The 56591-nt window shown below is 59.9% G+C and carries 54 protein-coding genes (2 of these 54 cut by a window edge); 25 read left to right on the top strand and 29 right to left on the bottom strand.

Annotated elements, in window-relative coordinates:
- The 3 genes in view from BFP99_RS00340 to mnmG are tightly spaced (at most 18 nt apart) and all read right to left on the bottom strand, a layout consistent with a single transcriptional unit that may run on beyond the window.
- Window positions 1-333: the beginning of a ParA family protein gene (locus BFP99_RS00340; RefSeq protein WP_016978715.1), read on the bottom strand. It extends 465 nt beyond the left edge of the window; only the first 333 of its 798 coding nucleotides appear in the window; the start codon lies at window positions 331-333; the stop codon falls past the left edge of the window.
- Between the two features lie 18 nt (window positions 334-351).
- Entirely contained in the window at window positions 352-996 is a 645-nt protein-coding gene (gene rsmG, locus BFP99_RS00345) for a 16S rRNA (guanine(527)-N(7))-methyltransferase RsmG (protein WP_065926803.1), read from the bottom strand.
- Window positions 993-2885 (bottom strand): tRNA uridine-5-carboxymethylaminomethyl(34) synthesis enzyme MnmG, encoded by a 1893-nt coding sequence (mnmG, locus tag BFP99_RS00350; protein ID WP_065946479.1) that lies wholly within the window; start codon window positions 2883-2885, stop codon window positions 993-995. Before mnmG ends, rsmG begins: the two co-directional genes overlap by 4 nt.
- Before the next feature lie 564 nt (window positions 2886-3449).
- On the opposite strand from mnmG, the gene BFP99_RS00355 reads away from it, so the two are divergent.
- The 3 genes from BFP99_RS00355 to BFP99_RS00365 all read left to right on the top strand — a co-directional run bounded on the left by BFP99_RS00355 (window position 3450) and on the right by BFP99_RS00365 (window position 7431).
- Window positions 3450-3956, top strand: coding sequence for a sigma-70 family RNA polymerase sigma factor (locus tag BFP99_RS00355; protein ID WP_065926804.1), 507 nt, complete (start codon window positions 3450-3452; stop codon window positions 3954-3956).
- On the top strand, window positions 3956-4900 hold the full coding sequence (locus BFP99_RS00360) for a FecR domain-containing protein (RefSeq protein ID WP_065946445.1): 945 nt from the start codon (window positions 3956-3958) through the stop codon (window positions 4898-4900). The genes BFP99_RS00355 and BFP99_RS00360 overlap by 1 nt, the downstream gene beginning before the upstream one ends.
- A gap of 92 nt (window positions 4901-4992) precedes the next feature.
- Complete coding sequence (locus BFP99_RS00365; RefSeq protein ID WP_065946446.1) at window positions 4993-7431, top strand: TonB-dependent siderophore receptor; 2439 nt, start codon at window positions 4993-4995, stop codon at window positions 7429-7431.
- Between the two features lie 60 nt (window positions 7432-7491).
- Here BFP99_RS00365 and mnmE read toward each other — a convergent pair whose 3' ends face one another.
- The 5 genes from mnmE to rpmH all read right to left on the bottom strand — a co-directional run bounded on the left by mnmE (window position 7492) and on the right by rpmH (window position 11441).
- Window positions 7492-8862, bottom strand: coding sequence for a tRNA uridine-5-carboxymethylaminomethyl(34) synthesis GTPase MnmE (mnmE, locus tag BFP99_RS00370; protein WP_065946447.1), 1371 nt, complete (start codon window positions 8860-8862; stop codon window positions 7492-7494).
- Between the two features lie 79 nt (window positions 8863-8941).
- Window positions 8942-10645: a membrane protein insertase YidC gene (gene yidC, locus BFP99_RS00375; RefSeq protein ID WP_065926808.1), complete on the bottom strand. Its 1704-nt coding sequence runs from the start codon at window positions 10643-10645 to the stop codon at window positions 8942-8944.
- A 2-nt stretch (window positions 10646-10647) separates the two neighbouring features.
- On the bottom strand, window positions 10648-10893 hold the full coding sequence (gene yidD / locus BFP99_RS31605; RefSeq protein WP_010207715.1) for a membrane protein insertion efficiency factor YidD: 246 nt from the start codon (window positions 10891-10893) through the stop codon (window positions 10648-10650).
- The gene (gene rnpA / locus BFP99_RS31610; protein WP_053128141.1) at window positions 10886-11290 is read right to left on the bottom strand and encodes a ribonuclease P protein component; all 405 of its coding nucleotides are present in this window, start codon (window positions 11288-11290) and stop codon (window positions 10886-10888) included. Before rnpA ends, yidD begins: the two co-directional genes overlap by 8 nt.
- A gap of 16 nt (window positions 11291-11306) precedes the next feature.
- Window positions 11307-11441, bottom strand: a complete 135-nt coding sequence (rpmH, locus tag BFP99_RS31615; protein WP_003213577.1) for a 50S ribosomal protein L34 — start codon at window positions 11439-11441, stop codon at window positions 11307-11309.
- Window positions 11442-12026: 585 nt separating this feature from the next.
- On the opposite strand from rpmH, the gene dnaA reads away from it, so the two are divergent.
- Genes dnaA through gyrB form a run of 4 tightly spaced genes read left to right on the top strand, consistent with a single transcriptional unit; the run spans window position 12027 to window position 18235 of the window.
- The gene (gene dnaA, locus BFP99_RS00385; RefSeq protein ID WP_065926809.1) at window positions 12027-13547 is read left to right on the top strand and encodes a chromosomal replication initiator protein DnaA; all 1521 of its coding nucleotides are present in this window, start codon (window positions 12027-12029) and stop codon (window positions 13545-13547) included.
- A 38-nt stretch (window positions 13548-13585) separates the two neighbouring features.
- Window positions 13586-14689, top strand: a complete 1104-nt coding sequence (dnaN, locus tag BFP99_RS00390) for a DNA polymerase III subunit beta (protein ID WP_065926810.1) — start codon at window positions 13586-13588, stop codon at window positions 14687-14689.
- 20 nt (window positions 14690-14709) lie between these two features.
- Window positions 14710-15813 (top strand): DNA replication/repair protein RecF, encoded by a 1104-nt coding sequence (gene recF / locus BFP99_RS00395; RefSeq protein ID WP_027608164.1) that lies wholly within the window; start codon window positions 14710-14712, stop codon window positions 15811-15813.
- Window positions 15814-15817: 4 nt separating this feature from the next.
- Window positions 15818-18235: a DNA topoisomerase (ATP-hydrolyzing) subunit B gene (gene gyrB / locus BFP99_RS00400; RefSeq protein WP_065946448.1), complete on the top strand. Its 2418-nt coding sequence runs from the start codon at window positions 15818-15820 to the stop codon at window positions 18233-18235.
- Window positions 18236-18341: 106 nt separating this feature from the next.
- On the opposite strand, the gene BFP99_RS00405 is transcribed toward gyrB, so the two are convergent.
- Window positions 18342-19067 (bottom strand): response regulator transcription factor, encoded by a 726-nt coding sequence (locus tag BFP99_RS00405; protein WP_065926812.1) that lies wholly within the window; start codon window positions 19065-19067, stop codon window positions 18342-18344.
- Window positions 19068-19515: 448 nt separating this feature from the next.
- Here BFP99_RS00405 and BFP99_RS00410 point away from each other — a divergent pair, with 448 nt between their 5' ends.
- Window positions 19516-21798: a CHASE2 domain-containing protein gene (locus tag BFP99_RS00410; protein WP_065926813.1), complete on the top strand. Its 2283-nt coding sequence runs from the start codon at window positions 19516-19518 to the stop codon at window positions 21796-21798.
- A 179-nt stretch (window positions 21799-21977) separates the two neighbouring features.
- On the opposite strand, the gene BFP99_RS00415 is transcribed toward BFP99_RS00410, so the two are convergent.
- From BFP99_RS00415 to glyQ, 4 genes are all read right to left on the bottom strand, one after another.
- Window positions 21978-22748 (bottom strand): lysophospholipid acyltransferase family protein, encoded by a 771-nt coding sequence (locus BFP99_RS00415; RefSeq protein WP_065926814.1) that lies wholly within the window; start codon window positions 22746-22748, stop codon window positions 21978-21980.
- Between the two features lie 82 nt (window positions 22749-22830).
- Window positions 22831-23367 carry a D-glycero-beta-D-manno-heptose 1,7-bisphosphate 7-phosphatase gene (gene gmhB / locus BFP99_RS00420; protein WP_162494271.1) on the bottom strand — a complete coding sequence of 179 codons (537 nt, stop codon included), beginning with the start codon at window positions 23365-23367 and terminating at the stop codon, window positions 22831-22833.
- A 2-nt stretch (window positions 23368-23369) separates the two neighbouring features.
- The gene (glyS, locus tag BFP99_RS00425) at window positions 23370-25424 is read right to left on the bottom strand and encodes a glycine--tRNA ligase subunit beta (RefSeq protein WP_065926815.1); all 2055 of its coding nucleotides are present in this window, start codon (window positions 25422-25424) and stop codon (window positions 23370-23372) included.
- Window positions 25421-26374, bottom strand: coding sequence for a glycine--tRNA ligase subunit alpha (gene glyQ, locus BFP99_RS00430; RefSeq protein ID WP_003187265.1), 954 nt, complete (start codon window positions 26372-26374; stop codon window positions 25421-25423). Before glyQ ends, glyS begins: the two co-directional genes overlap by 4 nt.
- An 81-nt stretch (window positions 26375-26455) precedes the next feature.
- Between glyQ and BFP99_RS00435 the strand changes: the two genes are divergently transcribed.
- Complete coding sequence (locus BFP99_RS00435; protein WP_065926816.1) at window positions 26456-27013, top strand: DNA-3-methyladenine glycosylase I; 558 nt, start codon at window positions 26456-26458, stop codon at window positions 27011-27013.
- Window positions 27014-27053: 40 nt separating this feature from the next.
- A complete protein-coding gene (locus BFP99_RS00440; protein ID WP_012721461.1) occupies window positions 27054-27941 on the top strand; it encodes a lysophospholipid acyltransferase in 888 nt (295 codons plus the stop codon).
- 117 nt (window positions 27942-28058) lie between these two features.
- Here the strand turns inward: BFP99_RS00440 and BFP99_RS00445 are convergent, their stop codons facing one another.
- The 5 genes from BFP99_RS00445 to def all read right to left on the bottom strand — a co-directional run bounded on the left by BFP99_RS00445 (window position 28059) and on the right by def (window position 32621).
- Window positions 28059-28370 (bottom strand): tetratricopeptide repeat protein, encoded by a 312-nt coding sequence (locus BFP99_RS00445; RefSeq protein ID WP_065926817.1) that lies wholly within the window; start codon window positions 28368-28370, stop codon window positions 28059-28061.
- An 18-nt stretch (window positions 28371-28388) separates the two neighbouring features.
- On the bottom strand, window positions 28389-29762 hold the full coding sequence (gene trkA, locus BFP99_RS00450; RefSeq protein ID WP_027608153.1) for a Trk system potassium transporter TrkA: 1374 nt from the start codon (window positions 29760-29762) through the stop codon (window positions 28389-28391).
- Between the two features lie 22 nt (window positions 29763-29784).
- Window positions 29785-31095 carry a 16S rRNA (cytosine(967)-C(5))-methyltransferase RsmB gene (rsmB, locus tag BFP99_RS00455; protein WP_065946449.1) on the bottom strand — a complete coding sequence of 437 codons (1311 nt, stop codon included), beginning with the start codon at window positions 31093-31095 and terminating at the stop codon, window positions 29785-29787.
- Complete coding sequence (gene fmt, locus BFP99_RS00460) at window positions 31092-32045, bottom strand: methionyl-tRNA formyltransferase (RefSeq protein ID WP_065946450.1); 954 nt, start codon at window positions 32043-32045, stop codon at window positions 31092-31094. The genes rsmB and fmt overlap by 4 nt, the downstream gene beginning before the upstream one ends.
- Window positions 32046-32114: 69 nt before the next feature.
- Entirely contained in the window at window positions 32115-32621 is a 507-nt protein-coding gene (gene def / locus BFP99_RS00465) for a peptide deformylase (RefSeq protein ID WP_005783383.1), read from the bottom strand.
- A 254-nt stretch (window positions 32622-32875) separates the two neighbouring features.
- Between def and dprA the strand changes: the two genes are divergently transcribed.
- Together dprA and BFP99_RS00475 are read left to right on the top strand one after the other, a co-directional pair.
- Window positions 32876-33979: a DNA-processing protein DprA gene (gene dprA, locus BFP99_RS00470; RefSeq protein WP_065946451.1), complete on the top strand. Its 1104-nt coding sequence runs from the start codon at window positions 32876-32878 to the stop codon at window positions 33977-33979.
- Between the two features lie 75 nt (window positions 33980-34054).
- Window positions 34055-34612, top strand: a complete 558-nt coding sequence (locus BFP99_RS00475) for an L-threonylcarbamoyladenylate synthase (RefSeq protein ID WP_027608149.1) — start codon at window positions 34055-34057, stop codon at window positions 34610-34612.
- 58 nt (window positions 34613-34670) lie between these two features.
- Here BFP99_RS00475 and BFP99_RS00480 read toward each other — a convergent pair whose 3' ends face one another.
- Complete coding sequence (locus tag BFP99_RS00480) at window positions 34671-35648, bottom strand: quinone oxidoreductase family protein (protein WP_065926821.1); 978 nt, start codon at window positions 35646-35648, stop codon at window positions 34671-34673.
- A gap of 188 nt (window positions 35649-35836) precedes the next feature.
- Between BFP99_RS00480 and hemF the strand changes: the two genes are divergently transcribed.
- Both hemF and aroE read left to right on the top strand, forming a co-directional pair.
- Window positions 35837-36769: an oxygen-dependent coproporphyrinogen oxidase gene (gene hemF, locus BFP99_RS00485; RefSeq protein ID WP_065926822.1), complete on the top strand. Its 933-nt coding sequence runs from the start codon at window positions 35837-35839 to the stop codon at window positions 36767-36769.
- On the top strand, window positions 36769-37590 hold the full coding sequence (aroE, locus tag BFP99_RS00490; protein WP_065946452.1) for a shikimate dehydrogenase: 822 nt from the start codon (window positions 36769-36771) through the stop codon (window positions 37588-37590). The genes hemF and aroE overlap by 1 nt, the downstream gene beginning before the upstream one ends.
- Here the strand turns inward: aroE and BFP99_RS00495 are convergent, their stop codons facing one another.
- The 3 genes from BFP99_RS00495 to betC form a co-directional block, all read right to left on the bottom strand.
- On the bottom strand, window positions 37591-39159 hold the full coding sequence (locus BFP99_RS00495) for a SulP family inorganic anion transporter (protein ID WP_065946453.1): 1569 nt from the start codon (window positions 39157-39159) through the stop codon (window positions 37591-37593).
- Window positions 39160-39318: 159 nt separating this feature from the next.
- A complete protein-coding gene (gene choX, locus BFP99_RS00500) occupies window positions 39319-40233 on the bottom strand; it encodes a choline ABC transporter substrate-binding protein (RefSeq protein ID WP_065926825.1) in 915 nt (304 codons plus the stop codon).
- 16 nt (window positions 40234-40249) lie between these two features.
- On the bottom strand, window positions 40250-41764 hold the full coding sequence (gene betC / locus BFP99_RS00505; protein WP_065946454.1) for a choline-sulfatase: 1515 nt from the start codon (window positions 41762-41764) through the stop codon (window positions 40250-40252).
- 103 nt (window positions 41765-41867) lie between these two features.
- Between betC and BFP99_RS00510 the strand changes: the two genes are divergently transcribed.
- The 6 genes from BFP99_RS00510 to BFP99_RS00535 all read left to right on the top strand — a co-directional run bounded on the left by BFP99_RS00510 (window position 41868) and on the right by BFP99_RS00535 (window position 47563).
- Window positions 41868-42818: a choline sulfate utilization transcriptional regulator gene (locus BFP99_RS00510; protein ID WP_065946455.1), complete on the top strand. Its 951-nt coding sequence runs from the start codon at window positions 41868-41870 to the stop codon at window positions 42816-42818.
- A 31-nt stretch (window positions 42819-42849) separates the two neighbouring features.
- Complete coding sequence (locus tag BFP99_RS00515; protein WP_027608141.1) at window positions 42850-43176, top strand: DOPA 4,5-dioxygenase family protein; 327 nt, start codon at window positions 42850-42852, stop codon at window positions 43174-43176.
- Between the two features lie 177 nt (window positions 43177-43353).
- Window positions 43354-44319 (top strand): 2-dehydro-3-deoxygalactonokinase, encoded by a 966-nt coding sequence (locus BFP99_RS00520; protein WP_065946456.1) that lies wholly within the window; start codon window positions 43354-43356, stop codon window positions 44317-44319.
- A 1-nt stretch (window position 44320) separates the two neighbouring features.
- Window positions 44321-44941: a 2-dehydro-3-deoxy-6-phosphogalactonate aldolase gene (locus tag BFP99_RS00525; protein ID WP_053127387.1), complete on the top strand. Its 621-nt coding sequence runs from the start codon at window positions 44321-44323 to the stop codon at window positions 44939-44941.
- Window positions 44942-44988: 47 nt separating this feature from the next.
- Window positions 44989-46137 (top strand): galactonate dehydratase, encoded by a 1149-nt coding sequence (dgoD, locus tag BFP99_RS00530; RefSeq protein ID WP_003170741.1) that lies wholly within the window; start codon window positions 44989-44991, stop codon window positions 46135-46137.
- A gap of 115 nt (window positions 46138-46252) precedes the next feature.
- The gene (locus BFP99_RS00535) at window positions 46253-47563 is read left to right on the top strand and encodes an MFS transporter (RefSeq protein ID WP_027608138.1); all 1311 of its coding nucleotides are present in this window, start codon (window positions 46253-46255) and stop codon (window positions 47561-47563) included.
- A 36-nt stretch (window positions 47564-47599) separates the two neighbouring features.
- Here the strand turns inward: BFP99_RS00535 and BFP99_RS00540 are convergent, their stop codons facing one another.
- The 4 genes from BFP99_RS00540 to trpB all read right to left on the bottom strand — a co-directional run bounded on the left by BFP99_RS00540 (window position 47600) and on the right by trpB (window position 52027).
- The gene (locus BFP99_RS00540) at window positions 47600-49252 is read right to left on the bottom strand and encodes an FAD-dependent oxidoreductase (protein ID WP_065946457.1); all 1653 of its coding nucleotides are present in this window, start codon (window positions 49250-49252) and stop codon (window positions 47600-47602) included.
- 162 nt (window positions 49253-49414) lie between these two features.
- Entirely contained in the window at window positions 49415-49855 is a 441-nt protein-coding gene (locus BFP99_RS00545; protein WP_027608136.1) for an anti-virulence regulator CigR family protein, read from the bottom strand.
- Window positions 49856-49990: 135 nt separating this feature from the next.
- Window positions 49991-50800, bottom strand: coding sequence for a tryptophan synthase subunit alpha (gene trpA, locus BFP99_RS00550; RefSeq protein WP_065926830.1), 810 nt, complete (start codon window positions 50798-50800; stop codon window positions 49991-49993).
- Window positions 50801-52027 carry a tryptophan synthase subunit beta gene (trpB, locus tag BFP99_RS00555; protein ID WP_027608134.1) on the bottom strand — a complete coding sequence of 409 codons (1227 nt, stop codon included), beginning with the start codon at window positions 52025-52027 and terminating at the stop codon, window positions 50801-50803.
- Between the two features lie 111 nt (window positions 52028-52138).
- On the opposite strand from trpB, the gene BFP99_RS00560 reads away from it, so the two are divergent.
- Window positions 52139-53035, top strand: a complete 897-nt coding sequence (locus BFP99_RS00560; RefSeq protein ID WP_065926831.1) for a LysR family transcriptional regulator — start codon at window positions 52139-52141, stop codon at window positions 53033-53035.
- An 8-nt stretch (window positions 53036-53043) separates the two neighbouring features.
- Here the strand turns inward: BFP99_RS00560 and BFP99_RS00565 are convergent, their stop codons facing one another.
- A complete protein-coding gene (locus tag BFP99_RS00565; RefSeq protein ID WP_003170746.1) occupies window positions 53044-53370 on the bottom strand; it encodes a DUF883 family protein in 327 nt (108 codons plus the stop codon).
- A 156-nt stretch (window positions 53371-53526) separates the two neighbouring features.
- On the opposite strand from BFP99_RS00565, the gene BFP99_RS00570 reads away from it, so the two are divergent.
- The gene (locus tag BFP99_RS00570; protein WP_027608132.1) at window positions 53527-53742 is read left to right on the top strand and encodes a dodecin; all 216 of its coding nucleotides are present in this window, start codon (window positions 53527-53529) and stop codon (window positions 53740-53742) included.
- Window positions 53743-53857: 115 nt separating this feature from the next.
- Window positions 53858-54082: a DUF1161 domain-containing protein gene (locus BFP99_RS00575; RefSeq protein ID WP_005783407.1), complete on the top strand. Its 225-nt coding sequence runs from the start codon at window positions 53858-53860 to the stop codon at window positions 54080-54082.
- 60 nt (window positions 54083-54142) lie between these two features.
- Here the strand turns inward: BFP99_RS00575 and BFP99_RS00580 are convergent, their stop codons facing one another.
- Window positions 54143-55144 (bottom strand): LLM class flavin-dependent oxidoreductase, encoded by a 1002-nt coding sequence (locus tag BFP99_RS00580; protein WP_021491416.1) that lies wholly within the window; start codon window positions 55142-55144, stop codon window positions 54143-54145.
- A 215-nt stretch (window positions 55145-55359) separates the two neighbouring features.
- Between BFP99_RS00580 and BFP99_RS00585 the strand changes: the two genes are divergently transcribed.
- Together BFP99_RS00585 and BFP99_RS00590 are read left to right on the top strand one after the other, a co-directional pair.
- Window positions 55360-55791: an OsmC family protein gene (locus BFP99_RS00585; protein ID WP_065926832.1), complete on the top strand. Its 432-nt coding sequence runs from the start codon at window positions 55360-55362 to the stop codon at window positions 55789-55791.
- 146 nt (window positions 55792-55937) lie between these two features.
- Entirely contained in the window at window positions 55938-56177 is a 240-nt protein-coding gene (locus tag BFP99_RS00590; protein ID WP_017734725.1) for a DUF1161 domain-containing protein, read from the top strand.
- On the opposite strand, the gene BFP99_RS00595 is transcribed toward BFP99_RS00590, so the two are convergent.
- Window positions 56178-56591: the 3' portion of a PA0061/PA0062 family lipoprotein gene (locus BFP99_RS00595; RefSeq protein WP_065926833.1), read on the bottom strand. The gene runs 9 nt beyond the window's last position; the window shows 414 of its 423 coding nt (coding positions 10-423); its start codon lies beyond the right edge, outside the window; its stop codon occupies window positions 56178-56180.

Raw genomic sequence — 56591 nt, forward strand, 5'->3', positions numbered from 1 at the left:
CGCGCTGCGCAGACGGCTTTCCTTCATCTGCATTTCCAGCAGCACCACTTCCGCCGCAGTCAAATCGCGGTTGGCCGGCAGCAGTTGATAACCGCCATGCTCGGAGTAGTGCATGGCCTGGGCCAGGTCGCACTCGCCAATCAGCAAGTCGTAGACCGAGTTTTCCAAGCCGTGTTTATCCACACCGCTACCCATGGTGGCGTTGCCCTGTGGATCGAGATCGATCAACAGCACCCGGCGCTTGGTGGCGACCAGGGATGCTGCGAGGTTGATGCAGGTGGTGGTTTTGCCCACGCCACCTTTCTGGTTCGCTATCGCGAATACCTTAGCCATTCTTGCTTGTGTTCCCAATCATGCCGTGCGGCGCAGTATCAGCAGATGGCGTTGGCCTTGGCAACCGGGTACGGCCAAGGCATGTTCGCTATCGAGGTGGAAGTCTGCCGGCAATGCTAACAGCTCATCGCTTGGATGGACGCCCTTCATTGCCAGCCAGCGGGTGTCGCGGTCGCCCAGGTGACGGGTCCAGTTGCTGAAGTTCTCCATGCTGCTGAACGCCCGGGAAACAATTCCGTTGAACGGCAGTTCAGGCGTGAAGGCTTCGACGCGACTGTGGATAACTTGCAGGTTATCCAGCTTGAGTTCGAGCTTGACCTGGGTCAGGAAGCGGGTTTTCTTGCCGTTGCTGTCCAGGCAGGTCACTTGCGATTCAGGAAACAGGATAGCCAGTGGGATGCCAGGCATACCGCCACCACTGCCGACATCGAGCCAACGACCGTTTTCGATAAACGGCATCACGCTCAGACTGTCGAGCAAGTGACGGGAAACCATTTCGTCGGGATCACGCACAGCCGTCAGGTTGTAAGCCTTGTTCCATTTGATCAACAGGGCCAGGTAACCCAGCAGCAAATCGTGCTGGGCCTCGGTCAAGTCCACGCCCAATTGGCGCGCACCTGTGGATAACTCTTCGGCGTGTTGCGAGGTGACCAACGAACTCAAGCGCTTTGCTCCAACTGACGGCCCGCGCCGCGTTTTTTCAAATGAATCATCAACAGCGAAATAGCTGCAGGGGTGACGCCCGGGATACGTGAAGCCTGGCCGAGGGTCTCGGGGCGAGTTATCCCCAGCTTGCTTTGGATTTCTTTCGACAATCCGGAAATACCGGTGTAGTCGATATCCACAGGCAGCCTGGTGTCTTCACTGGCGCGCAGACGAGCGATCTCGTCCTGCTGGCGGTCAATGTAACCGGCGTACTTGGTCTTGATTTCGACCTGCTCGGCAACCTGTGGATCATCGGCGCCGCCGCCTGTCACTTCGACCAGACCGGCGTAGTCGATTTCCGGACGGGACAGCAGGTTCAGCAGGTTGTATTCATGAGTCAGCGGCGTGCCGAATTTTTCCGCAATCGCGTCGCCCTGCTCGGTCCCGGGGCGAACCCAGGTACTTTTCAGGCGCTGCTCTTCAAGCTCGATGCTTTCGCGTTTTTTGCAGAAGGCCGCCCAGCGCGCATCGTCGACCAGCCCCAGTTCACGGCCTTTTTCGGTCAGGCGCAGGTCGGCGTTGTCTTCCCGCAGGATCAGGCGGTATTCCGCTCGGGAAGTGAACATCCGATACGGTTCCTGGGTTCCCAGGGTAATCAGGTCGTCGACCAACACGCCGATATACGCTTCATCGCGACGCGGGCACCAGCTGTCTTTGCCTTGTGCACGCAATGCGGCGTTGGTCCCGGCCAGCAAACCCTGGGCGCCGGCTTCTTCGTAGCCGGTGGTGCCGTTGATTTGCCCAGCGAAGAACAGACCGCCGATAACCTTGGTTTCCAGGCTGTACTTCAAATCACGCGGGTCGAAGTAGTCGTATTCGATGGCGTAGCCCGGACGCACGATGTGTGCGTTTTCCATGCCGCGAATCGATTGCACGATCTGGATTTGCACATCGAACGGCAGGGAAGTGGAAATCCCGTTCGGGTACAGCTCATGGGTAGTCAGGCCTTCGGGCTCGATGAACACCTGATGGCTTTCCTTGTCGGCAAAGCGGTGGATCTTGTCTTCGATCGACGGGCAGTAACGTGGGCCAATACCTTCGATCACCCCGGAGTACATCGGCGAACGGTCGAGGTTCGCGGCAATGATTTCGTGAGTGCGCGCATTGGTATGGGTAATCCAGCAGCTCACCTGTTTGGGGTGTTGCTCCTTGGAACCCATGAACGACATTACCGGAATCGGTGTATCGCCAGCTTGTTCAGTCATCACCGAGAAATCCACGGAACGCCCGTCGATACGCGGTGGGGTCCCGGTTTTCAGGCGACCGACGCGCAGCTGCAATTCGCGCAGGCGTTTTGCCAGGGCAATCGACGGCGGATCACCGGCGCGGCCACCCGAATAGTTCTGCATGCCGATGTGGATAAGTCCGCCGAGGAACGTACCGGTGGTCAACACCACGGATTCTGCGAAGAAACGCAGGCCCATTTGGGTGACAACACCGCGAACCACGTCCTGTTCGACGATCAAGTCATCGGCGGCTTGTTGAAATATCCACAGGTTGGGCTGGTTTTCCAGGGTTTCGCGGACCGCGGCTTTGTACAGGATGCGGTCTGCCTGGGCCCGAGTGGCACGCACGGCCGGGCCTTTGCGGCTGTTGAGCACGCGAAATTGAATACCACCCTTGTCGGTAGCCTCGGCCATCACGCCACCAAGGGCGTCGATTTCCTTGACCAGGTGGCTTTTGCCGATCCCACCAATGGCGGGGTTGCAACTCATGGCGCCGAGGGTTTCCACGTTATGCGTCAGCAACAGGGTTTTTACGCCCATGCGTGCTGACGCCAGTGCTGCCTCGGTACCGGCATGACCGCCGCCGATGACGATCACTTCAAAACGGGAAGGGAAATCCACCACGCACCTCGTGCCTGCTTATGTAGGTAATCAGGAATTGTTTGTTGAAAGGGTTTTGGAGCTTTGGCGGCAAGTATAGGGACTTCGCCCTTCCTAAAGAACCCTTTGCACAAAATTTAACCAGCTGTGGATGAATCACAGACAATAGAAATTAAAAGAGAGAAATTTATTAAATCTTTGTTTTTATGTTTATTTCTACTGGGCACCGTTTCTGTGGATAGATCTCTACAGGCCTTTATTTACAATGTGTACAGCGATTCAAAAGTCTGTGGTCATGTGCCAATGAGGCCCTTGGATAAGTGCCTTAAGCCTGTGGATTAAACAGGTGGTTATCCACAGATGGGTTTTTACTCAGGTTTCGAGCCCTGTTATCAACTGGGCACACGGGCGGTTATTCACAGGGCTTAATCCACAGAAATCCGTGCAATCGTGTGAATTTCGCCCACGACGAAGCCAACCGAATCTTTCTATTCGGGGGTGAGCACGTCAAAAAGAGATCTATTGTGAGAAAACAGCCAGGCAGTTAATAATAGCGATTATCATTAACTTAGCTTGTCATGCCCTATGTCCCCTTCTTCACACACGGCTGCGGTTCAGAACATCTACGAGCAGCACCACTCCTGGTTGCACGGGTGGCTCAAAGGTAAGTTGCATAACGCCTGCGATGCAGCCGATGTGGCGCACGATACGTTCGTGCGCATTCTGGGTGGGCGGCATGCGGCGCAGATCGTTGAACCGCGTGACTACCTGGCGACCATCGCCAGGGGCCTGGTGATTGACCGTTATCGCCGGCATGCCATCGAACAGGCCTACAAGCAAACCTTGGCCGAACGGCCTGAAGCCACGGCCATCAATGAAGAAGACAAAGCCATCATCATCGAGACGCTGGTGGCTGTGGATAAAGCCCTGTCCGGACTCGGTGAGCGAGCGCGACGGATCTTCCTGTTGTCGCAGATCGAGGGGCTGACTTATCAACAGATCGCCGATGAACTGCAGGTGTCGCTGACCACGGTGAAGAAGCACATGATCCGTGCATTGACTGAATGCTCGCTGATCATGGCCAGCCTGTAATGGCCGCCCCCGATCGCAAGACCTTCGAGGCCGCTGCTCACTGGTATGTACAGTTTCAATCCCAAACGCCTACGGCTGCTGAACGCCTTGCCTGGCAACAATGGCTCAGCGGCGATCCGTCCCATCAGGCGGCGTGGAACCAGATGGAGCAATTGCAGCGCAGTCTCGGCGCCCTGCCCCAGGATTTCACCCGCCGGGCATTGTCGGCCACGCAACAACGTCGTCAGGTATTGAAGTGGATGCTGGTAATGGGCGGTACCGGGTGCCTGGGCTGGAATGTCCAGCAACACACCTCCCTGGGCAATGTATGGGCCGACTACCGGACGTCTGTGGGTGAACGCCGGCGTATCGCATTGGCTGACGGCACGCGGATTGATCTGAATACCAGCACCGCTATTGACGTGATATTCGACGGGCGCCAACGTTTGATCCGGCTGCGTGAAGGTGAAGTACTTATCCACACCGGCAAGTTGGGCGGGCACACGCCCTTTTATGTCGAAACCCGCCAAGGCCGAGTCCAGGCACTGGGTACTCGGTTTACAGTGCGCCAGCTGCCAGATTCCACGCGTGTCGGTGTTCTGAAGGATCGCGTGAGTGTGTCCCCTGGTGACCGGCCCAACCATGCTCGACTGCTCGGTGCCGGTGAAAGCGCTGACTTTGATCGTCAAAACATAGGGCTTGACCACACGTATAGCGGATCCCAGGCAGCCTGGGTCGATGGGCAGCTGATCGTATTGGATGCTCGCCTCGGGGATGTGATCGAAGACCTTTCCCGCTACCGTGCCGGTGTCCTGAAATGCGACTTGGCTTGTGCACGCCTACGTGTTTCCGGGACTTTCCGCCTGGATTCCACCGATGCGGTACTGGCGAATCTGCAGGCAACCTTGCCCATTCAGGTGAAATACTTCACTCGCTATTGGGTTTCGGTGGAGCGAATCGCCTGATCGCAAAAAATATCCTCACAAGGGGTTATCTTTTTTTTACCTGGCACGGCCCTAAAGGTAATCACGACGCCACCTTCAGGGCTTACCCACCTATGCGCCTTCGCACCAAGCTCCGCCAGCGACTTTCCTACCACGGTATGACGTGCAGCCTACTGCTCGGCACGGCAGCCACAGCCGGTGTTTTGCTATCCAGTGACGCCATGGCCGCCAGCGCGGTGCAGCATTACGTCATTGCGGCCGGTCCCCTGGACAATGCCTTGAGCCAATTTGCCGCCAGGGCGAATGTGATTCTGTCTTTCTCGCCCCAGCAAACCGCGCGCTTGAATACAACCGGGCTGGAAGGTGACTATTCGGTTGAGCAAGGCTTTGCATTGTTGCTGCAGAACTCGGGGTTACAAGCGGTAGTCCAGGCGCCTGGCAGCTATGTCCTGCAGGCCATTCCTACAGGGCAACTCACGCTCGCGCCCACCACGGTCAGCACTTATCAACAGGCTGGGTTCACTCAGGAGATTGCCGGGGATGTGGGCTACAAAGCGCAAAACAGCCGTATCGGTACCAAGACCAGCACACCTCTGTCGGAAACACCGCGTTCGGTATCGGTCGTCACCGGCCAGCGCATCAAGGACCAGAAGTCGCAGACCCTGACTGAAGTATTGGGCTACGTGCCAGGTATTTTCGCGCCACCCTTTGCTGCTGGCGACGGTCTCGCGGGTGACTTGTTCTTCATCCGCGGTTTCAATGCCACGGATTACGGCTACGGCCTGCTGCGAGATGGCCTGCGCGTACAAGGCAATCGGTACGACACCACCAGTGAGCCTTATGGCCTGGAGCGGGTCGAAATCTTCCGTGGGCCCTCTTCCCTGCTGTACGGTGAAAACGCGCCTGGGGGCTTAGTGAACCTGGTGAGCAAACATCCGACTGCCACGCCGCAGGGTGAAGTGCAGCTCGGTTATGGCTCGAATAATCGGCGTCAGTTGGGTGTGGATATCTCTGGTCCACTCAACGATAGCGGCAATATCCTTGGTCGGGTGGTGATGCTCGGCCGCAAGTCTGATACGCAGACTGACCATGTTCCTGATGATCGCCTGTACATCGCGCCTTCATTGACCCTGAATTTCGACGACTTCAACACGCTCACTCTGTTGGCCAATTACCAAAAGGACCACACCAATCTCGAACTCGGCCTACCCGCCGCGGGGACCTTGCTTACAAATCCGAACGGAAAGCTGTCCAAGCACACCATGCTCGGCGACCCGGACTGGAATACGTTCGAACGTGAAGCCTGGAGCAGCGGCTACGAATTCAGCCACAGCTTCAATGATGAGTGGCAGTTCCGCCAGAACTCGCGGTACATGCAATCGCGCATCAACCGTCATGAAACCTGGCCGGGCACATTGAACAATGGCGGTTTCGGCACCCAACTGAACATGACGGCCTACGACCGCTACAACAAATCGATGGTCTACTCCCTGGATAACCAGTTGGAAGGCAAATTCCAGGTCGGGGACCTGGAAAATACGGTGCTGTTCGGCGCCAGTTATGACCGCACCTCGTTCAACCAGGATTGGGACGCAGGCTTCGCCGGCACCATCAATGTGTATAACCCCGTGTACCTGCGTGAGCCGCTTACCCCGGTGGCTGTGCAAAACACCTTGCTCGAGCAGCAGATGAAGGGTGTTTATGCACAAATCCAGAGCAAGTATGACCACTGGTTGTTCCTGCTGGGTGGCCGCCAGGACTGGGTCGACAGTGATTTCCGCGACAAGGTCAACAAGACCAGCAATACCGGCTCCGAAGACCGCAAGTTTACCTACCAGGGCGGGGTGATGTACCAGTTCGACAACGGCCTGACGCCGTACGTCAGCTACTCCACCGCATTTGTGCCTGTACAGCAGATCTCCAACGCCGGTTCACCGTTGAAGCCGATCACCAGCAGTCAGTACGAAGTGGGTGTGAAGTACGAACCGGTCGGCTGGGATACAGCGATGACCCTGTCGGTGTATGACTTGCGCAAGGAAGATGACACCTACCTCGACGCCACCACCAACAGCTACCGCCAGGTGGGCGAAAGCCGGGCCAAAGGGGCCGAGGTCGAGGTGAACAGCAACATCACGCCCAACCTGAATGTGACCGCAGCCTACACCTACACTGACGCTCGTATTACCAAGGACTCGGCTACCTCGCTGGTCGAGGGGCATCAGATGACGGGGGTTCCGCGCAACCAGGCCTCGGTGTGGGGCAAGTACCGCTTCCTCGATGGCCAACTCAAGGGCTTGTCCCTGGGCGGCGGTGTGCGCTATTTCGACAGTACGTTTTCTTACACCCAGCCAAGCCTGTACGGAAAGCTGGATGCTGGGAGCGTCACTCTGGTGGATGCAGCCGTCGGCTATCAGATCGACAAGCACTGGTCAGTGGACGTGAACGCCAAGAACCTGTTCGACAAGGAGTATGTTTCTGGCTGCAACGACGCGGGCCGCTGCTATTGGGGTGACAGTCGTACACTGCTTGGGACTGTTTCGTACAACTGGTGATGGATGAAGGCCTGAAGAATCAAAATGCTCTTCAGGCCGCTATCGCTGGCAAGCCTGCTGCTACTTGCCGATACAGAAGCTGGAGAAGATCCGTCCCAACAAATCATCGGAGCTGAATGCGCCGGTAATTTCTCCCAACAGCTGCTGCGCCTGGCGAAGATCCTCAGCCAGCAGCTCCCCCGCCCCCGCCAAGGTCAACTGCGCCCGGCCGTGCTCCAATGCCGCGCTTGCATGGCGCAGCGCCTCCAGGTGCCTGCGGCGTGCACTGAAGCTGCTTTCCGACGTCTGCTCGTAACCCATGCAGGCCTTGAGATGCTCACGCAGCAATTCCAGGCCCTCCCCCGCAGACTTGGCGCTCAGGCTGATAGTGACGTGGCCATCAGCGCTGGTTTCCATCGCAATGGCTTCACCCGTCAGGTCGGCTTTGTTACGAATCAAGGTGACTTTGGCCGGGTCCGGCCGTTGCTCGAGGAATTCCGGCCACAATGCAAAAGGATCCACAGCCTCCGGCGCGGTGGCGTCCACCACCAGCAGTACCCGGTCCGCTTCGCCGATGGCTTTGAGCGCGCGTTCCACGCCGATCTTTTCAACCTGGTCATCGGTATCGCGTAAACCGGCGGTGTCGACGACGTGCAACGGCATGCCATCGATGTGGATATGTTCGCGCAGGATATCCCGGGTGGTGCCGGCGATCTCGGTGACAATGGCTGCTTCACGCCCCGCCAGCGCATTGAGCAGGCTGGATTTGCCGGCATTGGGACGCCCAGCGATCACGACGGTCATCCCGTCTCGCAGCAACGCGCCTTGCCCGGCTTCCCGCAGGACTTTGGATAACTCATCACGGACCTTATCCAGCATCGCCAATACATGGCCATCGGCAAGGAAGTCGATTTCCTCTTCAGGAAAATCAATCGCCGCCTCGACGTAGATGCGCAGGCTGATCAACTGTTCGGTCAAGTTATGCACACGCAGGGAAAAAGCGCCCTGCAGAGAGCGCAGCGCATTGCGTGCAGCTTGCGCAGAACTGGCCTCGATCAAATCGGCAATCGCCTCGGCCTGTGCCAGGTCGAGCTTGTCGTTGAGGAATGCCCGCTCACTGAACTCACCCGGGCGAGCCAGGCGGCAACCCAACTGCAGGCAGCGTTGCAGCAACATATCCAGAACGATCGGGCCGCCGTGCCCCTGCAATTCCAGTACGTCTTCACCCGTGAAAGAGTTGGGTCCCGGGAAATACAGGGCCAGGCCTTCGTCCAATACTTCCTCACCAGAGCCGAGGAAGGGGCCGTAATGGGCATAGCGCGGCTTCAACTCACGCCCGCTGATGGCCTTCGCGGCAATCCCGGCGAGCGGTCCGGAAATACGAACGATACCGACACCGCCGCGACCCTGAGCGGTAGCGACAGCAGCGATGGTTTCACGAGGAGCGCTCATCAGCAGGTTCCAGAATAAAAGTGACGGAAAGCAAAACGCCCCACTAGGGGGCGTCTTGAGTGGTTATCCACAGAGTAAATTACGCCTCGGCTTTTTTGGTAGCCGCTTCGATTTTACGTGTGATGTACCACTGTTGAGAGATCGACAACACGTTGTTGACCACCCAGTACAGAACCAGGCCAGCCGGGAACCACAGGAAGAAGAAGGTGAAGATGATTGGCATCATTTTCATCACCTTGGCCTGCATCGGATCCGGCGGCGTCGGGTTCAGGCGCTGCTGGATAAACATGGTCGCGCCCATGATGATCGGCAGGATAAAGAACGGGTCTTTGATCGACAGGTCAGTTATCCACAGCATGAACGGTGCCTGGCGCATTTCCACGCTTTCCAGGAGTACCCAGTACAGCGACAGGAATACCGGCATCTGTACCAGAATCGGCAAGCATCCACCCAGCGGGTTGATCTTCTCTTTCTTGTACAGCTCCATCATGGCCTGCGACATTTTCTGCCGGTCATCGCCATGTTGTTCTTTCAGCGCGGCCAGTTTAGGCGCCACGGCACGCATACGCGCCATCGACTTGTAGCTGGCGGCCGACAGTGGGAAGAAGATCCCCTTGATCAGCATGGTCAGGAAGATGATCGACCAGCCCCAGTTACCGACGATGCTGTGGATATGTTGCAGCAGCCAGAAGATCGGCTGGGCAATGAACCACAGGATGCCGTAGTCCACAGTCAGTTCCAGACCTGGGGACAACTCTTTCAGCACCGCCTGGCTTTTCGGGCCGGCGTACAGGGTAGCGCTGGTTTCAGCCTTGGCACCTGGAGCCACGGTCAACGCCGGGCCGGTGTAGCCGATGATGTAGTTGCCTTTGCTGTCCTTGCGCGCCAGTACTGCATTGTTCTGGCCGGGCTGAGGAATCCACGCGGTCACAAAGTAGTGTTGCAGCCAGGCTACCCAGCCACCGTTCACGTTATAGGTGATCGGCGCCTTGGTTTTGTCTTCGGCCACTTTATCCATGTCTTTCATGGATACTTTTTTGTACGGCTCCGAACTTGTCCACAGGGCAGCGCCCAGGTAAGTCGCGGTACCCGTCGCAGTGCTGGACGATGGATCGGAACTGGCGTCACGCTTGAGCTGCGCAAACATTGCGCCGGTCCAAGGCTGGGCGCTCTGGTTGTCGATCAAATAGGTGACAACGATGTCGTACAGGCCGCGCTTGAGTGTGAAGCGCTTGATGTAGTTGACGCCGTCCTTGCTGAACTTCAAGTCCACGACCAGTTGGTCTTGGCCATCTGCCAGTTGATAGCTCTTCTTCTCCGCAGAGAAAATCGGACGACCGGTTGCACTCGCATCAGGGCCGTTGGTACCGATCAGGCCACTTTGTGCCTGGTAAACACGTTCGCCACCGTTATCGAACAACTGGAATGGGATTTCCGGGTGATCCTGACGACGCGGATACAGCGGAAGTGTCAGCTTGGCAACATCGCCACCTTGCGGGTCGATAGCCAGGTCCAACACATCCGTCTTGATCTGGATGAGGTCGGTGCTTGCGGCAACTGCAACTTCGGCAGGTGCTTTTGTTTCGCCCGCTGCCCGTGGAATGTCATCACTGGCGGCAGTATTGGTGCCACTTACTGTATCGGGAAGCCCCGCTGGAACAGCATTGGCAGCAACATTCTGAGTCGGCAGGGCAGCCTGGCCATAGTCCTGGTTCCACTTAAGGACCATGACGTAGGACACGATTGCCAGGGCGACGATCAGGATCGTGCGTTTAATATCCATGATTACTCGGCCATCGAAGAAGAACGGGAGGTAGGGATAGGTGGAACCGGGTCATAACCACCGGGATTCCACGGATGACAGCGACCTAAACGACGAAAGGTCAGCCAGCCACCGCGCAGAAGACCATGATTTTCTATGGCCTCTAACGCGTAGCAGGAACAACTGGGGTAGAAACGACAGTGGCTGGCCATCAGAGGACTAATGGCATAGCGATAAAACTGGATCGGAACGAGTGCCAGTTTACGCATCGGTGCTGTCTACCCCTACAGTTTCGGTGCTGACTGCTGGTGCTGGTTTGTTGGTACGCGCCAGACGTTTCCAGAGCTTGCCGAAATGCTGAATCAATTCGGGGTTTTCTACATCCCCCAAGCCTTTGCGCGCGACGATAACAATATCCCAACCAACCAGAGTGTCCTGGTGGAGGCGAAACGATTCGCGCATCAGACGCTTGAGGCGATTGCGCTCAACGGAGAGCTTTACGCTCTTCTTGCCGATCACCAACCCGAGACGGGGGTGATCAAGATCGTTGTTACGCGCAAGGAGCAGGAGATTTTTCCCCGGAACCTTGCCGGTGGGGGAGTCAAAGACTGCCTTGAAGTGCCGGGGAGTTAGCAGACGCTTTTCCCGACTGAAGTCCTGACTCACCACCAGTACCGGATTATCAAACTGCCAGACGCGCACGACCTTTGGCGCGGCGACGCGACAGGACAGCACGGCCGTTCTTGGTAGCCATGCGAGCACGGAAGCCGTGGGTACGGGCGCGTTTGATGGTGCTTGGTTGGAAAGTACGTTTCATGGCGTTGTTACCTGGTTCGTCCACAACGGGCCGGAATGGCCCCCGTTTTAAGAGACCGGCGATTCTAGAGAAAGCAAGCCTCTAGGTCAATTTCCAACCAGCTTTTCCTTCAATTAGATCTTTACGGGCCTCCAGACCTTTTCTTTCCGTTCTGCTTCCATGAGCAATGCCATAGATATAAAAATAAAGAAGGAAGTTATTTAAAGCTTTTCTGTAAAGCTTATAAAAGCTAGGCAGGCCATCCTCTGTGGATAACTGCCTTAAGGCCATATTCCACGTGCTGTACAGAGAATGACAACATGGGGGAGAAGCGGTGCTCTGCCTGTGCTGCGCTGTCGGATAAGCTGTGTGTGGAATGGCATGTTATCCACAGGTCAGTTACCCACAGACTTTCGACCCCACTTGTACAACGAGCTCAGGCCCGCTTATCCACAGAGCTTATGCACAGACCATCTGTCGCATTTTTTGCAGTTAAGGCATTGATTTTGGCTGGCCTGTGAGCAACCTACATGTGGATAAGTGGGCTGCTGGCCGCTACAATGGCGGCTGTTTTTGCCTCACCGGCTTTCAACTTAGGGGATATCCGTGTCAGTGGAACTTTGGCAGCAGTGCGTGGAGCTTTTGCGCGATGAGCTGCCTGCCCAGCAATTCAACACCTGGATCCGCCCGCTACAGGTCGAAGCCGAAGGCGACGAGTTGCGTATCTATGCGCCCAATCGTTTTGTTCTCGACTGGGTCAACGAGAAGTACCTGAGCCGCGTTCTCGAATTGCTCGATGAACACGGCAATGGCCTTGCGCCCGTGCTCTCCTTATTAATAGGCAGCAAACGCAGCTCGGCACCTCGTGCTGCACCGAATGCTCCGCTCGCAGCCAGTGCCTCGCAGGCTCAAGCCCCTGTGGCGCCTGTTAATAACTCGCCAGCGCCGGTTGCCCAGACGCCTTCGAAATCCTCGTCGCAGAACAACGCGCCTATCAATGAAGAGCCGTCCCGCGACAGCTTCGATCCGATGGCGGGTGCCAGTTCCCAGCAGGCTCCGGTCCGCGCCGAGCAGCGCACGGTGCAGGTCGAAGGTGCGCTCAAGCACACCAGCTACCTGAACCGCACGTTCACCTTTGAGAACTTCGTCGAAGGTAAATCCAACCAGCTGGCCCGCGCGGCCGCCTGGCAGGTCGCCGATAACCCCAAGCATGGTTACAACCCGCTCTTCCTTTATGGCGGCGTTGGCTTGGGTAAGACCCACTTGATGCACGCTGTGGGTAACCACCTATTAAAGAAGAACCCGAATGCCAAGGTTGTGTACCTGCACTCGGAGCGTTTCGTGGCAGATATGGTCAAGGCCCTGCAGCTCAATGCGATCAACGAGTTCAAGCGGTTCTACCGCTCCGTTGATGCATTGCTGATCGATGACATTCAATTCTTCGCGCGCAAGGAGCGTTCCCAGGAAGAGTTTTTCCACACCTTCAACGCCCTGCTCGAAGGCGGCCAACAGGTCATCCTGACCAGTGACCGTTACCCGAAGGAAATCGAAGGCCTGGAAGAACGCTTGAAGTCGCGCTTTGGTTGGGGCCTTACCGTTGCGGTAGAGCCGCCGGAGCTGGAAACCCGCGTAGCGATCCTGATGAAAAAGGCCGATCAGGCGAAAGTCGATCTGCCCCACGACGCCGCGTTTTTCATCGCCCAACGCATCCGTTCCAACGTGCGTGAGCTGGAAGGTGCGCTCAAGCGTGTCATCGCGCACTCTCACTTCATGGGCCGGGACATCACCATCGAGCTGATTCGCGAATCCCTGAAAGACTTGCTGGCATTGCAGGACAAACTGGTGAGTGTGGATAACATCCAGCGCACGGTGGCCGAGTACTACAAGATCAAGATTTCCGACTTGCTGTCCAAGCGCCGTTCGCGCTCGGTGGCTCGTCCTCGTCAGGTGGCCATGGCACTCTCCAAGGAGTTGACCAACCATAGCCTGCCGGAAATCGGAGACGTGTTTGGCGGCCGCGACCACACCACGGTCTTGCACGCGTGCCGCAAGATCAACGAACTTAAGGAATCCGACGCGGATATTCGCGAGGACTACAAGAACCTGCTGCGTACACTGACTACTTGATGACACCAGCGCAGCTTATTAAGGCAAGGGACTAGACCATGCATTTCACCATTCAACGCGAAGCCCTGTTGAAACCCCTGCAACTGGTCGCAGGCGTCGTCGAGCGCCGACAGACCTTGCCGGTGCTCTCCAACGTATTGCTGGTGGTCGAAGGCCAGCAATTGTCCCTGACCGGTACCGACCTGGAAGTCGAGCTGGTCGGTCGCGTGCAACTGGAAGAACCCGCTGAACCTGGCGAGATTACAGTACCCGCGCGCAAGCTGATGGACATCTGCAAAAGCCTGCCGAACGACGCGCTGATCGACATCAAGGTTGATGAGCAGAAGTTGGTGGTCAAGGCGGGTCGCAGTCGTTTCACGCTGTCTACTTTGCCGGCCAATGATTTCCCGACTGTGGAAGAAGGCCCCGGCTCACTGACCTGCAGCCTGGAGCAAAGCAAACTGCGCCGTCTGATTGAGCGCACCAGCTTCGCCATGGCCCAGCAGGACGTACGTTACTACCTCAACGGCATGCTGCTGGAGGTGTCGGAAGGCATCATTCGCGCCGTGGCCACTGACGGTCACCGTCTGGCGATGTGCTCGATGCGCGCCGATATCGGTCAACCTGACCGTCACCAGGTGATCGTGCCGCGTAAGGGTATTCTCGAACTGGCGCGCCTGCTCACCGAGCCGGATGGCAATGTCAGCATCGTGCTGGGTCAGCACCATATCCGCGCGACCACCGGCGAGTTCACCTTCACCTCCAAGCTGGTCGACGGCAAGTTCCCGGATTACGAGCGCGTTCTGCCTAAAGGCGGGGACAAGCTGGTGATCGGTGATCGCCAGGCCCTGCGTGAAGCGTTCAGCCGTACTGCGATCCTGTCCAACGAGAAGTACCGGGGCATTCGTCTGCAACTGGCCAACGGTCAGTTGAAAATCCAGGCCAATAACCCGGAGCAGGAAGAAGCGGAAGAGGAAGTGGGCGTCGATTACAACGGCGGCACTTTGGAAATCGGCTTCAACGTGAGCTACTTGCTGGACGTGCTGGGTGTGATGACCACCGAACAGGTTCGCCTCATCCTGTCCGACTCCAACAGCAGCGCCCTGGTGCAGGAATCCGATAATGACGACTCGGCTTACGTCGTTATGCCGATGCGCCTGTAATCATGCCCAGCAGAAGCTAGATGTCCCTTAGTCGCGTCTCGGTCACCGCGGTGCGCAATTTGCACCCGGTGACCTTCTCCCCCTCCCCCCGCATCAATATCCTCCACGGCGCCAACGGCAGTGGCAAAACCAGCGTGCTGGAAGCCATCCACTTGCTAGGGCTTGCCCGTTCCTTTCGCAGTGCCCGCTTGTTGCCGGTGATTCAGTACGAACAACTGGCCTGCACGGTATTTGGCCAAGTCGAACTGGCAGAAGGTGGGCACAGCAGCCTGGGGATTTCTCGTGATCGCGGCGGTGAGTTCCAGATTCGCATCGACGGGCAAAACGCTCGCAGTGCTGCGCAACTGGCAGAGATCCTGCCGTTGCAACTGATCAATCCTGACAGCTTCCGCTTGTTGGAAGGCGCGCCAAAGATCCGCAGGCAGTTTCTCGACTGGGGAGTGTTCCACGTGGAACCGCGATTCATGGCCACTTGGCAGCGCCTGCAGAAGGCCCTGCGGCAGCGGAACTCATGGCTGCGGCATGGTACACTTGACGCCGCTTCGCAAGCGGCCTGGGACCGGGAACTGTGCCTGGCCAGCGATGAAATAGATGAATACCGCCGCGCCTATATCAAAGCCTTGAAACCAGTCTTTGAGCAGACCTTGAGTGAGTTGTTGGATCTCGAGGGGCTGACGCTGAGTTACTACCGTGGCTGGGACAAAGACCGTGAGCTGAGTGCAGTGCTCGCGACGTCCCTGCAGCGGGATCAGCAAATTGGCCATACCCAGGCCGGACCCCAACGGGCAGATTTGCGTCTTAGATTAGGCGCACATAATGCTGCGGATATCTTGTCCCGCGGCCAGCAGAAGTTGGTGGTGTGTGCACTGCGGATCGCCCAGGGGCATCTGGTTAGCCAAGCCCGACGTGGTCAGTGTATTTATCTGGTGGATGACTTGCCGTCTGAACTCGACGAGCAACACCGCCGTGCGTTATGCCGCTTGTTGGAAGACTTACGCTGCCAGGTGTTTATCACCTGTGTAGACCACGAATTATTGAGGGAAGGCTGGCAGACGGAAACGCCAGTCGCTTTGTTCCACGTGGAACAAGGCCGTATCACCCAGACCCACGACCATCGGGAGTGAAGGCATGAGCGAAGAAAACACGTACGACTCGACCAGCATTAAAGTGCTGAAAGGTTTGGATGCCGTACGCAAACGTCCCGGTATGTACATTGGCGACACTGATGACGGTAGCGGTCTGCACCACATGGTGTTCGAGGTGGTCGACAACTCCATCGACGAAGCTTTGGCCGGTCACTGCGACGACATCAGCATCATCATCCATCCGGACGAATCCATTACTGTGCGCGACAACGGTCGCGGCATCCCGGTAGATGTGCACAAAGAAGAAGGTGTTTCGGCGGCAGAGGTCATCATGACCGTGCTCCACGCCGGCGGTAAGTTCGACGACAACTCCTATAAAGTCTCCGGTGGTCTGCACGGTGTGGGTGTGTCGGTGGTGAACGCTCTTTCCGAAGAGCTGATCCTGACCGTTCGCCGCAGTGGCAAGATCTGGGAGCAGACCTACGTCCACGGTGTGCCACAGGAGCCGATGAAAATCGTTGGTGACAGTGAAAGCACCGGTACCCAGATCCATTTCAAGCCATCGGCTGATACCTTCAAGAACATCCACTTCAGCTGGGACATCCTGGCCAAGCGGATTCGTGAATTGTCCTTCCTCAACTCCGGTGTCGGCATCGTCCTCAAGGATGAGCGCAGCGGCAAGGAAGAGCTGTTCAAATACGAAGGCGGCTTGCGTGCGTTCGTTGAATACCTGAACACCAACAAGACTGCGGTCAACCAGGTGTTCCACTTCAACATCCAGCGTGAAGACGGCATCGGCGTTGAAATCGCCCTGCAATGGAACGACAGCTTCAACGAGAACCTGTTGTGCTTCACCAACAACATTCCACAGCGTGACGGTGGTACTCACTTGGTGGGTTTCCGTTCGGCGCTGACACGTAACCTGAACACCTATATCGAAGCCGAAGGCCTGGCGAAGAAGCATAAGGTCGCCACCACCGGTGACGATGCCCGTGAAGGCCTGACCGCAATCATCTCGGTGAAAGTGCCGGACCCTAAGTTCAGCTCCCAGACCAAAGACAAGCTGGTGTCTTCCGAAGTGAAAACTGCGGTTGAACAAGAGATGGGTAAGTACTTCTCCGACTTCCTGCTGGAAAACCCGAACGAAGCCAAGCTGGTTGTCGGCAAGATGATCGATGCCGCGCGTGCCCGTGAAGCGGCGCGTAAAGCCCGTGAGATGACCCGCCGTAAAGGTGCGCTGGATATTGCCGGCTTGCCAGGCAAACTGGCTGACTGCCAGGAGAAGGACCCTGCCCTCTCCGAACTGTACCTGGTGGAAGGTGACTCTGCTGGCGGTTCCGCCAAGCAGGGTCGTAACCGTCGCACCCAGGCCATCCTGCCATTGAAGGGTAAGATCCTCAACGTGGAGAAGGCTCGTTTCGACAAGATGATTTCCTCCCAGGAAGTCGGCACCTTGATCACGGCACTGGGCTGCGGTATTGGCCGAGACGAGTACAACATCGACAAGCTGCGCTATCACAACATCATCATCATGACCGATGCTGACGTCGACGGTTCGCACATCCGTACCCTGCTGCTGACATTCTTCTTCCGTCAGTTGCCGGAGCTGATCGAGCGTGGCTACATCTACATCGCCCAGCCGCCGTTGTACAAAGTGAAGAAAGGCAAGCAAGAACAGTACATCAAAGACGACGACGCCATGGAAGAGTACATGACGCAGTCGGCCCTGGAAGATGCCAGCCTGCACTTGAACGACGAAGCCCCGGGGATCTCCGGTGAGTCGCTGGAGCGTCTGGTTAACGACTTCCGTATGGTGATGAAGACACTCAAGCGCCTGTCGCGCCTGTACCCACAGGAATTAACCGAGCACTTCATCTACCTGCCGTCCGTAAGCCTGGAGCAGTTGGGCGACCACGCACACATGCAGGAATGGCTGGCCCAGTACGAAGTGCGCCTACGCACTGTCGAAAAATCCGGCCTGGTGTACAAAGCCAGCCTGCGTGAAGACCGTGAACGTAACGTCTGGCTGCCAGAGGTCGAATTGATCTCCCACGGCCTGTCGAACTACGTCACCTTCAACCGCGACTTCTTCGGCAGCAACGACTACAAGACCGTTGTGACCCTCGGCGCGCAACTGAGCACCCTGCTGGACGATGGTGCTTATATTCAGCGTGGCGAGCGTAAGAAAGCGGTCAAGGAGTTCAAGGAAGCCCTGGACTGGTTGATGGCGGAAAGCACCAAGCGCCATACGATCCAACGATACAAAGGTCTGGGCGAAATGAACCCGGATCAACTGTGGGAAACCACCATGGACCCAGCCCAGCGCCGTATGCTGCGCGTAACCATCGAGGACGCCATTGGCGCAGACCAGATCTTCAACACCCTGATGGGTGATGCGGTCGAACCTCGCCGTGACTTCATCGAGAGCAATGCCCTGGCAGTGTCTAACCTGGATTTCTGATCCAGGTACGACGCGCAAAATAAAAAAGGCCAACGCATAACGTTGGCCTTTTTTATTGCGTGGAAATCATCTTCCGCAAAATGCTCCACGTGGAACATCGTGTTTTTTATCCATGAGAAGAAGCCGCCGCCACACTCTCCAATCGATACCCATACCCATAGATCGTCAACAACTGCCAACCTCTATCAGCGGTAAGCCCGAGCTTGTTGCGTAGCCGATAGATATGCGTATCCAGCGGCCGCGAGGACACCATTTCTTCATGGGTCCAGAACCGCTCATAAAGATACTCACGCGACAGCGGCCGAGCCAGATTGGCGAACAAGCAGCTCGCCAGGCGGTATTCGCGCTCGGTAAGGTTGATCGGTTTGCCTGCGCGTGTGACGGTCAACTCTGCATCGTCGAAGGTCAGGTCGTTGAAACTCTGCACTTCAGGGGTTGCCGATCTCTGCAGGCCATGCCGACGTAGAACGGCTGTCACTCGTGCCTTCAGTTCGTTAGGACGAAAGGGTTTGCTGACGTAGTCGTCGGCCCCGCTGTTCAATGCGCTGACGATATCGCTTTCGGCATCACGGCTGGTGAGCATGATGACTGCCGGTGGCGACTCCATGTGTTCACGGGTCCAGCGCAGTAAGGCAATACCGGTGATGTCGGGCAGTTGCCAGTCGAGTATCAGCAGGTCGAAGGTCTCCCGACGCAACTGACGCAGCAGGTCTTCGCCGCGCTCGAAGCAATGCAGTGCCCAGGGTTGTTCGGCGGTGCTGGGGATTTGTCGCAGTGTCTGTTCCACCCGTCGCAATTCAGCGGGTTCGTCATCCAGTATTGCGACACGCATGGGTGGGTCCTTTCTTCTCGAAGAGTACGGCAGTCGTATTGAAGGGCACGTACTGCGCAGATGCCGGTCAATGAATCTGAAGAATTGTGCTCAGGTTCGTCGACCCCTTGGATCTCTCGGTACGCTGGGATCAATAAGCGAATACGCCATTGAAAGCTCTCCATACCTATGTGGGAAAGATACCGGCTCCAGGCGTTAAGGAAAAGGATCAGCCGACGCGTGCGCTGTCGTAAACTCCTGCGCCCCGATAGTGGATGCCCTTTGGAGTTCCCGCCGTTATGAACATCCAGCAGGAATTTTTTTCCACCGCGTCGAAAATGAGCTTCACTAGGCTCAACGCGTCGTTCTATCACGTACGTGTGTCGGCTTAAGCCGTGCAACGCCTGAGGAGGAATCGGGGGTCTATGCCATCTTCTATCGCACGCCAACAACTCAGGCGCGTTGATCCATGACGCTCTGGGGAAAGGCCGAAAAGCGCCAACCCACCCATGCCCAGCGCCTGTTCCACGGTCTGGTACGTGAGTGGTTATGGATCGGTTTGCTGCTGTTGCCAATCACTGCCTACCTCTCGATGAGTCCTGGCCTGGCCTTGAACAACCCGCTATACGACAGCCTTCGACGTCTGGCGCCCCTGCCGGTGGATCCGCGCATCCTGCTGGTGACCATCGATGACCCTAGCCTGAAGAAACTCGGCCAGTGGCCCTGGCCGCGTAGTGTGCACGCCGACCTGATCGATCGCCTGAGCGCGGCGCAGCCGGCCGGTATCCTGTTTGATGTGATCTTCAGCGAGCCCGGTAACCCGGTCAATGACAAGCGCCTGGTCGACGCGGTGTGCAACGCCGGCAACGTATTGTTGCCCTTGGCTCGTGACGATTCGGCCAGCTACAGCCAGTCTGGGGCACAAATGCTGTCACTGCTCAAATGTGCCAAGGGTGTCGGGCATATCAATGTGGAGGCGGATAGCGATGGCGTGGTCCGCAGGCTGTATATGCGGGAGGGGCCAGCCGGTGCCACGGCGCTTCAGTTAGCGTGGCTGGCTTTCGCGATGAGTGGGCAATCGGCCGAGATGCCCGGGGAACCTCTGCCGTCGATCACCCAGGATTGGCACCGGGAGCATGCGGTCCGTATCCCGTTTATTGCTGCCGACACCCATTTCCCGAGCGTGTCTTATGTCAGCGTATTACGTGGTGAGGTCCCTCCCGAGCGGTTGCGGGGCCGTCTGATTCTGGTGGGGGCGACAGCGTCGGGTATGGGCGATCGCTTTGTCACACCGCTCTCTCCTATGGCCGGCACCACAGCGGGTGTGGAGATCCAGGCCAATGTGCTCAATGGCTTGCTGCAAGATCGAAGTATTGTGGACTTGCCCGGCTGGCTGGCCGCACTGATCGCAACGTCCCTGGTGGCGATGTTGCTGGGCCTGCTGCTCTACCGCCCACGCTATGCGCTGTGGATGACCCTGGGGTGCATGTGCATGGCCTTGGTGGGTTCAGCGGCCTTGTTGCGCCTGGGCTACTGGTGGTCGCCTGCGGCCTGCTTGATCGGTTTGCTGCTCAGCTATCTGATCTGGAACTGGCGGCGTCTCAGCGTGATCCTGGCCTACTTCGGCTGGGAATTGACGCGCCTGGATAACGAACCCAAAGTCTTGCCCGAGCGCCGCCGTGCACCCGCCAATAAGGGTGACGTATTGCAGGGCCGTATCTTTGCCTTGGAGCAAGCCGTCAGTCGTACGCGGGACACCCGACGGTTTATGGCCGATGGATTGGAATGCCTGCCGGTGGCGACGTTGATCACAGACACCCAGGGTAATGTCCTGTTGGCCAACCGCATCGCCCGGGAAGTGTTCGGCAATGACTTGATCAACCATAACCTTCTGGAGCAACTGGCCGACCTGGGTTATCCACCGCTGCACAATGGCGTACGCCCCCCCCTCTCGACACTGGAACTCGTTGAGTTTCGTGATATCCATCAACGCAGCCTGCGCATGGAACTTGCCCCCTTGCTGCCGGCCGAAGGGGATGTCGCGCTTGGCTGGCTGTTGAGCCTTACTGATCTGAGCAAGGAACGCGAGGCCCAGCAGCATCGGGAAACCATGCTGCGTTTCCTCTCTCACGACTTGCGTGCACCCCACTCGGCGATCCTCGCCCTGTTGGATGTGCACGGCAGTGAGTCGCCGATATTTGCCCAGATAGAGCAACAAGTACGCCGCGCCTTGAGCCTGACCGAATCATTTGTGCAACTGGCGAGGGCTGAGGCCGATGGCTACCAGTTCGAGCCTACGCTGTTCGCCATGCTGGTAATGGATGCGTTTGATCAAGTGGCCGTGATCGCCCAGCTCAAGGGGATTCACCTGGTCCACGATCTGGACGAGGCCGACGAAGGGATGGTGTCAGCCGATCAATCGCTGCTCACCCGCGCATTGTTCAATGTGCTGGAGAACGCGATCAAATATTCCCCGTCCGGTACCACTGTCCGGCTGCGACACAGCAGCGCGCAAGGCTGGCTGGAATGCCGCATCAGCGACCAGGGCCCAGGGATAGCCGCCGAGGATTTGCCTGAACTGTTCAGCCAGTACAAACGCTTTGACTCGGCCCAAGGCAGCGAAGGGCTGGGGTTGGGACTGAGCATGGTCAAGGCGGTGGTGGAGCGTCATGGGGGCCGTATCGAGTGTGAAAGCACCGTGGGCAAAGGCACCTCTTTCAGCCTGCAGCTGCCCTTGCTGGACGACGGCTAAAACGTACCTTTGTGCTGTGCATAAAAAACCGGTCTCAAGGACCGGTTTTTTAATGCGGAAAAAACTTATGCACGTTTTTTGCGGTTTTGATGGATTTGGAAATATCTAACTAAATCAACTTATTAGGACCAAAAAAAGCCAATTCGCCAACAAAGCGTACACAGGTTATCCACAGATGCTCATACCACCGGCGTCTCCACCACAATCGGCTCCGGCGGCAGGGAACCCATGGCCCGCTGCTGCGCTTCATTCCATGCCTGGGCACGGTCATTCAGCGCGGCAATGGCGCGTGGGCCTTCCCCTTCTGCGTACATTGGCTCGCCTATCACCACAGTGATGGTGCCCGCGCGTTTTGCCCAGCCCGCCTTCGGCCAGAACTTGCCAGCGTTATGCGCAATCGGCAGCACCGGCAGGTTGGCGTTGACTGCCAATGCGGTACCGCCGCGAGAGAACTTGCCTACTGTCCCAAAGGGTACCCGCGTACCTTCCGGGAAGATCAGCACCCACACGCCATCCTTGAGCAGTTCATCGCCCTTCTTGGCGACGTGCTTGAGCGCCGCCTTGGGGTTGTCACGGTCGATGGCGATCGGGCGCAACATGGCCATGGCCCAGCCGAAGAACGGCACGTACAACAGCTCGCGCTTGAGCACCTGGCTCAATGGCGAGAAGTAAGCCGAGAGGAAGAAGGTCTCCCAGGTGCTCTGGTGGTTCGACAGAATCACACACGGCTGGTCCGGTACGTTTTCAGCGCCCTTGATCTCGAAGCGAATGTTCAGGAACACCTTGGTCAGCCACAACGCGCAGCGGCACCAATAGACGTTGATAAAGCGATAGCGCGCCTTGAACGGCAGGAACGGCGCAATAAAAAAGCTCAGGGTGCACCAGAGAAACGAACTGGTGCCCAGCAGCAGGTAAAAGAAAAAGGTTCTGATGGCCTGCAAAATCGACATGGCGGCATTTACCGTTGCGGGACATGGCCCGCCTGTTAAAAGCGCACTCCCGAACAGTCCTTGGCCAGGAAGTCGAGGGCGGCTAGTTGTTGATAAGTTCTGCGGCAACCGCCGCCAGATCGTCAAAAATCAAGGTGCCTACCGGCAGGTTTTTCGCCTGGGTCTTTTCGCCTTTCCCGGTCTTTACCAAAACTGGCTGAGAGTCGACGGCTTTGGCCGCCTCCAGGTCACCGAGGCTGTCCCCGACGAACCATATCCCAGCCAAGGGCACCTTGTAATGTTCTGCAATGATTTTCAACATGCCAGGCTTGGGTTTGCGGCAATCGCATCCCTCATCCGGCCCGTGAGGGCAGTACACCACCAGCCCCACTTCCCCGCCCTGCTCCGCCACCAGGGTGCGCAAGCGCGCGTGCATGGCGTCCAGGGTGGCGATGTCGTAATAGCCGCGGGCGATGCCGGACTGGTTGGTGGCGATGGCCACCGTCCAGCCGGCTTTGCTCAACTGCGCGATGGCCTCGATCGAACCGGGCAGTGGAATCCATTCCGCCACCGACTTGATGTAAGCGTCGGAGTCGTAGTTGATCACCCCGTCCCGATCGAGAATCAGCAGTTTCAACATGGTCAGCTCAGCGTCGAAATGTCAGCGATGTTGACGAACAGGCCACGCAGACGCGCCAGCATGGCGTAGCGGTTTTTCCGCACGCCGGCATCTTCGGCATTGATCATCACCGCTTCGAAGAACGCATCCACCGGCTCACGCAAGGTCGCCAGGCGTGCCAGGGCTTCGGCGTAATTGCGTTCGGCGATCAGCGGCTTCACCGCGTTCTCTGCCTTGGCAATGGCTGAGTTCAGCGAGAACTCCTTGGCGTCGGCAAACAGGCCTGGGTCGACATCGGCGTTGCCCAGGCCTTCGGCCTTGCCCAGCAGGTTCGACACTCGCTTGTTCACAGCGGCCAGGGCGTCGGCTTCCGGCAGCTTACGGAACGCCTGTACGGCTTGTACGCGCTGATCGAAGTCCAGTGCCGAACCCGGTTGCAGGGCACGTACCGACAGGTAGACGGAAACGTCCACGCCTTCGTCTTCATAACGCGCACGCAGGCGGTCGAACACGAACTCCAGCACTTGCTCGGCCAGGCCGGCTTGCTTGACCTTGCCACCGAACTGGCCGACCGCGAACACCACGGCCTGGGTCAGGTCGAGGTCGAGCTTCTTGTCGATCAGGATACGCAGCACGCCGAGGGCCGCGCGACGCAGGGCATACGGGTCTTTGCTACCGGTAGGCAGCATGCCGATACCGAAGATACCGACGAGGGTATCCAGCTTGTCGGCGATGGCCACGGCCGCACCGGTCAGGGTGGTCGGCAGCTCGGCGCCGGCGCCACGCGGCATGTACTGCTCGTTCAGCGCCAGCGCGACATCGTCCGCCTCGCCATCGTTGAGGGCGTAGTAGTAACCGGCAACGCCCTGCATCTCCGGGAACTCGCCGACCATTTCGGTGGCCAGGTCGCACTTGGACAGCAAGCCTGCACGCGCAGCCCAGGCGGCATCACCGCCGATGCGTGGGGCAATGTAGGCCGCCAGCTTGGAAACGCGCACGGCCTTGTCGTAGACGCTGCCGAGTTTTTCCTGGAATACCACGTTCTGCAGGCGCAGGTTGAAGTCTTCGAGTTTCTGCTTCTTGTCTTGCTTGAAGAAGAACTCGGCGTCAGTCAGGCGCGGACGCACGACTTTCTCGTTACCGGCGATGATCTGCTGCGGGTCCTTGCTTTCGATGTTGGCCACGGTGATAAAGCGCGGCAGCAACTTGCCGTCTACGTCCAGCAGGCAGAAATACTTCTGGTTGTCCTGCATGGTGGTGATCAGCGCTTCCTGCGGCACATCGAGGAAACGTTCTTCGAACGAGCACACCAGCGGCACCGGCCATTCAACCAGCGCGGTCACTTCGTCGAGCAGGCTTGGCGGCACGATGGCGGTGCCTTCCTGCAGGCGGGCGAGTTCTTCGGTGCGCTTGCTGATCAGCTCGCGACGCTCGTTGGCATCGGCCAGCACGTAGGCAGCACGCAGATCGGCGGCATAGTTAGCCGGCGAAGTGATGCGCACCGCTTGTGGATGGTGGAAGCGATGGCCACGGGAATCACGGCCAGCTTTCTGGGCGAGGAGGGTGCAATCGATGACCTGGTCACCGAGCAGCATTACCAGCCACTGGGTCGGGCGTACGAACTCTTCCTTGCGCGCGCCCCAGCGCATGCGCTTGGGAATCGGCAGGTCGTTCAGGGAGTCTTCGACGATGGTCGGCAACAGGCTGGCGGTGGGCTTGCCTGTGATGACCTGGCTGAAACGCAGTTTCGGACCGCTCTGGTCGATCTCGCTCAGCTCCACACCGCACTTCTTGGCGAAGCCCAGTGCGGCTTGGGTCGGGTTGCCTTCGGCGTCGAAAGCCGCCTGGCGTGGCGGGCCGTCGAGGTTGATGCTGCGGTCCGGCTGCTGGGTTTCCAGCGCGGTCAGCAACACGGCCAGGCGGCGCGGCGCGGCGTAGACTTTCTTCGCTTCAAACTTCAGGCCGGCGCTCTGCAGGCCTTTTTCGATACCGGCCAGGAACGCATCGGCCAGGGTATTGAGTGCCTTGGGTGGCAGCTCTTCGGTGCCCAGTTCAACCAGGAAATCTTGAGCACTCATTGTGCAGCCTCCAGCTTAGCCAACACTTCATCACGCAGGTCCGGGGTGGCCATCGGGAAGCCCAGCTTGGCGCGAGCCAGCAGGTAGGCTTGGGCGACGGAACGCGCCAGGGTGCGTACACGCAGGATGTATTGCTGGCGCGCGGTTACCGAGATGGCACGGCGGGCGTCCAGCAGGTTGAAGGTATGGGAGGCCTTCAACACCATTTCATAGCTCGGCAACGGCAGCGGCTGGTCGAGTTCGATCAGGCGCTTGGCTTCGCTTTCATAGAAGTCGAACAGTTCGAACAGCTTGTCGACGTTGGCGTGTTCGAAGTTGTAGGTCGATTGCTCCACTTCGTTCTGGTGGAACACATCGCCATAGGTCACTTTGCCGAACGGGCCGTCAGCCCACACCAGGTCGTAGACCGAATCCACGCCCTGCAGGTACATGGCCAGGCGCTCGAGGCCGTAGGTGATCTCGCCGGTCACCGGGTAGCACTCGATGCCACCGGCCTGTTGGAAGTAGGTGAACTGGGTGACTTCCATGCCATTGAGCCAGACTTCCCAGCCCAGGCCCCAGGCGCCGAGGGTGGGCGACTCCCAGTTGTCTTCGACGAAACGGATGTCGTGCACCAGCGGGTCGAGGCCCACGTGCTTGAGCGAGCCCAGGTACAGTTCCTGGAAGTTGTCCGGGTTCGGCTTCAGGACTACCTGGAACTGATAGTAGTGCTGCAGACGGTTCGGGTTTTCGCCGTAGCGGCCGTCAGTCGGGCGACGACTGGGCTGCACATAAGCGGCGTTCCAGGTTTCCGGGCCGATGGCCCGCAGGAATGTAGCGGTGTGGAAAGTGCCGGCGCCTACTTCCATATCGTAGGGCTGAAGTACCACACAACCTTGCTCGGCCCAGTATTGCTGGAGGGCGAGGATCAAGTCTTGGAAGGTACGCACGGCTGGCGTAGGCTGGCTCACGAAATTCACCTGTTACTTGGGCTGCGATTTAAAGAGCGGGAGTATACCCGATTCGGCCGCGCCACCATCCCCTGGAGCCTTATGCCACGCTGCTTTTGGTGTTCTGAAGATCCGCTGTACATGGCTTATCACGATCAGGAGTGGGGAACGCCGCTGCGCGATGCGCAGGGTTTGTTCGAGTTGCTTTTGCTCGAAGGGTTCCAGGCGGGCCTGTCCTGGATCACCGTTTTACGCAAACGCGAGCATTATCGAAAGGTCTTGTTTGGTTTTGATGCCCGGCGTCTGGCACAGCTGACCGATGCCGAGATCGAAGCGCTGATGCTTGACCCTGGCATTGTGCGTAACCGCCTCAAGCTCAACGCCACCCGGCGCAACGCCGCAGCCTGGCTGGCGCTTGAAGATCCGGTGGGGTGGCTCTGGTCGTTTGTCGGCGGCGTGCCCAAGGTCAACCATTTCAAGGACCGCAGCGAAGTGCCTGCGATTACGCCGGAGGCTGAAGCCATGAGCAAAGCACTCAAGAAAGCCGGCTTCACCTTTGTCGGCCCGACCATCTGTTACGCGTTCATGCAGGCCTCGGGCATGGTCATGGACCACACCCAGGACTGCGACCGTTACGCGGACTTGGCCAACGCCGGTTAGAATGGCGGCTTTGCGCACCACACACGATCAGGAGTGACCTGTGGAAAAGTTTAAAGGCGCCTTGCTGGTAGGCGCTCTTCGGTTGTTTGCCCTATTGCCCTGGCGCGCGGTTCAAGCGGTCGGCACGGCCATCGGCTGGATCATGTGGAAAACCCCTAACCGCTCCCGTGACACGGTGCGGATCAACCTCTCTAAATGCTTCCCGGACATGGACCCCGCCGCGCGCGAGCGCCTGGTTGGCCAGAGCCTGAAGGACATCGGCAAGTCCCTGACCGAAAGCGCCTGCGCCTGGATCTGGCCGGCCCAGCGCTCCATCGACCTGGTGCGTGAAGTCGAAGGCCTTGAGGTGCTGCACGAAGCCCTGGCCTCGGGCAAAGGTGTGGTCGGCATCACCAGCCACCTGGGCAACTGGGAGGTGTTGAACCACTTCTATTGCAGCCAGTGCAAACCGATCATTTTTTACCGCCCGCCCAAGCTCAAGGCAGTGGACGAGTTGCTGCGCAAGCAGCGCGTACAACTGGGTAACCGCGTGGCGGCGTCCACCAAGGAAGGCATCCTCAGTGTGATCAAGGAAGTGCGCAAGGGCGGCCAGGTGGGTATTCCGGCCGACCCGGAGCCGGCCGAGTCCGCAGGGATCTTCGTGCCGTTCTTCGCCACCCAGGCGCTCACCAGCAAGTTCGTGCCGAACATGCTCGCCGGCCACAAGGCCGTGGGGGTGTTCCTGCATGCGCTGCGGCTGCCGGACGGTTCGGGCTACAAAGTGATCCTGGAAGCGGCGCCGGAAGACATGTACAGCACCGACACCGCCACCTCCTGCGCGGCGATGAGCAAAGTGGTGGAGCGTTATGTCGGCGCCTACCCGAGCCAGTACATGTGGAGCATGAAGCGCTTCAAGAAACGCCCGCCGGGTGAAGAGCGGTGGTACTGACCCACTGCTGACTAAATGTGGGAGGGGGCTTGCTCCCGATAGCGGTGGTTCAGTCAACTATGCATTGGCTGACACACTGCTATCGGGAGCAAGCCCCCTCCCACATTTTCGATCTGCTTAGCTTTGGCGGTCGAGTTTCTTCAGGAACACCGTCATTTCTTTCTCGGCCTGCTTGTCGCCATGGGCCTGGGCCGCTTCGATGCCCTTCTCCCACGCCTGTCGCGCCGCGGCGTTATCACCCTGCCCCAGCTGCGCCTTGCCCAACAACTTCCACGCCGCCGAATACTTCGGATCGAACTCGACGCATTTGTGCAAATGCTCCGCCGCCTTGGCATTGTCCTTCAGGTCCAGATAACCCTTGCCCAGCCCAAAGCGCAGCAGGGAATTATCCACACCCTTGGCGAGCATTTTTTCCAGGGATTCGAGCATGTCGGTCACTCCGGTTGATCAGAAAAAGCTCAATCCCACGTGGAACAGCTTCTCCACATCGCGGATATGTTTTTTATCCACCAGGAACAGGATCACGTGGTCACCCGTGGCGATCACCGTGTCGTCGTGGGCGATGATCACTTCCTCATCACGAATGATTGCGCCAATGGTGGTGCCCGGCGGCAGGCCTATATCGCGGATGGCCTTGCCGATCACTTTGCTCGACTTCGAATCACCGTGGGCAATCGCCTCGATGGCCTCCGCCGCCCCCCGGCGCAGGGAGTGCACGCTGACAATATCGCCACGACGCACGTGGGCAAGCAAGGTGCCGATGGTGGCCAACTGTGGGCTGATGGCGATGTCGATATCGCCGCCCTGGATCAGGTCGACATAGGCCGGGTTGTTGATGATGGTCATGACCTTCTTGGCCCCCAGCCGCTTGGCCAGCAAGGACGACATGATGTTGGCCTCGTCATCGTTGGTCAGGGCCAGGAAGATATCCGCGTCGGCGATGTTTTCTTCCATCAGCAGGTCGCGGTCCGAGGCACTGCCTTGCAGTACGACCGTGCTGTCCAGGGTGTCGGACAAATGCCGGCAGCGTGCCGGGCTCATCTCGATGATTTTCACCTGGTAGCGACTCTCGATCGCTTCGGCCAGGCGCTCGCCAATCTGCCCGCCGCCGGCGATGACGATGCGTTTGTAGCTCTCATCGAGCCGACGCATTTCACTCATGACGGCACGAATATTCGCTTTGGCGGCGATGAAGAATACTTCGTCATCGGCCTCGATCACCGTATCGCCCTGGGGCAGGATCGGCCGGTCACGTCGGAAAATCGCGGCTACGCGGGTTTCCACATTCGGCATGTGTTCACGCAGTTGACGCAATTGCTGACCCACCAGCGGCCCACCGTAGTAGGCCTTCACCGCCACCAGTTGCGCCTTGCCGCCGGCGAAGTCGATCACCTGCAAGGCGCCCGGGATTTCGATCAGGCGCTTGATGTAGTGGGTGACGACCTGTTCCGGGCTGATCAGAACGTCCACGGGGATGGCGTCGTTATCGAACAGGCCGGCGCGGGTCAGGTAGGCGGCTTCACGCACCCGGGCGATCTTGGTCGGGGTGTGGAACAGGGTGTGGGCGACCTGGCAGGCGACCATATTGGTCTCGTCGCTGTTGGTGACCGCGACCAGCATGTCGGCGTCGTCGGCACCCGCCTGACGCAGCACGGTGGGAAACGACGCCCGGCCTTGTACGGTGCGGATATCCAGGCGGTCGCCCAGGTTGCGCAGGCGCTCGGCATCGGTGTCGACCACGGTGATGTCATTGGCTTCACTGGCCAAATGTTCGGCCAGTGTGCCGCCAACCTGCCCTGCTCCAAGGATGATGATTTTCATCCGGTCACTCCCTTAAACCCGTTCAGCCGCGCGCGGCGGCGATCTTGATCAGTTTGGCGTAGTAGAAACCATCATGCCCGCCTTCCTGCGCGAGTAACTGGCGGCCATGGGGCTGCTTGATACCAGCTGCCGTGGCGAGGTCCAGTTCCCGCGCGCCGCTGGTGCGGGCGAGAAAGGCTTCGATCACCTCGGTGTTTTCGGTGGGCAAGGTGGAGCAGGTGGCGTAAAGCAGGATGCCGCCGACTTCGAGGGTCGGCCACAGTGCGTCGAGCAGTTCGCCTTGCAGCACCGCCAGGGCGGTGATGTCGTCGGGTTGGCGGGTGAGCTTGATGTCCGGGTGACGGCGGATCACACCGGTGGCGGAACACGGCGCGTCAAGCAGGATGCGTTGGAACGGTTTGCCGTCCCACCAGGTGGCGGTGTCGCGGCCGTCGGCAGCGATCAGCTCGGCGCTGAGGCCCAGGCGTGCGAGATTCTCCCGTACACGCACCAGACGCTTGGCTTCCAGATCGACCGCCACTACACCGGCCAGGTCCTTTTCAACTTCGAGGATGTGACACGTCTTACCGCCTGGAGCACAGCAGGCGTCCAGTACACGCTGACCGGGAGCCAGGTCGAGCAGGTCGGCGGCCAGTTGCGCGGCTTCGTCCTGCACACTGATCCAGCCTTCGGCGAAGCCCGGCAGGCTGCGCACGTCGGTGGCCGCTTCCAGCACAATGCCGTCGCTGCTGTACACGCAGGGCGTAGCGTTAATACCTGCGCTCGTCAGCAAGTGCAGATACGCATCACGGCGGTGATGGCGGCGGTTGACCCGCAGGATCATCGGCGGGTGCGCGTTGTTGGCCGCGCAAATGGCTTCCCATTGCTCGGGCCAGAAGGCCTTCAGGGATTTTTGCAGCCAGCGCGGGTGAGCGGTGCGCACCACCGGGTCATGTTCCAACTCGGCCAGCAGCGCTTCGCTTTCGCGCTGGGCGCGGCGCAGTACCGCATTGAGCAGGGCCTTGGCCCAGGTTTTTTTCAGCTTGTCGGCGCAACCGACGGTTTCACCGATGGCGGCGTGGGCCGGCACGCGGGTGTAGAGCAGCTGATAGAGACCGACCAGCAGCAGCGCCTCGACATCAGCATCGGCCGCCTTGAACGGTTTTTGCAGCAGCTTGGCTGCCAGCGCCGACAACCGTGGTTGCCAGCGGGCGGTGCCGAAGGCCAGGTCCTGGGTGAAACCACGATCGCGGTCTTCGACCTTGTCCAACTGCGTGGGCAGCGAACTGTTCAGCGAAGCCTTGCCGTTGAGTACGGCGGCCAGGGCCTTGGCGGCGGCCAGACGTGGGTTCATTGGGTTGCCACCCCGAGGATCGTGCCCAGGGAAAATTTCTCACGGCGACTGTTGTACAAATCGCTGAAACTAAGCGCCTTGCCACCGGGCAATTGCAGACGGGTCAGGCACAGCGCCTGTTCGCCGCAAGCGACCAGCAGCCCCTCCTTGCTGGCACCGATGATTTCACCGGGTGTGCCTTTGCTGTCGGCCAAGGTCGCGGCCAACACTTTCAAGGCCTCGCCATTGAGGGTGCTGTGGCAGATCGGCCACGGGTTGAAGGCACGCACCAGGCGTTCCAGCTCCACAGCCGGGCGGCTCCAGTCGATGCGGGCTTCGTCCTTGTTCAGCTTGTGGGCGTAGGTGGCCAGGCTGTCGTCCTGCACCTCACCTTGCAGGGTGCCAGCGGCGAGACCGGCAATGGCCTGGATCACGGCGGGCGGGCCCATTTCGGCGAGGCGGTCGTGCAGGCTGCCACCGGTGTCTGCGGCCGTGATCGGGGTGGTGACTTTGAGCAGCATCGGGCCGGTGTCCAAACCCGCCTCCATGCGCATCACCGTCACGCCGCTTTCGCTGTCGCCTGCCTCCACGGCACGTTGGATCGGCGCCGCACCGCGCCAGCGTGGCAGCAGTGAGGCGTGGCTGTTGATACAGCCCAGGCGTGGAATATCCAGCACGACCTGGGGCAGGATCAAACCGTAGGCCACCACCACCAGCAAGTCCGGTTGCAGCGCCGCCAGTTCAGCCTGGGCCTCGGCGTTGCGCAGGGTCGGCGGTTGCAGCACGGGGATGTTGTGCTCAAGCGCCAACTGCTTGACCGGGCTTGGCATCAGTTTTTGCCCGCGACCGGCCGGGCGATCCGGCTGGGTGTACACCGCGACGATGTCATAAGGGCTGGCAAGCAGGGCCTTGAGGTGTTCGGCGGCAAATTCAGGCGTGCCGGCAAAAACAATGCGCAATGGCTCGGTCATGGGAGGTCTCGGTTAAAAGCAGTCACAAAAGAAAAAGGCTTGCCGCAGCAAGCCTTTGGAAGGAGGGCATCAAGCTTGCTGGCGATGCTTTTTTTCCAGCTTCTTCTTGATCCGGTCGCGTTTGAGCGTGGACAGGTAATCGACAAACAGCTTGCCGTTGAGGTGGTCGCATTCGTGCTGGATGCACACGGCCAGCAGGCCTTCGGCAATCAGTTCGAACGGCTTGCCATCGCGGTCGAGGGCCTTGATCTTCACGCGCAGCGGGCGCTCGACGTTCTCGTAGAACTCCGGTACCGAGAGGCAGCCTTCCTGGTATTCGCCCATCTCGTCGGTCAGCGGTTCGAACTCGGGGTTGATGTACACCCGTGGTTCGCTGCGATCTTCCGACAGGTCCATGACCACGACGCGCAGATGCACGTTGACCTGGGTGGCGGCGAGGCCGATACCAGGCGCTTCATACATTGTTTCAAACATGTCATCGACCAGCTGACGAACCTTGTCGTCCACTACGGCCACCGGCTTGGCGATTGTGCGCAGGCGCGAGTCGGGGAATTCGAGGATGTTCAAAATAGCCATAAGCGTAATTGCTGCACATGTGAGGTAAAGGCAAATCGGCGGTGGGAATGGACCCATACGGCCGGTGTGAAACGCCCGAAAGCCGCGAAGGCCCTGGCATTTCACGCGAACGCACATAATAAAGGAGATTCACCCCATGAGGAAATCGCTACTTATCCCCCCGTTTCGAGACTGCCCCTCGACCGTAATAAATAGCCTCCTAAATAAGTTACCAACAGAGTTATCCACAGCTTGTTCCGGTCAAGGATGATCAGATGCTTTCGAAAAACTGCAATGAAATTTCCCCTTCAGAACTGGAAGCCCGCCTACGCCTGCACAGGCTGCCGGAGGTAGGCCCGAAGCGTTTTCGGTTGTTGATCGAAGCGTTCGGCAGCGCTTCAAAGGCCATCGGTGCCCCGGCCAGCGCGTGGCGCTCCTTGGGGTTGTCACCCATCAGCGCCGATGCCCGCCGTAGCCATGAGATCCGCGACGGTGCCAGTCAGGCGTTGGCCTGGTTGGAACGTCCGGACCAGCATTTGCTGATGTGGGACCAACCTGAGTACCCGGCACTGCTCGCCCAGATAGATGACGCCCCGCCGCTTTTATTTGTCGCCGGCGCCCCCGGGATCCTGGAAAAACCGCAACTGGCGATGGTCGGCAGCCGCCGTGCATCCCGCCCCGGCATGGACACGGCCGCTGCATTTTCCCGCAGCCTGGCGAGCGCCGGTTTTGTCATCACCAGTGGCCTTGCGCTGGGTATCGACGGTGCGGCCCATCAAGCCGCTTTGGATGTGGGGGGGCATACAATCGGCGTACTCGGCACGGGCCTGGAAAATCTTTATCCACAGCGCCATCGACGGCTTGCGGCGGCGATGATTGCCCAAGGCAGCGCAGTGGTTTCCGAGTTTCCGCTGGACGCCGCGCCCCAGGCCGGTAACTTCCCCCGACGCAACCGCATCATCAGCGGCCTGTCCCTGGGCGTGCTGGTGGTGGAGGCCAGCATGGCCAGCGGCTCGCTGATCACTGCCAAGCTCGCGGCCGAGCAAGGGCGCGAGGTGTATGCAATCCCGGGCTCCATCCATCATCCCGGGGCCAAGGGGTGTCACCAGTTGATCCGTGATGGTGCGATGCTGGTGGAAACCATTGAACACATCCTCGAAGGCTTGCGTGGTTGGCAGGCATTGTCGCGCCCGGCGCCGATGCCTGTGATACATCCGTTGGTGGCGCTGTTGCACGCGGCGCCCCATACCAGCGAAGCCCTGGCGCTGGTCAGTGGGCGGCCGTTGGCCCAGGTGTTGGCGACCCTCACGGAGTTGGAACTTGAAGGCCTGGTGATCTGCGAAAGCGGGCGCTGGCTTGCGCGTGGCCAGCTTTTGTAGCGGCCAGCTTTTTGGAACTAGGTTTTGTAAAGAAGATCGGTAAACTGCCCAGAGCTTTAGTCCGGAGAGTAAATAATGGTCAACAGGTGGCGTGTGCTGGAAGCCGCACGAGAAATTCGCGCAGGCGCGGTGATTGCCTATCCAACCGAAGCGGTCTGGGGCCTGGGTTGCGATCCATGGAACGAAGAGGCGGTGGATCGGCTGCTGGCGATCAAGAACCGTTCGGTGGACAAGGGCCTGATCCTGGTGGCAGACAATATTCGCCAATTCGACTTTCTGTTCGAAGACTTCCCGGATACCTGGATCGAACGCATGGCCAGCACCTGGCCCGGACCGAATACGTGGCTGGTGCCGCATCAGGATTTGTTGCCGGAATGGGTCACCGGTGTGCACGACACGGTGGCGCTACGGGTGAGCGATCATCCGCTGGTACGGGACTTGTGCGCGCTGGTGGGACCGTTGATTTCCACCTCAGCCAACCCCCAGGGCCGCCCGGCGGCGCGCACGCGGATTCGTGTGGAGCAGTACTTTCGCGGGCAGGTGGATCTGGTTCTGGGTGGTGCCCTGGGTGGGCGCAAGAACCCGAGCCTGATTCGCGATTTGGCAACGGGTGAGGTGGTGCGGCCTTCCTGAGACCGCGTCGCGCCTATCGGGGGCAAGTGGAATCGTTGCACCGCCCCCGAAGAGGCCCTCAAGGCAACAGAATGGTCGACCCAGTGGTACGCCGCCCCGACAACTCCGTCTGTGCCTTCGCCGCGTCCGCCAGCGAATACCGCTGGTTGATATCAATGCGCACCTTGCCGCTCTTGATCATCGAAAACAGATCATCCGCCATCACCTGCAAGTTCGCCGGATTGTTGGCGTAGGTCGCCAGGGTCGGCCGTGTCACGTACAGCGAGCCTTTGGCCGCGAGTATCCCCAGGTTCACCCCATCCACCGCGCCCGACGCGTTGCCAAAGCTCACCACCAGGCCACGTGGCGCCACGCTGTCCAATGAGGTCAGCCAGGTGTCTTTGCCGACGCCGTCGTAGACCACAGGCACCTTTTTGCCGTCGGTCAATTCCAGCACGCGCTGTGCGACATTTTCCTTGCTGTAGTCGATGGTTTCCCACGCGCCGAGAGATTTGGCCAGGGCGGCTTTTTCTGGCGAGCTCACGGTACCGATCAGCTTCACGCCCAGTGCCTTGGCCCATTGGCAGGCCAGGGAGCCCACGCCACCGGCGGCGGCGTGGAACAGGATGGTCTCGCCACCTTTGAGCTCATAGGTCTGGCGCAGCAGGTATTGCACGGTCAGGCCCTTGAGCATGGCGCCGGCGGCTTGTTCGAAGCTGATGTCGTCCGGCAGGTGTACCAGGTTGGCGGCAGGCAGCACGTGCAATTCGCTGTAGGCCCCGAGTGGGCCGCTGCCGTAGGCCACGCGATCGCCGACTTTAAATTGCGTGACTTCGCTGCCCACCGCATCAACCACCCCGGCGCCTTCTGCGCCCAGCCCCGATGGCAGGGCCGGCGGCGCGTAAAGGCCACTGCGGAAATAGGTATCGATGAAATTCAGGCCAATCGCCTCGTTACGCACTCGAACCTGCTGCGGGCCCGGCTCTGCCGGTGTGTAGTCCACATATTCAAGTACGTCGGGGCCGCCATGGGCGCTGAACTGGATACGTTTGGCCATCTGCACTTCTCCTGAGGTCGAATTCGCGTAGCCCCCTATCGGACTCCTAAGCTTGATCTTCGTCAACTGTGGCGCTCCTAAGTGCAGTGCTATGTGCAGTGCTATCTAAGCGCAGTGGTATCCTGTGCGCCCATTTGCCGCCGACGCCCTGTGGCTTCGCGTAGCTTTGCCCGATTCAAGGTGATGTCATGACTACTCGCACCGAGGCTGTCAAAGCCTACCTGCTCGACCTGCAAGACCGCATTTGCAGCGCCCTGGAAACCTTCGAGACGGACACTCGCTTTATCGAAGACGCCTGGACCCGGCCTGCCGGCGGCGGCGGTCGCACCCGTGTGATCGAGAACGGCTCGGTCATCGAAAAGGGCGGCGTTAACTTTTCCCACGTGTTCGGCAGCGGCCTCCCACCGTCAGCCAGTGCGCATCGCCCCGAGCTGGCCGGTCGCGGGTTTGAAGCCCTGGGCGTGTCGCTGGTGATTCATCCGCACAACCCACACGTGCCGACGTCCCACGCCAACGTGCGTTTTTTCATCGCCGAAAAAGAAGGCGAAGAGCCGGTGTGGTGGTTCGGTGGCGGCTTCGACCTCACGCCCTACTACGGCAACGAAGAAGACTGCATTCACTGGCATCGCGTGGCCGAGCAGGCCTGCGCGCCGTTTGGCCCGGACGTTTACTCGCGCTACAAGGCCTGGTGCGATACCTACTTCCACATCAAGCACCGCAACGAGCCCCGTGGTATCGGCGGCCTGTTCTTCGACGACTTGAACGAGTGGGACTTCGACACCTGCTTCGCCTTCATCCGCGCCATCGGCGACGCCTACATCGACGCCTACCTGCCGATCGTGCAACGTCGCAAAGCCAGCGCGTATACCGAACAGCAACGCCAGTTCCAGGAATTCCGTCGCGGCCGCTACGTTGAATTCAACCTGGTCTACGACCGTGGCACCCTGTTCGGCCTGCAATCGGGCGGGCGTACCGAGTCGATCCTGATGTCGCTGCCGCCCCAGGTGCGCTGGAGCTACGACTGGAAAGCCGAGGCCGGCAGCGAAGAAGCACGCCTAACCGACTACTTCCTGCAAGACCGCGATTGGCTGGGCATCGCCGCGCCTAAGGCGGCTGTTTGATGGATCGTTATGTGGTGTTCGGCAACCCCATCGGCCACAGCAAGTCGCCGCTGATTCACCGTATGTTCGCCGAGCAGACTGGCGAACAACTTGACTACAGCACCTTGCTCGCGCCCCTGGAGGATTTCACCGGCTGTGCCCGTGAGTTTTTCCAACAGGGCCGAGGTGCCAACGTCACCGTGCCGTTCAAGGAAGACGCCTATCGCCTGGCCAACAGCCTCACCGAACGCGCCCAGCGCGCCGGGGCGGTGAACACCTTGAGCAAACTCGCTGACGGCACGTTGCTCGGCGACAACACCGACGGCGCCGGCCTGGTGCGTGACCTGGCGGTAAACGCCGGCTTGAATCTGCAAGGCAGACGCATCCTGTTGCTGGGCGCGGGTGGCGCGGTAAGGGGCGCGTTGGAGCCGTTGCTGGCTGAACGTCCCGCTTCGTTGATCATCGCCAACCGTACCGTGGAAAAAGCCGAATTGCTCGCCGAGCTGTTCGACGACCTGGGCCCGGTGTCCGCCAGTGGTTTCGACTGGCTGCGTGAGCCGGTGGACGTGATCATCAATGCCACGTCCGCCAGCCTGTCAGGCGATGTACCGCCGATTGCCGGCAGCCTGATCGAACCGGGCAAGACGTTTTGCTACGACATGATGTACGCCAAGGAACCGACTGCGTTCTGCCGTTGGGCCAGTGAGCAAGGCGCAGCCGTGGCGATGGATGGCCTGGGCATGCTGGTGGAGCAGGCGGCCGAAGCGTTCTTTCTGTGGCGTGGTGTTCGTCCGGATTCGGCGCCGGTGTTGGCTGAACTGCGCCGGCAGTTGGCGCAGTAATCAATCTTCAAACTGGATGGGGCATTTATCGGCCCCCTCCAGTTTTTTCAACTCGTCCACCACCTGCGGCCTGGCGCGGCGCAATGTCAGGCTACGGCCCAGCCCGCTTAAACGACGCGCCTCCTGGTGCAGCATCTCCACCCCGGAATAGTCGATAAAGTTGATCTGCTGCGCCTCGATCACCACCCGTTCACCCTGCAAGCTTTGCAGGCGTACTTGCAGGTAATGGCTGGCGCCAAAGAAGATCGACCCGCCGACGCGCAACACATCCTCTTCCCCATCACGCCATTGCTGTACCCGTGGCTGCGACGTGCGCTTAAGGTAGAAAAACAACGACGCCAACACCCCCGCATAAATCGCCGTTTGCAACTCCAGCAACAAGGTGGCGACAAAGGTCAGGCTCATCACTACGAACTCTGCGCGGCTCACGCGGAACAACGCACGAATACCCCGACGATCCACCAGGCCCCAGGAAATCAGCAAGATGCTGGCGGCCATGCTCGGGATCGGAATATGTGCGATCAATGCGGCGCCAAACAGCGCAAACAATGCCACCCATACTGCGGAAAACACCCCGGCCAACGGCGAACAGGCGCCCGACTCATAGCTGAGGCCGGAGCGGGTGAACGACCCTGCCGACAGATACCCGGAGAAAAATCCGCCAGCGATATTGGATAAACCCTGGGCGCGAACTTCCTGGTTGGCATCGAGCAATTGTTGCGAACGGGCCGACAGCGAACGGGCAATCGACAGGCTGGTCACCAGCCCCAGCATGCCCACCGCAACGGCGCTGGGCAGCAGGCGCAGGATCATGTCCGGATCCAGCGGCAGCGGGCTGAACGGTGGCAGCTTGCCGATAAACGAACTGACGAGCGCCACATGCCCGAACATCGCCGGCCATAGCCACGTTGCCAGGCTACCCAGGGTCAGTGCGATCAGTAGCGTTGGCCAGCGAGGCACAAGGTATTTGAGCAACGCGCCCACCAGCAAAGTACCGAGTCCAAGGGCGAGGGAGGCGTGGTCCCACTCGCCAGCGTGGTCGATCAGCGCCAGCAGGCTATTGATCGCTGTGGCCTGGCTCGGTAAATCCAGGCCAAGCAGATTGGGCAGCTGCCCGAGGGCGATCACCACGGCGGCACCGAGGGTGAAACCCAGCACCACCGAATGCGAGACGAAGTTCACCAGCGCGCCAAAACGCAGCATGCCCAGCAGCCACTGGAATACCCCGGCGAGGAATGTCAGCAACAGGATCAGGGTGATGTAGTCCTGAGACCCCGGCACGGCCAACGGGCTGACGCTGGCGTACAGCACGATGGAAATCGCTGCCGTGGGGCCACAGATCAGGTGCCAGGATGAACCCCACAGGCAGGCGATCAGCACCGGGATGATGGCGGCATACAGACCGTACTCCGGTGGGAGACCGGCGATCAGCGCGTAGGCAATCGACTGGGGCAGCGCGAGCACGGCACCGCTGAGGCCGACCAGCGCGTCCCGGCCGACGCTGGCGCGGGTTTGACGCGGGAGCCAGCGGAGGAAGGGGAAGAGTGTATGGCGGTTGGGCCGGGGCATTTATAACTCGGCTGAAAAGGTTTGACTCAGGGTATCAGTACACACTGGTCCTTGTGGGAGGGGGCTTGCTCCCGATATAGGTGGACCCGTCTAAATCTCTCTGACTGGCACTCCGCTATCGGGAGCAAGCCCCCTCCCACATTGGAATAGCGCAAGGCCCTAGAGTTTGGCCTTTACTGCCGGCAACGCGTCCTTGCCATCCACGGTTTTCACACCGTCGAGCCATTTGTCCAATACAGCCGGGTTCGCCTTGATCCACGCCTTCGCCGCGTCGGCATTGCTGACCTTGTTGTTGGCCACCTCAGCCATGATGCTGTTCTCCATCTCCTGGGTGAAACTCAGGTTGGTCAACAGTTTGCCAACGTTAGGGCAGGCCTGCGCATACCCTTTGCGGGTCAAGGTATACACACTGCCGGTGTCACCGAAGTATTTCTCGCCGCCTTTGAGATAGTGCATTTTCAGTTGCACGTTCATCGGGTGCGGTGTCCAGCCGAGGAAGGTGACGAATTTCTGCTTCTTCACCGCCCGTGACACTTCCGCCAGCATTGCCTGCTCGCTGGACTCGATCAGCTTCCACTGGCCAAGGTCGAAGTCATTCTTCTTGATGATCTCCTGCAGCGAGATATTTGCCGGCGCGCCCGAGCCGATGCCGTAGATCTTCTTGTCGAACTTGTCGGCGAATTTGTTCAAGTCGGCAAAGTCATGCACCCCGGCATCCCACACATAATCCGGCACGGCGAGAGTGAACTCGGTGCCGTCGAGGTTCTTCGCCAACTGCACCACATCGCCGTTGGCCACGAACTTGTCGTAGAAGCCCTGCTGCGCCGGCATCCAGTTACCCAGGAACACATCCACCTGGCCGTCCTTGAGCCCGCCGAAGGTGATCGGCACCGCCAGGGTGTCGACCTTGGCCTTGTAGCCCATGCCGTTCAGCAGGAAACCGGTAATGGCGTTGGTGGCGGCAATGTCGCTCCAGCCTGGATCGGCCATCTTCACGGTCTCACAGCGGGTGTCCGCATACGCATTGGCACTACTTAGCACCAACATGCCCACTACTGCAGTTAACTTTTGCATGGCCTTCCCTCTGTATTTATTGGTTTTGGCAGGGTTGTGGATAACGTGCCTTGCGCTCCAGGTCGTCGAGGTCGATATGGTTGCGCATGTATTGCTGACTGGCGTCCACCAGTGGCTGGTGATCCCAGCTCTTCAGCTTGCCTTGGGTCAGCGCCTCGAATACCAGGCGACGACGGCGTTGGCTGGCGAGCACCTGCTGGTGGATCGCCGGGATGTCCCACTTGGCCCGCGCCTCATTCAAAAACGCCTCGAACAGTGGCCGGTGTTCCGGTGACTGGCTGAGGTCTTCCCGCTCGTGCGGGTCGTTGTGCACATCGAACAGTAGACAAGGGTCGTCTTCGCTGTAGATGAATTTGTAGGCGCCACGGCGAATCATCATCAATGGGCTGATGGTGCCTTCGGCCATGTATTCGCCAAAGACTTCGTCATGCCCGCCCTGCCCCTGCAAGTGCGGGACCAGCGAGCGGCCGTCCAGGGGCAGGCGCGGGTCCAGCTCGCCGCCGGCCAGTTCCACCAGGGTCGGCAGCAGGTCGGCGGTGGACACTGCCTGGGTTACGCGGCCCGGCGCAAATTGCCCCGGCGCACTGACCAGCAGCGGCACGCGGGCGGCCATTTCAAACCAGTGCATTTTGTACCAGAGGCCGCGTTCACCGAGCATGTCGCCGTGGTCGCCGGAGAAAATGATGATGGTGTCGTCGGCCAGGCCGGTGTCTTCCAGGGTCTGCAGCAGCTTGCCGACATTGCTGTCGATGTAGCTGCACGCGCCGAAGTAGGCGCGGCGGGCGTCGCGAATCTTATCCACAGGCAGCGGCTTGTCCCACAGGTCATAGACCTTGAGCAGACGCTGGGAATGCGGGTCGAGATCTTCCTGGTTCGGCGTTGCAGGTAAAGGGATGTCGTTGTCGTCGTACAGGTCCCAGAACGGCTTGGGAATGGTGTACGGGTCGTGGGGATGGGTCATCGACACGGTCAAGCAGAACGGCTGGTCACCGTCTTCGCGGATGTGGTCGAACAGGTACTGCTGGGCCTTGAACACCACCTCTTCGTCGAAATCCAGCTGGTTGGTACGCACGCACGGGCCGGCTTGCAGCACCGAGGACATGTTGTGGTACCAGGTGGGGCGTACGTCCGGCTCATCCCAATTCACTGCCCAGCCATAGTCGGCGGGGTAGATGTCGCTGGTCAGGCGTTCTTCATAGCCGTGCAGTTGGTCGGGGCCGCAGAAGTGCATCTTGCCCGACAGCGCGGTGCGATAACCGAGGCGCCGCAGGTAGTGGGCATAGGTCGGCACATCGGCGGGAAAATCCGCCGCGTTGTCGTAGGCGCCGATCTTGCTCGGCAATTGGCCGCTGACCAGGGTGAAGCGTGAGGGGGCACACAGTGGGCTGTTGCAATAGGCCGCGTCGAACACCACGCCCTGTGCGGCGAGGCGGCTCAAATTCGGCAGCTTGATGGGGGAATGTCCGTAGAACGGCAGCATCGGCGCGGCCATTTGATCGGCCATGATGAAAAGAATGTTCTTGCGCTTCATGGGTCTTCGGCATTCCATAGGCAGTGTTTATGCGAATGAGCATGCAGCCCATGGAAAATGGGGTAAAGCCCATGACGAGCAATGTCTAGGATAAGCGCAGCTTATGTATGAAGCCCTTGGAGACCTGTCCCTCGACCTGCTACGCGCATTCGAGACGGCCGCGCGCCATCGCAGCTTTACCGCCGCTGCGATGGAGCTGGGTACCACACAGCCGGCGATCAGCCAGCAGATCAAGCGCCTTGAAGAACAACTGACGATCCGCCTGTTTGACCGCATCTATCGGGGCATCGAACTGACCGACGCCGGCGCCCTGCTGTTCGAGCATGTGCAAGGCGGTTTGCAGAACATCAACCAGGGCCTCAGTGTGATTACCCAGCAGGACCAGCACGAAGTGCTGCAAGTGGCCACAGACTTTGCGTTCGCCGCCTATTGGCTGATGCCGCGCCTGCATCGCTTCCACGCCGCCAACCCGCAGGTGGACGTGAGCCTGGTGACCAGCGAGCGCAACCACGCGACACTGCGCAGTGACATCGATGTGGCAGTGCTGTTTGGCGATGGTCGCTTCAAGCAGGGCGACAGCCTTTGGCTGTTCAACGAGGAAGTGTTCCCGGTGTGCAGCCCGCAATGGCTCAAGGAGCAGGCCAGGCCTTTGACTGTGCACACCTTGCCCGACTACCCGTTGCTGCACCTGCGCCAGGAAAACAACAGCCAGTGGTTCGACTGGAGTGGTGTATTCCGCGAGCTGGGTATCACCGCCGCACCCACGCCCGGCCAGCTGCGATTCGACAACTACACCTTATTGATCCAGGCAGCGATTGCCGGCCAAGGGGTGGCGATCGGCTGGCGCCATTTGGTGGATAACCTGCTGGAACAGAACTGGTTGTGCCGACCGATCGGCAACACGGTGATTTCGCGCTTTGGCTATTACGTGGTGCAGCCCCAGCGCAAGCGGCGTGGGCAGTTGGTCGAACGTTTCGTCGACTGGTTGCAGGCAGAACAGGCCAGCAGCGCGCAGTCCCTGACCGGACTGGCCCTGCCATCGATTGCGGTCTAGGATTTGCCGCACATTGGATCCGGAGTCCGTCATGCAACGTATCAAGGGCTACCATGCCCATATCTACTTTGACGCCAGCACCATCGACCAGGCGCGCACCCTATGTGAAGACGGCGCGAAACTGTTCCCGCTGCGTATGGGCCGTGTGCATGAACGGCCCGTAGGCCCGCACCCGGACTGGAGCTGCCAGCTGGCGTTCGATGCCGAGTACATTGGTGTGGTGCTGCCGTGGCTGGCGCTGCATCGCAATGGGCTGGTGGTGTTCCTGCACCCCGAAACCGGCGATGAGCTGAAGGATCACACCGATCACGCGATCTGGATGGGTGCGATGCGCGAGCTGGACCTGTCGGTTTTTTAACCTCCCCTTATCAGATAAAAACCGCCCCTTCCCGCAGTAAAAGGCGAGGAAGTTGTAGGATTTATCTTGTCTTGTCTCAATATATGGGACTGTTATTTATATATTGAGATATTGCCGGTCATAGGTTTATATTCGCCCATCTGCTTTTTTCAGCACCCACTCATTTCAGGTGAAGCGATGCAGGCGCAATTGATCGCGCTCGATTGGGGGACCAGCTCCCTTCGTGCTTATAAACTCGGGCCCGCAGGCGTCGTGCTGGAACAGCGCTCGCTGGCGTCGGGCATCATGCATTTGCCCAGTGAGCCCCGGGACATCGGCGGTGTGCACTGCAGCGATGGCTTCGAGTTGGCGTTCGATGCGGCATGCGGCGACTGGCTCGACGCCCAACCCCATCTTCCAGTGATCGCCTGCGGCATGGTCGGCAGCGCCCAGGGCTGGAGCGAGGCGGCATATCGCAATACGCCGGTCGACGTCGCCAGCCTGGGCCAGGCGTTGCACACGGTGCGCAGCCTGCGCGGCGTCGATGTGCATATCGTGCCCGGCGTGATCGAGCAGGTCGGTTTGCCCAATGTGATGCGCGGTGAAGAAACCCAGGTGCTGGGTGTGCTGCAAAGCCTGTCGGCCAACGGTGAAATGTTGATCGGCCTGCCCGGCAGCCATTCCAAATGGGTCGAGGTGGTGGAAGGTTGCATCACCCACTTCGATACCTTCATGACCGGTGAACTGTTCGCGGTGCTGAGCAAGCACAGCCTGCTGGGGCGTACGCAAAAGGTATCCGCGCAGTTCCAGGCCGAGGCTTTTGACCGCGGCGTTCAAGTGGCGCTGTCGAACGATGGCCAGCGCGGCGTGCTGTCGACCTTGTTCAGTGCGCGCACCCTGGGCCTGACCGCCGAACTCACCCCTGAGCAGCAGCCCGATTACCTGTCCGGCCTGCTGATCGGCCATGAACTGGCCGGCTTGCCAGCCAGTGCACGGCACATCCCCATCATCCTGGTGGGCGCTGGCCCGCTTTGCGTGCGCTACCAACGCGCCCTCGCCCTCTGCGGTTTCGCCCACGTCAGCCTGGCGCAGGAAGCGACCGAGCGCGGCCTGTGGCAACTGGCAGTGGCCGCCGGGCTCACTCAACCTGCAACGGAGGCCTGACATGCTCAAGCAAGCACTGGCACAAAACGGTTTGATCGCGATCCTGCGCGGTGTGCGCCCGGACGAAGCCCAGGCGGTCGGCCAGGTGCTGTACGACGCCGGTTTTCGCGTGATCGAAGTCCCGCTCAACTCGCCGGACCCTTACACCAGCATCCGCACCCTGCGCGACAGCCTGCCCGCCGATTGCCTGATCGGCGCCGGTACGGTGTTGACGCCTGCGCAGGTCGAGCAGGTGAAAGCCGCTGGTGGCCAAGTGATCGTCATGCCCCACAGCGATGCCAAGGTCCTGCGCGCCGCCAAGGCCGCTGGCCTGTACCTGTCGCCGGGGGTGGCCACGCCCACCGAGGCGTTCGCCGCGCTGGATGAAGGCGCCGACGTGTTGAAGCTGTTCCCGGCCGAGCAAATGGGCCCTTCTGTGATCAAGGCGTGGCTGGCGGTATTGCCGGCAGGCACGTTGCTGCTGCCGGTGGGCGGCATTACCCCGGACAACATGCAGGTGTTTATCGACGCCGGCGCCAAGGGGTTCGGGCTGGGTTCCGGGTTGTTCAAACCGGGTATGACAGTGGATCAGGTAGCGAGCCGCGCCCAGGCTTATGTCGCCGCCTGGAAAGCCCTGAGCTGAGATCAAGTTCCGCGCCCCTGGCGCTGCATCTATAAGAGAGATAACAGATGAAAATCACCAAACTGACGACCTTTATCGTCCCGCCGCGCTGGTGCTTCCTCAAGGTCGAGACCGACCAGGGCGTGACCGGCTGGGGTGAGCCCGTAGTCGAAGGCCGCGCTCACACCGTGGCTGCGGCGGTCGAGGAACTGTCCGATTACCTGATCGGCAAGGACCCACGCAATATCGAAGATATCTGGACCGTGCTCTACCGCGGCGGCTTCTACCGTGGCGGCGCCGTGCACATGAGCGCCCTCGCCGGCATCGACCAGGCGCTTTGGGACATCAAGGGCAAGGCCCTGGGCGTATCGGTCAGCGACCTGTTGGGTGGCCAGGTACGCGACAAGATTCGCGTGTACTCGTGGATCGGTGGCGACCGCCCGGCCGACACCGCCCGCGCCGCCAAAGAGGCCGTGGCCCGTGGCTTTACTGCGGTGAAAATGAACGGCACCGAAGAGTTGCAGTTTGTCGACAGCTTCGAAAAAGTCGACCTGGCCCTGGCCAACGTCGCGGCCGTGCGCGATGCGGTCGGCCCTAACGTCGGCATCGGCGTCGACTTCCATGGCCGTGTGCACAAGCCCATGGCCAAGGTGCTGATGAAAGAACTGGACCCGTACAAACTGATGTTTATCGAAGAGCCGGTGCTCAGCGAAAACTACGAAGCCCTCAAGGAACTGGCGCCGCTGACCAGCACCCCGATTGCCCTGGGCGAGCGTCTGTTCTCGCGCTGGGACTTCAAGCGCGTGCTCAGCGAAGGCTACGTCGACATCATCCAGCCGGACGCTTCCCACGCGGGCGGTATCACCGAAACCCGCAAGATCGCCAACATGGCCGAAGCCTACGACGTGGCCCTGGCCCTGCACTGCCCGCTGGGCCCGATTGCCTTGGCGGCGTGCCTGCAACTGGATGCGGTTTGCTACAACGCGTTTATCCAGGAGCAAAGCCTGGGCATTCACTACAACGAGAGCAACGACCTGCTCGACTACGTGCGCGACCCGGGCGTGTTCGACTATGACCAGGGCTTTGTGAAAATCCCCAACGGGCCGGGCCTGGGGATCGAGATCAACGAGGAATACGTGATCGAACGCGCAGCCATCGGCCATCGCTGGCGCAACCCGATCTGGCGCCACGCCGACGGCAGCTTTGCCGAGTGGTGATGTCTGCCTGAAAGAACGCGGTCAAACATGTGGGAGAGGGCTTGCCCCCTCCCACATGTTGATCCGGTTTCTGCAGAAGTCCCTTCCTCAACAAATATAAGAAGAGGCACCTACCATGCAACCTGAATCCTTGAGCGGGCAGGCTTCTTTAGTCACGCCTACCCGAAAGCGCTACTTCATCATGGTGCTGCTGTTTATCACCGTCGTGATCAACTACCTCGACCGCAGCAACCTGTCGATTGCCGCCCCGGCGCTGACCAGCGAACTGGGTATCGACCCGGTACATGTCGGGCTGATTTTCTCCGCGTTCGGCTGGACGTACGCCGCCATGCAGATCCCCGGCGGCTGGCTGGTGGACCGGGTGCCGCCGCGTATCCTCTACACCGCCGCCCTGTTGCTGTGGTCTATCGCCACCGTGATGCTCGGTTTTGCCGCCAGCTTCATTGCGCTGTTTGTGCTGCGCATGGCGGTGGGTGCCCTGGAAGCACCGGCTTACCCCATCAACAGTCGCGTGGTCACCAGCTGGTTCCCCGAGCGTGAGCGCGCCACGGCCATTGGCTTCTACACCTCCGGGCAGTTTGTCGGGCTGGCGTTCCTGACGCCGGTCCTGGCCTGGTTGCAGCACCATTACGGCTGGCACATGGTATTTGTCGTGACCGGTGGCGTGGGCATTCTGTGGGCGGCAATCTGGTATGCCCTGTATCGCGAGCCCCGTGATTTCAAAGGCGTCAACGCCGCTGAAATCGAATTGATCCGCGAAGGTGGCGGGCTGGTGGACTTGAGCGCACAAGCGAGCAAGAGCAAGGCGCCCTTCAGCTGGGTCGACCTGGGCATCGTCCTGAGCAAGCGCAAGTTGTGGGGTATCTACCTGGGGCAGTTCTGCCTGAACTCCACGTTGTGGTTCTTCCTGACCTGGTTCCCGACCTACCTGGTGAAATACCGCGGCATGGACTTCATCAAGTCCGGCATGCTCGCGTCACTGCCCTTCCTCGCGGCTTTCGTCGGCGTGCTGTGTTCGGGGTTGTTTTCCGACTGGCTGATCCGCCGTGGCGCCTCGGTGGGGTTTGCCCGCAAGTTGCCGATCATCAGCGGCCTGTTGATCTCTACGGCGATCATTGGCGCCAACTTCGTCGAATCGACACCGTTGGTCATCGCCTTCCTGGCCCTGGCGTTCTTCGGTAATGGCCTGGCCTCGATCACCTGGTCGCTGGTCTCGACGCTTGCCCCGGCACGTCTGCTGGGACTGACCGGCGGGGTGTTCAACTTCATCGGCAACCTGGCGGCGATTGCCACGCCGATCGTCATCGGTTTCCTGGCCAGTGGCGATTCGTTTGCGCCGGCGATCACCTACATCGCCGTGCTGGCGCTGTTGGGCGCACTCTCCTATGTGCTGCTGGTGGGCAAGGTCGAGCGGATCGAGCTGTAAGCAGTGGGCGGCCTGCGGGCCGCCCGTTGGCCGGGCTCAGGGCACCGACATTTCGTTACGGAACACATTCAATGGATCCCAGCGTTGCTTGGTTCGGCGCAGGCGGTTCTCGATGATCGTGTTGGGGAAGAAAATTCCATACCACAGAGGGTTCCTGGGGTTCGCGGGATTGCCACCGAGGTGGGTCATGTCCAGGTCGGGGTAGTTGATGTAGCAGCCCTCGAACTCAGGGTCATTGGGAACACCGTTGGTGAATGCAGCGTAATAGAGGCCGCGGATCCAGTCGGCATGGGCGCGGTCGATGGCGTCATCGTCGGCGTGCCAGTAACACTGCGGTTGCCATTTGAGGTACGAGGAGCGTTGCGCGGCTGACGTCTGCGCCAGGATCGGGCCGTCCATCTGGTTGATGCGCCCGCCGAACGACTGGATCTGGATCAGGCTCTGGGTCAGGTATTGCTCGGGGTCCGGCAAGGTCAGCGTCGTCCAGATCGCGTCCAGCACGCGCTGTGTAAACCCGCCTTTCTGATACGCCGATTTATACCGCCCGCGCTGATTGTCACCGGAACCGTTGAGCGATTGGGTGGCGTACAGCCAGTCCAAGCGCCTGGCGGCCTCATGGGCACTCTGCAGAGAGTCGACCCAGCGGCCCTTTTGCCCGCCACGTGGCTGATGCGCGACGTGGAACGGCAGGAGCGACTCCGTCGCACCGACACCCACCGCGGTCTGCATGCTGCTGACAAAGTCGTCGAAAGGCGCCAGGTCATCGAGCTTCCCGTCCTTGTCGACGTAGTGGATGCCCAGGGTCACGTTGCCAGTGTTCAGATGACGCATTTCCAGTTTGGTGGCCAGGCCCCAGCTTGCCGGGTCGGCCTGATGGTCCACGAACCAGTTTTGATAGGCGTGCAGCAAACGTTCGAGGGCGGCGCGTGTGAGGTCTGACCAGTCCCATTCCAATGGCAGCCAAAGCACTTCGTCCGGGGCTGGCGGCAGCGTCTTGAAATAGTAACTGGTGATGATGCCGAACTGCCCACCACCGGCGCCGCAACAGGCGGCGAACAGGTCCAGCTCATCAGTGTCGAGGCTGTTACGGGAGACATGGACAGGTTCAAGACCCGGGCCGGGTCCATTGGCGACCAGCAAGTCGACGCCGTCCAGCCAGTCGCAGACCAGCCCGTATTTACGCGACAACAACCCATAGCCGCCGCCGCAGATATGCCCGCCCAGTCCCACCGAATAGCAGGATCCACTGGGCAGCGCCTTGCCTGCCAATTTGTACAGCGCGACGCTGGTGTCCCAGTTCTGGCAGCCGGGCTCCAGGCGGAATGCATAGCGATGGGGCGAAGCGGGTACCAGCACTGAGCTGATCAGGCCGTTGGGGTCGTAGGCCAATTGGTTGATCTGGCCGATGTCCAGGATCGACAACACCTCGCCTGGCACATCCGGCATCTTGTTAGAGACAAATCCTTCATAGCAATGCCCGCCGCTGCGCACCGTGATACGGCCATTGGGCACAGCCAGGGCCTGGGCGGCTGCGTCGATGATGTCTTGTGGGGTGTGGCAGAGGTAGATCTGGCTGGCGCCGTTGGGTGAAGACTCGCCCTGGACGTTGCCCAATGGCCAGCGCAGGTTGAAACCCTTTTGCAACGTGGAATGACGACGGTCCGAGGGGGTGATGAGATCAAATGCCATGATGGACTCCTGGGAGACGATAATGACTTCTGATGCAGCTAACTTAACGACCGGCAACGCAAGAAGGCGTGACTTGCAGAGGTGGTTAGACGGCAATAGGCACGAAGTGTGTTGAGGGGGTGTGTTCCCCCTCAAGCCTAGCCTATATGGAAAAAGCCCGGATCAGTTCAGCACGCCGTCCAGAATTTCATAGACGATACCGGTACCCACCGCGATCAACACCACATCCGGCCCCGAACGGCGCCACTCATAACCCGGGTACACCGGCAGGCGCGCCAGCGCACGGTTGTCCAGGCGCTCGCCGTAGTAGCCGCGCGGCAGGGGTTGGCCGCGCACCAGGCGCACATTCGGCGGCGGCGGTGCGCCACGGGAGAACTGGCCGTGGTTATCGTGAATGATCTGGCGTACCGGGCCGAAGTCCTGGGGCGGGCCTCCGCGACGGTTGTCCTGCGGGCCGCGATGGTCGTCGCCCCGTTGCTCGTGCTGGCCCTGCGGGCCGCCACGGTCGTCACCCCGCTGGTCAGGCGGCGCGGCTTGCACCAGGGCGCTGGCGCCAAGCACCAGCACACCAAGACCTGCAATCACGGATTTGGGCATTTTCATCGGGTATTCCTCAGGGCACACATACAAAAAAGGGATCTCGAACGCGGTTCGAAATCCCTTGGTCTTGCTGTTTAGGCCGTGATTGCGCGCGTTGATTCCTCTGTATCAGGAACTTTACCTCTCGCTACATGGCGCTTACTTACGGGCGTTGCGCACACCTTCCGACAGCGCCGCGCACAGGCTCAATACGCCATCGATTGCTTGTTGATCGTTACTGGCATTGGCGATGTGATCGATCAGGGCCGAGCCCACCACCACGCCATCGGCCAGGCGCGCGATGGCGGCCGCCTGTTCCGGTGTGCGGATACCAAAACCGATGCTGATCGGCAGGTCGGTATGCCGACGCAGGCGGGTCACGGCTTCCTCGACGTGTTCCAGGGTCGCGGCGCCAGCGCCTGTCACACCGGCCACGGATACGTAGTACACGAACCCGGAACTGCCGTTGAGCACGGTCGGCAGGCGCACGTCATCGGTGGTCGGCGTGGTCAGGCGAATAAAGTCGATACCCGCAGCCTGGGCCGGGTCGCACAGCTCGCCGTTATGCTCGGGCGGCATGTCGACCACGATCAGGCCGTCGACGCCGGCCTCTTTGGCGTCAGCGATGAACTTAGGCACGCCGTATTTGTGGATCGGGTTGAAGTAGCCCATCAACACCAGCGGGGTGTCGTTGTTGTCCTTGCGGAACTCTCGCACCATCTGCAGGGTTTTCAGCAGGTTCTGCTTGGCTTCCAGTGCGCGGATGTTGGCCAGTTGGATGGCCGGGCCGTCGGCCATCGGGTCGGTGAAGGGCATGCCCAACTCGATCACATCGGCGCCCGCAGCGGGCAAGCCCTTGAGGATCGCCAGCGAGGTGTCATAACCCGGGTCACCGGCCGTGACGAAGGTCACCAGGGCGGCGCGGTTTTGTTCCTTGAGTTGCGCAAAGCGGGTTTGCAGGCGGCTCATTTAGTGTTTCTCCTGCTGAGACTGTTCCATGTGGTGCATCACGGTCTGCATGTCTTTATCGCCACGGCCGGACAGGTTGACCACCATCAGGTGATCCTTCGGCAGGGTCGGTGCGCGCTTGAACACTTCGGCCAGGGCATGGGCGCTTTCCAGGGCAGGAATGATCCCTTCCAGGCGGCAGCATTTGTGGAACGCGTCCAAGGCTTCATCGTCGGTCACCGAGGTGTACTGGACGCGGCCGATATCGTGCAACCAGGCGTGTTCCGGGCCGATGCCGGGGTAGTCGAGGCCGGCGGAAATCGAGTGGGCGTCGATGATCTGGCCGTCGTCGTCCTGCAGCAGGAAGGTACGGTTGCCGTGCAGCACGCCCGGTACGCCACCGTTGAGGCTGGCGGCGTGCTTGCCGGTCTCGATGCCGTGGCCGGCGGCTTCAACGCCGATGATCTCGACGCTGGTGTCGTCCAGGAATGGGTGGAACAGGCCCATGGCGTTGGAGCCACCGCCGATGCATGCCACCAGGCTGTCCGGCAGGCGGCCTTCCTGGGCTTGCAGCTGGGTGCGGGTTTCCTTGCCGATCACGGCCTGGAAGTCGCGCACCATCGCCGGGTACGGGTGCGGGCCGGCCACGGTGCCGATCAGGTAGAAGGTGTCGTCGACGTTGGTCACCCAGTCGCGCAGGGCTTCGTTCATGGCGTCCTTGAGGGTGCCGGTGCCGGCGACCACCGGGATCACTTCAGCGCCCAAAAGCTTCATGCGGAACACGTTGGCCTGTTGGCGCTCGATGTCGGTGGTGCCCATGTAGATCACGCATTGCAGGCCGAAACGCGCGGCCACGGTGGCGGTCGCCACACCGTGCATACCGGCGCCGGTCTCGGCGATGATGCGTTTCTTGCCCATGCGCCGCGCCAGCAGGATCTGGCCGATGCAGTTGTTGATCTTGTGCGCGCCGGTGTGGTTCAGCTCTTCGCGCTTGAGGTAGATCTTGGCGCCGCCGCAGAACTCGGTCAGGCGCTCGGCGAAATACAGCGGGCTGGGGCGGCCGACGTAGTCGCGCTGGAAGTAGGCCAACTCTTCGTTGAACGCCGGATCGATCTTGGCCGCTTCGTATTCGCGGGCCAGGTCGAGGATCAACGGCATCAGGGTTTCGGCGACGTAGCGGCCGCCAAACGCGCCAAACAGGCCGTTGGCATCAGGGCCGTTGCGCAGATCGGTCTGGGACTGAGTCATGGGACGCTCCAGGTAGAAATTCTGTATGGGAAGCAATGACGGCCACTCTACCCCTCACATCCGGCGCTGAAAACCGATAAGATCGCGGCAACCTGTCAGGAAAACTCACAGATGAGCCGCGACCTCCCGCCCCTCAATGCCCTGCGCGCATTTGAAGCCACTGCCCGCCTCAACAGCGTCAGCCAGGCTGCCGAGCAATTGCACGTGACCCACGGTGCGGTCAGCCGCCAGTTGAAAGTGCTGGAGGAGCATTTAGGTGTCAGCCTGTTCATCAAGGACGGGCGCGGCCTTAAACTCACAGATGCAGGTGTGCGGTTGCGAGATGCCAGCGCGGAGGCGTTCGAGCGCTTGCGGGACGTGTGCGCCGAACTCACCCAGGCCAGCGCCGACGCGCCTTTCGTGCTCGGCTGCTCAGGCAGTCTGCTGGCGCGTTGGTTGATCCCGCGCCTGGGACGCTTGAATGCCGATCTGCCGGACCTGCGCCTGCACCTGTCGGCGGGCGACGGCGACCTTGACCCCCGACGCCCCGGTCTCGATGCCCTGCTGGTCTTCGCCGAACCGCCGTGGCCGGCGGATATGCAGGTATATGAACTGGCGAGCGAGCGTATCGGCCCGGTGATGAGCCCGCGTTTTGCCGGCTACCAGCGCCTGCGCCAGGCGCCGCCGCACGCCTTGTGTGGCGAAGCTTTATTGCACACCACGTCCCGTCCGCAAGCCTGGCCCAGTTGGGCGCAGCAGCACGGCATCGAGCCCGGCGCGTTGAAACACGGCCAGGGTTTTGAGCATTTGTATTATTTGCTGGAGGCGGCGGTTGCAGGGTTGGGCGTGGCGATTGCGCCAGAACCGCTGGTAGCAGAGGACCTGCGTGCGGGTCGCCTGGTGGCGCCGTGGGGTTTCAGTGAAACCCCGGCGCACCTGGCGTTGTGGCTACCCAAGCGCGCCGCAGACGGGCGCGCGGGTCAATTGGCGCACTGGCTCAAGGCTGAGCTGGCGCGCCAGCCGGTGTAGCCGGTCAATCAGTCACCGCGTTTGCACAGCAGGTAAGCCGCCAGCAGGCCCAGTGCGCCAACGGCGACGCCGGCGGTGGTCCATGGGTGCTCTTGTGCGTAGTCCCGGGTGGCAACACCGGTTTCGCGGATTTTGACTTTGCTTTCTTCGTAGGCATCGCTGATCAGGTGACGGGAATGCTTGAGGGCATTCTCGGCATTGCTTTTCAGGGCCTTCAGGGTTTTGCGCGACTCATCCGACGCATCGTCCTTGAGGCTCTCAAGGGACTTGAGCAGGCTCGAAATCTCGGCTTCCATGCTTTCCAGCGACGCTTTGCGTAAAGAAGTGTTGGCCATGTGAATTCTCCTGAAGTGATTGAGTGGCGTGTGTAGATACCGACTCCAGCGTTTTCAGAAAGTGCAGTAAATCTGAACTTTCGGGTAGGAACGGTCGCCAGAAGCAGTATGAACAATGACTGCTAGGCTTTATTGACGACCCTCAGGAGAAACACCATGTCTGATCATCACACCTACAAGAAAGTCGAATTGGTAGGTTCATCCACCACCAGCATCGAAGACGCAATCAACAATGCCCTGGCCGAAGCCAACAAGAGCATCAAGCACTTGGAGTGGTTTGAGGTGACGGAGACCCGTGGTCATATCAAGGACGGCAAGGTCGCCCACTATCAGGTCACGCTCAAGGTGGGGTTTCGAATTGCCAGTAGTTGATCGCGTCGGTTGAACTTGCCGGCTGGCCGATTGCCATAACCTGCGCTACAAACAATGGGTGCCGATGCCTGCAGCGTCGGCACGCTCGTTTCAATCAGCGCAAGGAAAGTGACGGATGAAGAAGTTCCTGTTAGCGGTAGGTTTGTTGAGCATTGCGGGCACAGCCCTGGCGGCGGGCAAGCCTTGTGAAGAGCTGAAAAGTGAAATTGCAGCGAAAATCGACGCCAAGGGCGCTTCGGGTTATTCGCTGGAAGTCGTGGATAAAGGCGCCTCGACCGACGCTAAAGTGGTTGGCACCTGTGAGGGTGGTACCAAGGAAATCGTCTACAAGCGCGGTTAATGCCGTGTGGCAGGCTTGAAACCGACGCACAGGTGCGTCGGTTTTTTTTCGCCTGGGGGTTTAGCCCTTCATCAACTGCGCCAGCAGCTCGTAGGAATGAATCCGATCGGCGTGCTCGTACAGGTCGCAGGTGAAGATCAATTCGTCGGCGCCGGTCTGTTCGATCAGTACTTCCAGCTTGGCACGGATCTTCGCCGGGCTGCCCACCATTGCCAGTCCGAGGAAACTGCCGACGGCGTCTTTTTCATGGGGCAGCCACAGGCCGTCCATGGTTTTCACCGGTGGGCGCTGCACCAGGCTTTGCCCGCGCATCAAGGCAAGGATGCGCTGGTACACCGAGGTGGCCAGGTAGTCGGCCTGCTCATCGGTGTCGGCGGCAACCAATGGAATGCCGAGCATCACGTAAGGCTTGTCCAGCACGGCCGAGGGCTTGAAGTGGTTGCGGTACACGCGAATCGCCTCGTGCATCAAACGCGGTGCGAAATGGGAGGCGAAGGCGTAGGGCAAACCGCGTTCGCCCGCCAGTTGCGCGCTGAACAGGCTGGAACCCAGCAGCCATACCGGTACGTTGGTGCCGGTGCCGGGCACCGCAATCACCCGTTGGTCCGGTGTGCGTGGGCCGAGGTAGGCCATCAGCTCGGCCACGTCTTCCGGGAAGTCATCCGCGCTGCCGGAGCGTTCACGGCGCAGGGCGCGAGCGGTCATCTGGTCGGAGCCGGGTGCGCGGCCCAGGCCCAGGTCGATACGTCCGGGGTAGAGACTTTCAAGGGTGCCGAACTGCTCGGCGATCACCAGCGGTGCATGGTTGGGCAGCATCACGCCGCCGGAGCCGACGCGAATCGTCGAGGTACCGCCGGCCAGGTAACCCAGCAATACCGAGGTGGCCGAGCTGGCGATGCCATCCATATTGTGGTGTTCCGCCACCCAGAAACGGTTGTAGCCGAACTTTTCCACATGCTGGGCCAAATCCAGGGAATTGCGCAACGACTGCGCCGGGCTGCCGTTGGCGCGCACCGGCACCAGGTCGAGGGTCGAGAACTTTACGTCGGACAGCGATTTCATAAGCCTGCTTCTCCAATGGGGGCGCAGGCTTCTTAGACGAACCAAAACCTGCCGCTTCATGTGCATGCCCTATGCAATGAGGGCATATACCCGAGATTCAATAGCAGCAATGAAATTTCCTACTTAATTGCTAGGTTTCTCTTACAACTGAACTTTGCCGGCGCGTCTATCCTCAGAACCTTACCGACGCAAAACCACCGTTCGAGGAGAAAGCTATGAGTATCGTTAAAAAGGCATCCGCGCATTGGGAAGGTGATCTGAAGACTGGCCTGGGCTCCATTTCCACCGAAACCGGCGTGCTGCGCGAAGCGCCCTACGGCTTTAAGGCCCGTTTCGAAGGCGGCAAGGGTACCAATCCTGAAGAACTGATTGGCGCGGCCCACGCCGGCTGTTTCTCCATGGCTTTTTCCATGATTCTCGGCGACGCCGGGCTCAAGGCTGACAGCATCGACACCCAGGCCGAAGTGACCTTGGACCAGGTCGATGGCGGCTTCGCGATCACCGCCGTGCACTTGGTGCTCAAGGCCAAGATTCCAGGTGCCAGCCAGGCGCAGTTCGATGAATTGAGCAAGAAGGCCAAGGAAGGGTGCCCGGTGTCCAAGGTGCTGAATGCGAAGATCAGCCTGGATGCCACGCTGGTCAACTGACACTGCAGGTCCAGTGTGGGAGGGGGCCAGCCCCCTCCCACATTTTGTTCTGCGTTAAATCAGAACTCGTGTTTCCCGAATGTGGTCCTATAGCCTATGCAGCCTTAGGCGCACACCCGTGCGCATGCATTCAGGGAGCTTCACACATGAAACGTTTTGCTTTGGCGATCATTTGCGGTGTGTTGGCCACATCGGCTGTGGCCGCACCAAAAGACTGCGAAGAGCTCAGGAAAGAGATTGAGGTCAAGATCCAGGCGAACGCGGTTCCGTCCTACACCTTGGAAATTGTCAGCAAGGAAGAGGCTGACAAGCACGACGTCGCCATGGTCGTCGGCAGCTGTGAGAACGGTACCAAAGCCATCATCTATCAGAAGAACAACGATTGATCAGAGACAGTTGACGCTGCGTTCTTCCGCCAGCAATTGGCGAGCGGCGTTATACAGCCGGATATTCGGCGTGAAGGCCAATGAGCGCCCTTCCAGGCGATAGCGTTGGCCAGCCTCGAAATGGTCGTACTGCAGAGTGATGAAACAGGTGCGGTCGGCCGTTTGCCCAAAGCCATTGAGGCTGCCGCCGGTCGGCACCTCGAAATCAAAGCGCACCATCAACTCGTGACTGCCCGGTGAAACCTGGAAGTAGCGTCCGTCCGGCAGGTTCTTACCATCCAGGCGCTGCGCCATCACCAGCTTGGCTCCCGGCGTTGGCGTAGCGAAATCGACCCAGGCCTGATGCGGATCGACCGGCGGCAGGGGGGTCGAAGCGCAGGCGCTGAGCAACAGGGCGACGACGGGAAGCAGGAG

Source organism: Pseudomonas sp. 1 R 17, assembly GCF_900067035.1.
Taxonomy (GTDB): domain Bacteria; phylum Pseudomonadota; class Gammaproteobacteria; order Pseudomonadales; family Pseudomonadaceae; genus Aquipseudomonas; species Aquipseudomonas marginalis.

Bases quoted from the DNA above. Each gene is read 5' to 3' on its own strand.
- BFP99_RS00475 (WP_027608149.1), top strand. From the start codon at position 34,055: ATGGTCAACAGGTGGCGTGTGCTGGAAGCCGCACGAGAAATTCGCGCA.
- trkA (WP_027608153.1), bottom strand. From the start codon at position 29,762: ATGAAAATCATCATCCTTGGAGCAGGGCAGGTTGGCGGCACACTGGCC.
- BFP99_RS00560 (WP_065926831.1), top strand. From the start codon at position 52,139: ATGAGCCGCGACCTCCCGCCCCTCAATGCCCTGCGCGCATTTGAAGCC.
- trpB (WP_027608134.1), bottom strand. From the start codon at position 52,027: ATGACTCAGTCCCAGACCGATCTGCGCAACGGCCCTGATGCCAACGGC.
- aroE (WP_065946452.1), top strand. From the start codon at position 36,769: ATGGATCGTTATGTGGTGTTCGGCAACCCCATCGGCCACAGCAAGTCG.
- yidD (WP_010207715.1), bottom strand. From the start codon at position 10,893: ATGCGTAAACTGGCACTCGTTCCGATCCAGTTTTATCGCTATGCCATT.
- BFP99_RS00565 (WP_003170746.1), bottom strand. From the start codon at position 53,370: ATGGCCAACACTTCTTTACGCAAAGCGTCGCTGGAAAGCATGGAAGCC.
- choX (WP_065926825.1), bottom strand. From the start codon at position 40,233: ATGCAAAAGTTAACTGCAGTAGTGGGCATGTTGGTGCTAAGTAGTGCC.
- glyS (WP_065926815.1), bottom strand. From the start codon at position 25,424: ATGAGTGCTCAAGATTTCCTGGTTGAACTGGGCACCGAAGAGCTGCCA.
- def (WP_005783383.1), bottom strand. From the start codon at position 32,621: ATGGCTATTTTGAACATCCTCGAATTCCCCGACTCGCGCCTGCGCACA.
- gyrB (WP_065946448.1), top strand. From the start codon at position 15,818: ATGAGCGAAGAAAACACGTACGACTCGACCAGCATTAAAGTGCTGAAA.
- yidC (WP_065926808.1), bottom strand. From the start codon at position 10,645: ATGGATATTAAACGCACGATCCTGATCGTCGCCCTGGCAATCGTGTCC.
- BFP99_RS00415 (WP_065926814.1), bottom strand. From the start codon at position 22,748: ATGTCGATTTTGCAGGCCATCAGAACCTTTTTCTTTTACCTGCTGCTG.
- betC (WP_065946454.1), bottom strand. From the start codon at position 41,764: ATGAAGCGCAAGAACATTCTTTTCATCATGGCCGATCAAATGGCCGCG.
- BFP99_RS00365 (WP_065946446.1), top strand. From the start codon at position 4,993: ATGCGCCTTCGCACCAAGCTCCGCCAGCGACTTTCCTACCACGGTATG.
- BFP99_RS00435 (WP_065926816.1), top strand. From the start codon at position 26,456: ATGCCACGCTGCTTTTGGTGTTCTGAAGATCCGCTGTACATGGCTTAT.
- BFP99_RS00590 (WP_017734725.1), top strand. From the start codon at position 55,938: ATGAAACGTTTTGCTTTGGCGATCATTTGCGGTGTGTTGGCCACATCG.
- BFP99_RS00480 (WP_065926821.1), bottom strand. From the start codon at position 35,648: ATGGCCAAACGTATCCAGTTCAGCGCCCATGGCGGCCCCGACGTACTT.
- BFP99_RS00495 (WP_065946453.1), bottom strand. From the start codon at position 39,159: ATGCCCCGGCCCAACCGCCATACACTCTTCCCCTTCCTCCGCTGGCTC.
- BFP99_RS00575 (WP_005783407.1), top strand. From the start codon at position 53,858: ATGAAGAAGTTCCTGTTAGCGGTAGGTTTGTTGAGCATTGCGGGCACA.
- BFP99_RS00355 (WP_065926804.1), top strand. From the start codon at position 3,450: ATGTCCCCTTCTTCACACACGGCTGCGGTTCAGAACATCTACGAGCAG.
- recF (WP_027608164.1), top strand. From the start codon at position 14,710: ATGTCCCTTAGTCGCGTCTCGGTCACCGCGGTGCGCAATTTGCACCCG.
- BFP99_RS00585 (WP_065926832.1), top strand. From the start codon at position 55,360: ATGAGTATCGTTAAAAAGGCATCCGCGCATTGGGAAGGTGATCTGAAG.
- BFP99_RS00405 (WP_065926812.1), bottom strand. From the start codon at position 19,067: ATGCGTGTCGCAATACTGGATGACGAACCCGCTGAATTGCGACGGGTG.
- BFP99_RS00520 (WP_065946456.1), top strand. From the start codon at position 43,354: ATGCAGGCGCAATTGATCGCGCTCGATTGGGGGACCAGCTCCCTTCGT.
- fmt (WP_065946450.1), bottom strand. From the start codon at position 32,045: ATGACCGAGCCATTGCGCATTGTTTTTGCCGGCACGCCTGAATTTGCC.
- BFP99_RS00360 (WP_065946445.1), top strand. From the start codon at position 3,956: ATGGCCGCCCCCGATCGCAAGACCTTCGAGGCCGCTGCTCACTGGTAT.
- dprA (WP_065946451.1), top strand. From the start codon at position 32,876: ATGCTTTCGAAAAACTGCAATGAAATTTCCCCTTCAGAACTGGAAGCC.
- dgoD (WP_003170741.1), top strand. From the start codon at position 44,989: ATGAAAATCACCAAACTGACGACCTTTATCGTCCCGCCGCGCTGGTGC.
- rpmH (WP_003213577.1), bottom strand. From the start codon at position 11,441: ATGAAACGTACTTTCCAACCAAGCACCATCAAACGCGCCCGTACCCAC.
- BFP99_RS00580 (WP_021491416.1), bottom strand. From the start codon at position 55,144: ATGAAATCGCTGTCCGACGTAAAGTTCTCGACCCTCGACCTGGTGCCG.
- BFP99_RS00525 (WP_053127387.1), top strand. From the start codon at position 44,321: ATGCTCAAGCAAGCACTGGCACAAAACGGTTTGATCGCGATCCTGCGC.
- hemF (WP_065926822.1), top strand. From the start codon at position 35,837: ATGACTACTCGCACCGAGGCTGTCAAAGCCTACCTGCTCGACCTGCAA.
- BFP99_RS00515 (WP_027608141.1), top strand. From the start codon at position 42,850: ATGCAACGTATCAAGGGCTACCATGCCCATATCTACTTTGACGCCAGC.
- BFP99_RS00570 (WP_027608132.1), top strand. From the start codon at position 53,527: ATGTCTGATCATCACACCTACAAGAAAGTCGAATTGGTAGGTTCATCC.
- BFP99_RS00510 (WP_065946455.1), top strand. From the start codon at position 41,868: ATGTATGAAGCCCTTGGAGACCTGTCCCTCGACCTGCTACGCGCATTC.
- dnaN (WP_065926810.1), top strand. From the start codon at position 13,586: ATGCATTTCACCATTCAACGCGAAGCCCTGTTGAAACCCCTGCAACTG.
- BFP99_RS00545 (WP_027608136.1), bottom strand. From the start codon at position 49,855: ATGAAAATGCCCAAATCCGTGATTGCAGGTCTTGGTGTGCTGGTGCTT.
- BFP99_RS00540 (WP_065946457.1), bottom strand. From the start codon at position 49,252: ATGGCATTTGATCTCATCACCCCCTCGGACCGTCGTCATTCCACGTTG.
- BFP99_RS00410 (WP_065926813.1), top strand. From the start codon at position 19,516: ATGACGCTCTGGGGAAAGGCCGAAAAGCGCCAACCCACCCATGCCCAG.
- gmhB (WP_162494271.1), bottom strand. From the start codon at position 23,367: ATGTTGAAACTGCTGATTCTCGATCGGGACGGGGTGATCAACTACGAC.
- mnmE (WP_065946447.1), bottom strand. From the start codon at position 8,862: ATGAGCGCTCCTCGTGAAACCATCGCTGCTGTCGCTACCGCTCAGGGT.
- BFP99_RS00445 (WP_065926817.1), bottom strand. From the start codon at position 28,370: ATGCTCGAATCCCTGGAAAAAATGCTCGCCAAGGGTGTGGATAATTCC.
- BFP99_RS00535 (WP_027608138.1), top strand. From the start codon at position 46,253: ATGCAACCTGAATCCTTGAGCGGGCAGGCTTCTTTAGTCACGCCTACC.
- rsmB (WP_065946449.1), bottom strand. From the start codon at position 31,095: ATGAACCCACGTCTGGCCGCCGCCAAGGCCCTGGCCGCCGTACTCAAC.
- trpA (WP_065926830.1), bottom strand. From the start codon at position 50,800: ATGAGCCGCCTGCAAACCCGCTTTGCGCAACTCAAGGAACAAAACCGC.